The organism is Sphingobacterium sp. UBA7038, assembly GCF_002494055.1.
In the GTDB taxonomy this organism is placed as follows: Bacteria; Bacteroidota; Bacteroidia; order Sphingobacteriales; family Sphingobacteriaceae; genus Sphingobacterium; species Sphingobacterium multivorum.
In genome coordinates this window covers 57,672-115,342 of sequence record NZ_DLAV01000022.1, presented here as the reverse complement: position 1 = coordinate 115,342, position 57,671 = coordinate 57,672, and the positions used below count along the sequence as shown (strand labels likewise).

Annotated in this window: 49 protein-coding genes and 1 tRNA gene (2 of these 50 cut by a window edge); 19 read left to right on the top strand and 31 right to left on the bottom strand. The window is 40.2% G+C overall.

What is annotated here, in order from left to right; translation table 11 throughout:
- The 3 genes in view from B3H30_RS15155 to B3H30_RS15145 are tightly spaced (at most 19 nt apart) and all read left to right on the top strand, a layout consistent with a single transcriptional unit that may run on beyond the window.
- Window positions 1-204 carry the 3' portion of a GMC oxidoreductase gene (locus B3H30_RS15155; RefSeq protein ID WP_286834564.1) on the top strand. It extends 1,482 nt beyond the left edge of the window, so the window shows 204 of its 1,686 coding nt (coding positions 1,483-1,686); its start codon lies beyond the left edge, outside the window; the stop codon is at window positions 202-204.
- A 19-nt stretch (window positions 205-223) separates the two neighbouring features.
- Window positions 224-1,657 carry a Gfo/Idh/MocA family protein gene (locus B3H30_RS15150; protein WP_070561135.1) on the top strand — a complete coding sequence of 478 codons (1,434 nt, stop codon included), beginning with the start codon at window positions 224-226 and terminating at the stop codon, window positions 1,655-1,657.
- A gap of 19 nt (window positions 1,658-1,676) precedes the next feature.
- Complete coding sequence (locus tag B3H30_RS15145) at window positions 1,677-2,306, top strand: gluconate 2-dehydrogenase subunit 3 family protein (protein WP_070561134.1); 630 nt, start codon at window positions 1,677-1,679, stop codon at window positions 2,304-2,306.
- Window positions 2,307-2,388: 82 nt separating this feature from the next.
- Here B3H30_RS15145 and B3H30_RS15140 read toward each other — a convergent pair whose 3' ends face one another.
- Window positions 2,389-3,114 carry an acyl-[acyl-carrier-protein] thioesterase gene (locus B3H30_RS15140; RefSeq protein ID WP_070561133.1) on the bottom strand — a complete coding sequence of 242 codons (726 nt, stop codon included), beginning with the start codon at window positions 3,112-3,114 and terminating at the stop codon, window positions 2,389-2,391.
- A 324-nt stretch (window positions 3,115-3,438) separates the two neighbouring features.
- Between B3H30_RS15140 and B3H30_RS15135 the strand changes: the two genes are divergently transcribed.
- A complete protein-coding gene (locus B3H30_RS15135; RefSeq protein ID WP_172462508.1) occupies window positions 3,439-3,705 on the top strand; it encodes a hypothetical protein in 267 nt (88 codons plus the stop codon).
- Window positions 3,706-3,828: 123 nt separating this feature from the next.
- Here B3H30_RS15135 and B3H30_RS15130 read toward each other — a convergent pair whose 3' ends face one another.
- The 6 genes from B3H30_RS15130 to panB all read right to left on the bottom strand — a co-directional run bounded on the left by B3H30_RS15130 (window position 3,829) and on the right by panB (window position 11,134).
- On the bottom strand, window positions 3,829-5,130 hold the full coding sequence (locus tag B3H30_RS15130; protein ID WP_070561132.1) for a TolC family protein: 1,302 nt from the start codon (window positions 5,128-5,130) through the stop codon (window positions 3,829-3,831).
- 7 nt (window positions 5,131-5,137) lie between these two features.
- Window positions 5,138-8,221 (bottom strand): efflux RND transporter permease subunit, encoded by a 3,084-nt coding sequence (locus B3H30_RS15125; RefSeq protein ID WP_070561131.1) that lies wholly within the window; start codon window positions 8,219-8,221, stop codon window positions 5,138-5,140.
- Between the two features lie 6 nt (window positions 8,222-8,227).
- Window positions 8,228-9,289: an efflux RND transporter periplasmic adaptor subunit gene (locus tag B3H30_RS15120; protein WP_070561130.1), complete on the bottom strand. Its 1,062-nt coding sequence runs from the start codon at window positions 9,287-9,289 to the stop codon at window positions 8,228-8,230.
- A gap of 184 nt (window positions 9,290-9,473) precedes the next feature.
- Complete coding sequence (locus tag B3H30_RS15115) at window positions 9,474-9,626, bottom strand: 30S ribosomal protein THX (RefSeq protein ID WP_070561129.1); 153 nt, start codon at window positions 9,624-9,626, stop codon at window positions 9,474-9,476.
- Window positions 9,627-9,709: 83 nt separating this feature from the next.
- Window positions 9,710-10,312, bottom strand: coding sequence for a hypothetical protein (locus B3H30_RS15110; RefSeq protein ID WP_070561128.1), 603 nt, complete (start codon window positions 10,310-10,312; stop codon window positions 9,710-9,712).
- A 6-nt stretch (window positions 10,313-10,318) separates the two neighbouring features.
- Entirely contained in the window at window positions 10,319-11,134 is an 816-nt protein-coding gene (gene panB, locus B3H30_RS15105; RefSeq protein ID WP_070561127.1) for a 3-methyl-2-oxobutanoate hydroxymethyltransferase, read from the bottom strand.
- A gap of 83 nt (window positions 11,135-11,217) precedes the next feature.
- Between panB and B3H30_RS15100 the strand changes: the two genes are divergently transcribed.
- Genes B3H30_RS15100 through B3H30_RS15075 form a run of 6 tightly spaced genes read left to right on the top strand, consistent with a single transcriptional unit; the run spans window position 11,218 to window position 17,446 of the window.
- Window positions 11,218-11,961, top strand: coding sequence for an RluA family pseudouridine synthase (locus B3H30_RS15100; RefSeq protein ID WP_070561126.1), 744 nt, complete (start codon window positions 11,218-11,220; stop codon window positions 11,959-11,961).
- Window positions 11,962-11,976: 15 nt separating this feature from the next.
- Window positions 11,977-12,570, top strand: a complete 594-nt coding sequence (locus tag B3H30_RS15095; protein ID WP_070561125.1) for a TlpA family protein disulfide reductase — start codon at window positions 11,977-11,979, stop codon at window positions 12,568-12,570.
- A gap of 23 nt (window positions 12,571-12,593) precedes the next feature.
- The gene (gene pyrF, locus B3H30_RS15090; RefSeq protein ID WP_070561124.1) at window positions 12,594-13,430 is read left to right on the top strand and encodes an orotidine-5'-phosphate decarboxylase; all 837 of its coding nucleotides are present in this window, start codon (window positions 12,594-12,596) and stop codon (window positions 13,428-13,430) included.
- Between the two features lie 42 nt (window positions 13,431-13,472).
- Window positions 13,473-15,023 carry a glutamine-hydrolyzing GMP synthase gene (gene guaA / locus B3H30_RS15085; RefSeq protein ID WP_046672899.1) on the top strand — a complete coding sequence of 517 codons (1,551 nt, stop codon included), beginning with the start codon at window positions 13,473-13,475 and terminating at the stop codon, window positions 15,021-15,023.
- On the top strand, window positions 14,980-16,263 hold the full coding sequence (locus tag B3H30_RS15080; RefSeq protein WP_083295756.1) for an ABC transporter substrate-binding protein: 1,284 nt from the start codon (window positions 14,980-14,982) through the stop codon (window positions 16,261-16,263). Before guaA ends, B3H30_RS15080 begins: the two co-directional genes overlap by 44 nt.
- Window positions 16,264-16,270: 7 nt before the next feature.
- Window positions 16,271-17,446 (top strand): RsmB/NOP family class I SAM-dependent RNA methyltransferase, encoded by a 1,176-nt coding sequence (locus B3H30_RS15075; protein WP_070561123.1) that lies wholly within the window; start codon window positions 16,271-16,273, stop codon window positions 17,444-17,446.
- Between the two features lie 77 nt (window positions 17,447-17,523).
- On the opposite strand, the gene B3H30_RS15070 is transcribed toward B3H30_RS15075, so the two are convergent.
- The gene (locus B3H30_RS15070) at window positions 17,524-17,997 is read right to left on the bottom strand and encodes a universal stress protein (RefSeq protein WP_046672897.1); all 474 of its coding nucleotides are present in this window, start codon (window positions 17,995-17,997) and stop codon (window positions 17,524-17,526) included.
- 73 nt (window positions 17,998-18,070) lie between these two features.
- Between B3H30_RS15070 and B3H30_RS15065 the strand changes: the two genes are divergently transcribed.
- Window positions 18,071-18,844 carry a C40 family peptidase gene (locus tag B3H30_RS15065; RefSeq protein ID WP_070561122.1) on the top strand — a complete coding sequence of 258 codons (774 nt, stop codon included), beginning with the start codon at window positions 18,071-18,073 and terminating at the stop codon, window positions 18,842-18,844.
- 66 nt (window positions 18,845-18,910) lie between these two features.
- On the opposite strand, the gene B3H30_RS15060 is transcribed toward B3H30_RS15065, so the two are convergent.
- The 6 genes from B3H30_RS15060 to B3H30_RS15035 form a co-directional block, all read right to left on the bottom strand.
- Window positions 18,911-19,498, bottom strand: a complete 588-nt coding sequence (locus tag B3H30_RS15060) for a porin family protein (RefSeq protein WP_046672895.1) — start codon at window positions 19,496-19,498, stop codon at window positions 18,911-18,913.
- Window positions 19,499-19,812: 314 nt separating this feature from the next.
- A complete protein-coding gene (gene dnaJ, locus B3H30_RS15055) occupies window positions 19,813-20,967 on the bottom strand; it encodes a molecular chaperone DnaJ (RefSeq protein ID WP_046672894.1) in 1,155 nt (384 codons plus the stop codon).
- Window positions 20,968-20,977: 10 nt separating this feature from the next.
- The gene (locus B3H30_RS15050; RefSeq protein WP_070561121.1) at window positions 20,978-21,529 is read right to left on the bottom strand and encodes a nucleotide exchange factor GrpE; all 552 of its coding nucleotides are present in this window, start codon (window positions 21,527-21,529) and stop codon (window positions 20,978-20,980) included.
- A gap of 151 nt (window positions 21,530-21,680) precedes the next feature.
- Window positions 21,681-22,361 (bottom strand): cell division ATP-binding protein FtsE, encoded by a 681-nt coding sequence (locus B3H30_RS15045; protein ID WP_070561120.1) that lies wholly within the window; start codon window positions 22,359-22,361, stop codon window positions 21,681-21,683.
- A gap of 5 nt (window positions 22,362-22,366) precedes the next feature.
- Window positions 22,367-22,570, bottom strand: a complete 204-nt coding sequence (locus tag B3H30_RS15040; protein ID WP_070561119.1) for a fructose-6-phosphate aldolase — start codon at window positions 22,568-22,570, stop codon at window positions 22,367-22,369.
- Between the two features lie 55 nt (window positions 22,571-22,625).
- Complete coding sequence (locus B3H30_RS15035) at window positions 22,626-23,639, bottom strand: acyl-CoA reductase (protein ID WP_070561118.1); 1,014 nt, start codon at window positions 23,637-23,639, stop codon at window positions 22,626-22,628.
- A 156-nt stretch (window positions 23,640-23,795) separates the two neighbouring features.
- Between B3H30_RS15035 and B3H30_RS15030 the strand changes: the two genes are divergently transcribed.
- Window positions 23,796-24,146 (top strand): 4Fe-4S dicluster domain-containing protein, encoded by a 351-nt coding sequence (locus B3H30_RS15030; protein ID WP_046672889.1) that lies wholly within the window; start codon window positions 23,796-23,798, stop codon window positions 24,144-24,146.
- Window positions 24,147-24,321: 175 nt separating this feature from the next.
- Window positions 24,322-25,758 (top strand): dicarboxylate/amino acid:cation symporter, encoded by a 1,437-nt coding sequence (locus B3H30_RS15025; protein WP_070561117.1) that lies wholly within the window; start codon window positions 24,322-24,324, stop codon window positions 25,756-25,758.
- Window positions 25,759-25,961: 203 nt separating this feature from the next.
- Here B3H30_RS15025 and B3H30_RS15020 read toward each other — a convergent pair whose 3' ends face one another.
- The 12 genes from B3H30_RS15020 to B3H30_RS14965 form a co-directional block, all read right to left on the bottom strand.
- Window positions 25,962-26,381, bottom strand: a complete 420-nt coding sequence (locus B3H30_RS15020; protein ID WP_070561116.1) for a YchJ family protein — start codon at window positions 26,379-26,381, stop codon at window positions 25,962-25,964.
- Complete coding sequence (metQ, locus tag B3H30_RS15015; protein WP_070561115.1) at window positions 26,359-27,171, bottom strand: methionine ABC transporter substrate-binding lipoprotein MetQ; 813 nt, start codon at window positions 27,169-27,171, stop codon at window positions 26,359-26,361. Before metQ ends, B3H30_RS15020 begins: the two co-directional genes overlap by 23 nt.
- 15 nt (window positions 27,172-27,186) lie before the next feature.
- Window positions 27,187-27,840, bottom strand: a complete 654-nt coding sequence (gene metI, locus B3H30_RS15010) for a methionine ABC transporter permease MetI (RefSeq protein WP_046672885.1) — start codon at window positions 27,838-27,840, stop codon at window positions 27,187-27,189.
- On the bottom strand, window positions 27,833-28,852 hold the full coding sequence (locus B3H30_RS15005) for a methionine ABC transporter ATP-binding protein (RefSeq protein ID WP_112376361.1): 1,020 nt from the start codon (window positions 28,850-28,852) through the stop codon (window positions 27,833-27,835). The genes metI and B3H30_RS15005 overlap by 8 nt, the downstream gene beginning before the upstream one ends.
- Window positions 28,853-29,001: 149 nt before the next feature.
- Complete coding sequence (locus tag B3H30_RS15000; protein ID WP_201639160.1) at window positions 29,002-29,862, bottom strand: fumarylacetoacetate hydrolase family protein; 861 nt, start codon at window positions 29,860-29,862, stop codon at window positions 29,002-29,004.
- 58 nt (window positions 29,863-29,920) lie between these two features.
- Window positions 29,921-30,853, bottom strand: coding sequence for a TIGR01777 family oxidoreductase (locus B3H30_RS14995; RefSeq protein WP_070561112.1), 933 nt, complete (start codon window positions 30,851-30,853; stop codon window positions 29,921-29,923).
- Between the two features lie 177 nt (window positions 30,854-31,030).
- Complete coding sequence (locus tag B3H30_RS14990; RefSeq protein ID WP_070561111.1) at window positions 31,031-31,867, bottom strand: DUF3347 domain-containing protein; 837 nt, start codon at window positions 31,865-31,867, stop codon at window positions 31,031-31,033.
- Window positions 31,868-32,465: 598 nt separating this feature from the next.
- Entirely contained in the window at window positions 32,466-34,844 is a 2,379-nt protein-coding gene (locus tag B3H30_RS14985) for a hypothetical protein (protein WP_070561109.1), read from the bottom strand.
- A 47-nt stretch (window positions 34,845-34,891) separates the two neighbouring features.
- Window positions 34,892-35,764 (bottom strand): SH3 domain-containing protein, encoded by an 873-nt coding sequence (locus tag B3H30_RS14980; protein ID WP_070561108.1) that lies wholly within the window; start codon window positions 35,762-35,764, stop codon window positions 34,892-34,894.
- Between the two features lie 228 nt (window positions 35,765-35,992).
- On the bottom strand, window positions 35,993-36,880 hold the full coding sequence (locus tag B3H30_RS14975; RefSeq protein WP_070561107.1) for an MBL fold metallo-hydrolase: 888 nt from the start codon (window positions 36,878-36,880) through the stop codon (window positions 35,993-35,995).
- Window positions 36,881-37,339: 459 nt separating this feature from the next.
- A tRNA-Ser gene (locus B3H30_RS14970) sits at window positions 37,340-37,426 on the bottom strand.
- A 127-nt stretch (window positions 37,427-37,553) separates the two neighbouring features.
- Window positions 37,554-39,671: an HD family phosphohydrolase gene (locus tag B3H30_RS14965; RefSeq protein WP_070561106.1), complete on the bottom strand. Its 2,118-nt coding sequence runs from the start codon at window positions 39,669-39,671 to the stop codon at window positions 37,554-37,556.
- A 151-nt stretch (window positions 39,672-39,822) separates the two neighbouring features.
- Between B3H30_RS14965 and rpe the strand changes: the two genes are divergently transcribed.
- The 4 genes from rpe (at window position 39,823) to B3H30_RS14945 (ending at window position 47,070) form a co-directional block, all read left to right on the top strand.
- On the top strand, window positions 39,823-40,503 hold the full coding sequence (rpe, locus tag B3H30_RS14960; protein WP_070561105.1) for a ribulose-phosphate 3-epimerase: 681 nt from the start codon (window positions 39,823-39,825) through the stop codon (window positions 40,501-40,503).
- A gap of 358 nt (window positions 40,504-40,861) precedes the next feature.
- Window positions 40,862-43,624 (top strand): bifunctional aconitate hydratase 2/2-methylisocitrate dehydratase, encoded by a 2,763-nt coding sequence (locus B3H30_RS14955; RefSeq protein ID WP_070561104.1) that lies wholly within the window; start codon window positions 40,862-40,864, stop codon window positions 43,622-43,624.
- A gap of 49 nt (window positions 43,625-43,673) precedes the next feature.
- Complete coding sequence (locus B3H30_RS14950) at window positions 43,674-45,938, top strand: aconitate hydratase (protein WP_070561103.1); 2,265 nt, start codon at window positions 43,674-43,676, stop codon at window positions 45,936-45,938.
- 259 nt (window positions 45,939-46,197) lie between these two features.
- The gene (locus tag B3H30_RS14945) at window positions 46,198-47,070 is read left to right on the top strand and encodes a hypothetical protein (RefSeq protein WP_070561209.1); all 873 of its coding nucleotides are present in this window, start codon (window positions 46,198-46,200) and stop codon (window positions 47,068-47,070) included.
- Between the two features lie 89 nt (window positions 47,071-47,159).
- Here B3H30_RS14945 and B3H30_RS14940 read toward each other — a convergent pair whose 3' ends face one another.
- Window positions 47,160-47,996, bottom strand: a complete 837-nt coding sequence (locus tag B3H30_RS14940; RefSeq protein WP_070561102.1) for an MBL fold metallo-hydrolase — start codon at window positions 47,994-47,996, stop codon at window positions 47,160-47,162.
- 281 nt (window positions 47,997-48,277) lie between these two features.
- Between B3H30_RS14940 and pckA the strand changes: the two genes are divergently transcribed.
- On the top strand, window positions 48,278-49,897 hold the full coding sequence (gene pckA / locus B3H30_RS14935) for a phosphoenolpyruvate carboxykinase (ATP) (protein WP_070561208.1): 1,620 nt from the start codon (window positions 48,278-48,280) through the stop codon (window positions 49,895-49,897).
- 80 nt (window positions 49,898-49,977) lie between these two features.
- Here pckA and ppk2 read toward each other — a convergent pair whose 3' ends face one another.
- The 3 genes from ppk2 to B3H30_RS14920 all read right to left on the bottom strand — a co-directional run bounded on the left by ppk2 (window position 49,978) and on the right by B3H30_RS14920 (window position 55,977).
- Window positions 49,978-50,787, bottom strand: a complete 810-nt coding sequence (gene ppk2, locus B3H30_RS14930; protein WP_046672869.1) for a polyphosphate kinase 2 — start codon at window positions 50,785-50,787, stop codon at window positions 49,978-49,980.
- Between the two features lie 873 nt (window positions 50,788-51,660).
- On the bottom strand, window positions 51,661-55,203 hold the full coding sequence (gene smc, locus B3H30_RS14925; RefSeq protein ID WP_070561101.1) for a chromosome segregation protein SMC: 3,543 nt from the start codon (window positions 55,201-55,203) through the stop codon (window positions 51,661-51,663).
- Window positions 55,204-55,272: 69 nt separating this feature from the next.
- Window positions 55,273-55,977 (bottom strand): DsbA family oxidoreductase, encoded by a 705-nt coding sequence (locus B3H30_RS14920; protein ID WP_070561207.1) that lies wholly within the window; start codon window positions 55,975-55,977, stop codon window positions 55,273-55,275.
- 110 nt (window positions 55,978-56,087) lie between these two features.
- Here B3H30_RS14920 and B3H30_RS14915 point away from each other — a divergent pair, with 110 nt between their 5' ends.
- Complete coding sequence (locus tag B3H30_RS14915) at window positions 56,088-56,903, top strand: patatin-like phospholipase family protein (protein WP_070561100.1); 816 nt, start codon at window positions 56,088-56,090, stop codon at window positions 56,901-56,903.
- Between the two features lie 108 nt (window positions 56,904-57,011).
- On the opposite strand, the gene B3H30_RS14910 is transcribed toward B3H30_RS14915, so the two are convergent.
- Window positions 57,012-57,671 carry the 3' portion of a glycerophosphodiester phosphodiesterase family protein gene (locus tag B3H30_RS14910; protein ID WP_070561099.1) on the bottom strand. 255 nt of this gene lie beyond the right edge of the window, so 660 of the gene's 915 nt are visible here — the last part of the coding sequence; the start codon falls outside the window, past its right edge — the gene reads right to left on this strand; it ends in the stop codon at window positions 57,012-57,014.

Genomic DNA, 57,671 nt, shown 5'->3' with positions numbered 1-57,671 from the left:
ATGGGAACTGCCCGCATGGGACGTGATCCAAAAACTTCGGTATTAAATGGTAACAACCAAGTTTGGGATGCATTGAATGTTTTCGTAACGGACGGTGCTTGTATGACTTCTGCAGGTTGTGTCAACCCTTCATTGACGTATATGGCACTTACTGCTCGTGCGGTTGATTTCGCAGTGAGCGAATTGAAAAAAGGTAACATCTAATAGCTAAAGATTGATAACAATGGAAAATAACTCAAATAAGACGAGTAGAAGAGGTTTTATAAAGAGCGCGGCAACAGCTGCTGCGGCTTTTATGATCGTCCCTCGCCATGTATTGGGCGGAAATGGCTTTACAGCTCCAAGTGACAAATTACAAGTAGCAGGTATTGGTGTAGGGGGTAAAGGTTTTAGTGACATCAATGCATTCCATGATTCAGGAAAAGCAGATCTTGCTTTCTTGTGTGATGTGGACGACCGTCGTGCAGCTGGTGCGTTGAAACGTTACCCGAAAGCAAAGTATTACAAAGACTACCGTGAGATGTTGGATAAGGAGCACAAACGTATAGAAGCCGTTTCTGTATCAACTCCAGATCATCAACATGCGATTCAGGCACTTGCAGCTATGCAATTGGGTAAACACGTGTACGTTCAAAAACCGTTGACTCACGATGTATGGGAAGCGAGAGCATTGACGCATGCAGCTAAAAAATATAAAGTGGTTACCCAGATGGGAAATCAAGGTGCATCGAATGATGGACCACGTTTTGTACGTGAGTGGTATGAAGCAGGTCTGATCGGTGATGTACATACGGTATATTGTTGGACAGATCGTCCGGTATGGCCTTCAGGTATTGCATGGCCTACAGGCAAGGCCGAAGTTCCAAAAGAATTGGATTGGGACCTTTGGTTAGGTACAGCGCCTTATAAAGAGTATGTGGATAAATTGGTGCCTTTCAACTGGCGCGGCTGGTGGGATTATGGTACTGGCGCATTGGGCGATATGGGCTGTCACTTGTTGGAAGTTCCTTTCAGTACCTTGGGATTGACATATGTACAGGATGTACAGGCAACTGTAGGATCGGTGTATGTGGATGAATTCAAACGTGGATATTTCCCTGAAAGCTGTCCTCCGTCGAGCCATGCGACATTAACATTCCCTAAAACACCACGTACCAATGGTCCGGTGACTTTACATTGGATGGATGGTGGTATTCAGCCTGCTCGCCCGGATGAATTAGGTCCAAACGAAATTTTTGGTGATGGTGGTAACGGTATCTTACTTGTAGGTACAAAAGGTAAAATCCTTGCGGATACCTACGGCCAGAATGCACGCTTGTTGCCGACTTCAAGAAAAGAGCAGGTGGCACAGAAATATGCCCGTGTACCAGGACAAGAAGGTGGACACTACGCACAATGGGTTGAAGCTTGTCAGGCTGGATACGGCAAGAAAGAAGTAAGTTCACCTTTTGAAATAGCAGGTCCGTTGACAGAAGCTTTATTAATGGCTAACCTGGCAATCAGAGGTGCTGATTTACGTATTGATGGTAAATACCCTGGACGTAACCTGAAATTGTTGTGGGATAACGATAACATGCGTGTCACCAACTTTGACAACGTCAATCAATATGTAAAACGTAATTACAGACAAGGTTGGGAAATGAAATATAATTTCTAAAATTAAGATATTTAGTAGTATGAATAGAAGAGAAGCATTACAACGAGTTGCCTTAATTTTAGGAGGTACCGTTATCGGCGCTAATTTATTTTTGGAAGGTTGTACACGCTCAGCAACCAAAGATGTGCAAGCATTATTTGAAGCGAAGACAACTGATTTATTAGGTGACTTGGCTGAAGCAATCTTACCAGCTACCGCAACTCCGGGTGCGAAAGAAGCAGGGGTAGGAAGTTTTATCCCAGTCATGGTTCGCGATTGTTATACGGAGAAGCAACAAAAGGCATTTTTAACTGGTTTTGCGAGCTTAGATGATAAGGCAAAAGAGGTGAAAGGAAAACCATTCCTGGAGCTTTCTGCGGAAGACAGAACGGCTGTTGCAGCTGCTTTGGATAAAGAAGCAAACGAGTTTAATAAAAAGCAAGCTGAAGATCAAAAGGATATTCTGGAGAAGAATAAAGAAAAACAAAATCAATTGTATAATTATGTTGAGAACGATCCACCACATTGGTTTACGATGTTCAAGCAATTGACATTGACCGGTTTCTTTAACTCGGAGCTGGGTTGTACAAAAGCATTACGTTTTGTGAAGATTCCGGGAAAATTTGATGGTAACCTTCCTTACAAAAAAGGCGATAAGGCATTTGCATAAACGATGCGCTATGTAAGATAAAAAGGGAGGCCCGTAGCCTCCCTTTTTTTATTGTTTCGCGTTCTTATCTTGTTTTCCCTTTTTATTTTGTTTCTATGGCTAGCGCAAAATGAATGCGCTGCTGTTTGGTCACTGTCATAAAGTAACCCTGATCTGTCGCATCACCATTAATCTCTACGGTATCATTATAGCGTAATTCGCGCAGGTAATTCATCTCTAATGATTTGATTTGATTGGTCAATACAAGCTCAATGGGCAACCTGTCCATACACCAGTCCAGGTATTTTACATTGTTGGCGTGATTGACAATATCCAGGTCCGAGAGCTTAACACAATATTCATCAAGATTTTTGACTGTCTGGGAAATATCCAATTTTGAAAATGGCCGTTGTGTTGCGGGACGATCCGGATAGGTGGTAAAATTTTCGGTGGAAATCGCGAGTGTTTCAGAGCTCCGCTTCACGGTATTGATGACAGCCCAATAACTGGTTGCCGTAACATAGATCTGTCCATTGACGGTAATTTCGAAATTCCGTGTTGAGCGTGCGCCCTCTAATTCCTGTATCCAAGTTTTAACCTTGACGATGTCCATCCATTTGGGCAATCGTGCAATCTCTATACGTATGCGGCTAAGTACCCAAGTTTGGTTATGTTTGGCCATTTCTTTAAAACCGAATCCCACAGCATTGGCGTGTTCTCCCGCGGTAAGCTGCAGAATATTGGATAAATCGGAGAAACGAATACGGCCATTAGAATAGCATTGCGTGAAATAAATTTCCCACTCTTTTTCAAAAACAGATTTTTCCATTTACATATTTTTTTGATCAAAAATAGGTAATATGAATGATTTGGGCTATAAATTCAAAATGAAATGACACTATATTTAGATATCTCGTTATAAATGCCTGTTGGACCTGCCGGTGACCCTCAAAGGGGAGTAGTGTGTCCAAAGTACAATCGTTTTTTTATTGTAAAATAAATGATAGTTTTCAAGGATTTAATTGATTTTTATCATGGGAATCGGTAGATTTAAATAAGCCAATGGCAGAAAGAGATAAAATAAGATTGGCTTTAAAGCGTTATAAGAGTAGCATAGCGCAAAACAATAATTTACACATTAAATGCTAGTATTATGGTTGGAGAACTAATAGCTAAAGAGGAAATTCCTCAATTTAAATTTATCCCGGCGAGTGAAGATAAGACAGCGACTTTTATGGATAAATTGAAAGGGGCACTTCGGTTGGGAAATGAGTTTAAATCCAAAACTGAAATCGCCTTTGAGACTGATTCCGGACCAAAGCGTATCGAGACCACCGTATGGTCGTTAACCGATAGATATATTCAGATTAAAAGTGGCGTGTTAATACCACTGAAATCTATTATAGCAATAGACTATTAAATAGACAAACGAAAGGCTCCTCATTTAGTTAAGGAGCCTTTCGCTTTTTAAGAATAGATGCTGCTGAAAAGCGCTTCAAAATCCTGTCCCTTCATGAAGAGGACCTCATGCTGAAAGAAATTTCTAGTATGTTTCGCCTGTCAATTCTTTTAGCCTTATTTCGGATACCTTTGCATCATATTGTGCTGTATAGCTCCGAGTCATTACATTGATGTAGTTTAACTGCGCTGTTCTTACTTCCAAAGTTGTGATGGTACCGATACGGAATTTATCCATGGTGATGTTTAAATTTTCTTTTGCCAGCTCCTCGTTTTTCCGTTCTACATGAGCCAGTTCCATATTGGTGATGTAGGTTTGGAACAGCGTTCTGACCTGTGCCTGAATATCTTGTTTTTGTTGTTGTATCTGCAGCTCAGAACCTTTAATCTGAAATTTAGCGATCCGTTCGTTTCTATTTTGAAGAAATCCATTGAAAATATTAAGGGAAGCCGATATACCGTAGGTAAGACCTCTATTTTTATTTTCTGTCGAGAAACCGAGGGAGGAGTGGGATTCGTTCCAGTTGTAACCACTGTTTAATCCAATTTTGGGATAACGTTCGGCCTTAACTGCTTTTAAGTTGAGTTCGGCCACCCGATTGTTGATGATGGCGAGCTGGATTTGTGGATTTTGGCGATCGGCAATTTCGATCAGATTACCAAGTTTAAGATCCGTATCAAGTTTCATTTCATCTTCAACCTGAAAATCTAGGCTCAAGTCGCGTGTCATCAGCTGATTGAGGTAAGTCTTGGTATTTTTGAAGCTTTCCTGCTGTCTGAGTAAGTTTGTCTGATCGGTATTTAAATCGACTTTCGCATTCAGGAGATCCAGCTTGGAGCCTTTTCCGATCTCCAGGCGATTTTCGGCCAGCGTGACGCGGTATCTCGATAAGGTAATGGTGGTATCCAGTGCGTTTATCAGGCGCTTTTGCTGCACCAGATTGTAATAGGTTGCCATGACTTCGCTGAGCTGGGTGATCACTTGATATTTGATCTCCGCTTCCCCTTGGCGTTGTATTTCTTTGAAGCGATCGCGACGGGCAAACATACCCAATCCATCGAATATCGTCCAGTTTAGGTTGACTCCATAAGACATGTTGTCGTTTTTTGCATTGGAGATCTGCTGTATTTGACCATCTGCTCTGACCTGTCTGGAGTTCTGGATGGAGTTGCTTCTGTTGAACGTTCCAGTTACTGCTGGAAGCATACCGGCGCTTCCTAAACTGGTATTCTCCATATCAATGTTATTGTCATTTTTAGCCAGGAGAATATTGAAGTTATTGCTCAACGTGGTTTTCAGTGCATCTTCCAAAGTCAGTACTTCTTGCGCCCGAGCTTGAAACATGATGGAGTAAAGTAATACTAATAGGATGAAATTTCTCTTCATGTCTTTATTATTCGTAGCTTTTAATGTTATCAAATTCAGGTCTATGCTTTTTTTGTCTTGACCACATGTAATAGATCGCCGGGATAATGAATAAGGTTAGGATAAGGGAGAATATTGTACCGCCAACGATCACAACCCCCATACCAATTCTGCTGGTCGAAGCAGCTCCAAGTGACATGGCGATCGGTAATGCACCCAAGGCGATGGCTAAACTTGTCATTAGGATCGGTCTGAGGCGTGATTCGGCAGAGTGCATAATTGCCTCAAATTTTTCCATCCCTTCTTCACGCATTTGGTTGGCAAACTCAACAATCAGGATACCATTTTTGGTCACGAGACCGATAAGCATAATTGTTCCAATTTGACTGAATATATTCCAGGTTTGATCAAATAGCCATAGACTTATTAGTGCACCGGCAACGGCCATAGGCACCGTAAGGATAATGATAAATGGGTCGAGGAAGCTCTCAAATTGGGCTGCCAAGATTAGATATATAAGCAATAAAGCAAGACCAAAAGCAAATAAGGTATTGGAGCTACTTTCAACGAAGTCACGTGATTCACCACTAAGGTCAGTGGTGAAGCTCTGGTCGAGTACCTTTTCTTTTATGCGATCCATTGCTGCAATTCCGTCGCTCATGCTCATGCCTGGCGCCAAGCCAGCTGAAACTGTAGCCGACATGTACCGGTTATTGTGGTAGAGTTGTGGTGGGCTGCTTTCTTCCCTGACGCTTACGACGTTATCTAACTGGATAAGCTGACCGATGTTATTACGTACATAAATTGAAGCAAGGTCTGTCGGCGTAGCTCTACGGTCGTTTTCAACTTGGCCAATGACCTGATATTGTTTGCCATCACGCATAAAATAGGCGAAACGTTGACCGCTTAACAACAATTGGAGGGACTGTGAAACGTCAAGTACGGAAACACCCAGACTAAGTGCTTTCAGACGATCAATTTCGACATGCAGTTCGGGCTTGTTGAACTTCAGGTTGATATCCGTTGTCGAGAATGCTGGATCGCTGTTGACCTCATTCATAAATTCGGGAATCTTTTCCTGAAGTTTTTCAAAATTTTGTGCTTGGATAATGTACTGAACAGGTAATCCACCTCTTCGATTCATGGATATCGTTGGCGTTTGAGAAACATTTACGCGTACGGCATCGTATTGTTTTGTCCATTTAGTGAGCTCCTTGGCAATATCGTCCTGTGATTTTTTGCGCTCACCAGGATCAACCAAAGTCATCCGTATACGTCCGGAGTTGACTGAGCTCGCGCCGAAACCCGGAGAGGTAATGTTTAAACTGATTTTGTTTTCAGGAATGGAGTCGTAGACCAATTTGTCCAATTCCTGCATGTAGCGATCCATGTATTCATAGGTGGCACCTTCAGGACCTGTTACATTGACGGAGATGTTACTTCTGTCATCATAAGGCGCTGTTTCCTTTTTAATGGAGGAGAAAAGGATACCAATAATGATAAAACATAGGATCAGAATTGGAAAGCTTATCCATTTGAATTTCATAAATTTTTCCAGAGCCTTGGCATAACCTTTATTCATTTTGACAAACATGGGTTCTGTCCAATCGTAAAACTTCGTCTTTTTGTGGCCACCACCTTTGATCAGATAAGCGTTGAGCATCGGTGTAAGGGTGAGGGAAACAAATGCCGAAACCAATACGGCCGAGGCGATGACGACACCAAATTCCCGGAACAGCCTTCCCACAAAGCCCTGAAGAAATATAACCGGTAAAAATACCGCTGCAAGTGTAATTGAAATGGAAATAACAGCGAAGAATATTTCCTTAGACCCTTTTAGCGCGGCTTCAATTGGAGACATTCCTTCTTCAACTTTCTTGAAGATATTTTCGGTAACAACGATCCCGTCGTCGACGACAAGCCCCGTCGCGAGTACAATAGCGAGTAGCGTCAGTACATTGATGGAAAAACCAAAAATATACATAATAAAGAATGTCGCAATCAAGGATACCGGAATATCCAATAACGGACGTAACGCTATGCCCCAGTCTCGAAAGAAAAAATAAATAATTAGAGTGACCAGTATGATCGAAATCAGGAGTGTCTCGGCGACTTCTTCAACTGATTTTTTGATGAATGTCGTATTATCAGAAGCGATGTTGAGTATAATATCCTGCGGCAGATCTTCTTTGATCTGATCGAGCATTTTATAAAAATTGTTGGCAATATCAAGGTAATTTGTCCCCGGTTGCGGAATAATGGCAATACCGACCAGCTGTTTACCATTACTCACCATTTTTGTTTCGAGATTCTCAGCGTCTATTTCGGCCCGACCAATATCGGTAAACTTGACGATACGGCTGCTGTCGGCTTTTAGAATGATGTTGTTGAATTGATCGGGGGTAGACAGATTGCCTATAGTTTTTACGGTGAGCTCGGTTGTGTTTCCGACAATTTTTCCCGAAGGTAATTCAACATTCTGATTATTTAATGCTGTACGAATATCTGAAGCCGTGATACCATAGGCAGCCATACGGTCGGGATTGAGCCATAGCCGCATGGCGTAACGTTTTTGGCCATAGATCTGTGTGCTGCTGACGCCGGGGATGGTTTGTAACCTTTCAGAAATCACATTTTCGGCGTAGTCGCTCAGGGACAGTTTGTCGCGTGTCTCACTTTGCAATGTCAACGTAATAATGGGATCGGAATCCGCATCGGCTTTGGATACCACCGGTGGAGCATCAATATCCTGTGGTAGGCTTCGGACGGCTTGGGATACTTTATCCCGGACATCATTTGCGGCTTCCTCCAGGTTCTTTTTTAAATCAAACTCGATGGTAATATTGCTGGATCCCTGGTTACTCGAAGAAGAGATGTTACGAATACCATCGATCGAGTTTATGGCCTTCTCTAGTGGCTCGGTAATCTGAGATTCAATGATATCAGGATTGGCACCGGCATAATTTGTTCTGACAGAAACAATGGCGGGGTCAATGGAGGGGTATTCGCGTACGCCCAGAAAACTAAAACCAATATAGCCAAACAAGATGATGGTAATATTGACGACAATAGTTAAAACAGGGCGTTTAATAAAAACTGCAGATAAATTCATGTACAACTAGTTAGCTAATGATACCTTAACTTTTGCTCCATCTTTTAAAGACAGAACGCCCGTGGTTAAAACGGTGTCGCCGGCACTGATGCCAGATAGAATAACGATGTCCTTGTCGGTACGTGCACCTGTTTCAACCTTCACTTCCTTGGCGAGGCCGTGCTGTAGTACAAAGACCTTCTTTCCGTCCTGTACGGGAACAATAGCTTCTGTAGGAATGGATATCGCATCGTTTTCCACTTCGATCGGCACAATAACGTTAACAAAGGATCCGACTTTCAATTTGCCCTGATCGTTCGTCGCTCTGGCGCGGACAGTGAGTGTTCTGGTGTTAAGTGATACTTGTGGTTCAATAGCGTAAATGTTTGCTGTAATGATCGTTGGGTCGTTGGCTACACTGAACTCAATGGGCATATTTATTTTAACTATATTGCTGTATTTTTCGGGCACTGCAAAAGTAACTTTGACAAGATTGTCCTTCACTAAATTTGTAATCAGGGTACTGGATGAGACAATGGCACCTACGGAAATGTTCCGAAGTCCAATCATGCCACTAAAAGGGGCGCGGATGGTTGTTTTGGATATTTGTGCCTGAATCAACTGGATCTGTGCTAAGGAGGTTTTTAAGGCTGCACTGGCAATATCAAACTCTTCCTGACTGATTGCTCCTTTTTGCAACAGCAGTTTGGCCCGACGTTCATTTTCGGCATTCAGCTGATTTGTTGTTTGCGCTTGTCTTAATTGTGCCTGCAGCTCAATATCATCGATCTTGATCAAGGGCTCGCCCTGTTTGATGCGCTGTCCTTCAGAGAAATAGATTTTGGTGATTCGACCACTTACTTCACTTCTGATTTCAACCTGCTCTTCTGCGTCAATGCTTCCCGAGAGATTAATGGATCTATCGGCGACGGAAGATTTGGCAATGATAGCCTGTGCGGGGACGGGCATATCTTTTTTTCCATTGGGCTTATCAGCTTCTTTTTTATCTTTTTTAGCAGTTATCAGAAAGTATCCACCTCCAAACACAGCACAGGCCAAAAGGAGGTAAATGATCGATTTTTTATTCATACGATATAGTCTCTTATGTACTTTTTACATTTAACAGGTAAATATAGGTTTATTATTATGCCGATATCAGTTGTCAAAAGGATTTTACAATACCACGAAAACTTTGCAAATGGACAGCGAAATGGACGAGCGCGAATGGTTGGAAATAAAAAAAGCTAGAAATAACTTTCTAGCTTCCTGTTTACTATTTCTTTGATTTTGCTTTTGGTTGGACTTCTTTTGGAGCCTCTTGTTTTACTTCCGCCTTGATTGCAGTTTTCGATACATGTGGTCTTCTTTTTCCAAAAGAACCATTCGATATTTTTCCTCTTCTGGTCTTGATGTCACCTTTTCCCATAGTGTGAAATATTTTGGTTTTAACAAATTTTATTAATTACCTAAATATACCACATTCTTTTTAGATATTCAATTTGTTCATTTTTAAATGATTGGAAAAATACGTTTTTGAACAGTTATGGTGAAATTTTGGTTAATGGTGTCGAAAAATAAATTATTGACCGGCTTGTTTTCGGCGACCAAATAGGGGATCTCTACTATTTTGTTCTTTAACTTGAGACGGTAGTAGCCGTATAATAAACCTTTGGTCGTTTGAATTGATTCGATTTTCTGAACGGCTTCTATGTCCTTAAACATGTTAAAAGCATAATTTTCTCCTTTGAGCTGTTCAATAAAAACTTCATTGGTTTTGGCATTGTACCAGATTTGCTGGCTTTTGAGCTTGCTAAAGTGGTTGTTGAACAGAAAAAGATAACCTAGCAGGAAAAAGGCTATCGGAAGCAGGAACAGGACAATTTTTATCTTCATGAACAGCAAGACGGTGATCAAAATGAGGACAACCCCCATCATGGCGTTGGAAACGCTCTTCTTTAGATTTGCCTGGATGACCGGAGATGAAGCTTCAATCAATTGAAAACCTGATTTTAAATTTCTGGACATATCCTCGGTAAACCCAAATAGATTGAATTTTTTGCGTATCACCAGATAAGCAATAAGAATAATAAGTCCAATGATCAAAAACCGCATATTTTTCTAATATTGTTCGTCTTCGTTCGGATACTGTACCGCTTTTACTTCGGCCACATAATGAGCTACTGCAGTTGTGATCTGTTCGTGCAAATTAGCGAAATGACGCATAAATTTTGGTTTGAAATCAGCATTCATACCCAGCATATCGTTAACCACAAGGACTTGTCCATCGCAATCCGGTCCAGCTCCAATACCAACTGTTGGAATCACCAATTTTTCGGTAACTGTTTTAGCTAATTTTGCAGGTATCTTTTCCAAAACAATGGCAAAACAGCCCGCCTCCTGTAAAGCGAGGGCATCGTCTATTAATTTAGCGGCTTCTTGTTCTTCTTTCGCCCGCACACCAAAATTTCCAAATTTATTGATGGATTGGGGAGTCAAGCCCAGGTGTCCACATACAGGGATGCCTCCGGCAATGATTTTTTTGATGTTTTCGATGATTTCAAGACCTCCTTCTAGTTTCAATGCGTGCGCACCTGATTCTTTCATCATACGTACGGCGGCATTGTAAGCCTCATTGGCGGAGCCCTGATAAGATCCAAATGGCAAATCTGCCAACACCATGGCACGTTCGGTACCTCTAGCAACGGCAGCGGCATGGTAGATCATATTATCTAGGGTGATAGGCAAGGTAGTTTCGTAGCCAGCGAATACGTTAGCAGCAGAATCTCCAATTAAAATAACGTCAACACCGGCTTGATCGACCATTTTGGCCATGGAGTAATCATAGCTTGTAAGCATAGAAATCTTTTCCTGACGTTCTTTCATGGCTTGCAGCATTGCTGTGCTTACTCGTTTCATTTCTTTGTTTACAGACATCTTAACTTATATTGTGTGTTCAAAAGTAAGCTTTTTATCATACATTGACCAATATTCTGCCTTGTGTTTTGTATTTTTGCAGAATGATACAAAATGAGACTCGTCTATTTAAATTCCCCAAATTTTCAGAATTAATCATCCATGAGGATGAAAATTTGATCGTTATCAATAAACCGCCGTTTGTCGCTTCGTTAGATGAACGTGAGGGAGGGGAGGTCAATATTCTTCGTTTGGCGAAGAAATATCATCCTGATGCACAGGTGTGCCACCGCCTGGATAAAGAGACCTCGGGTATTTTACTAATTGCAAAAAATCCAGAAACATACCGTACAATCTCCATTGCATTTGAAAAAAGAAAAGTGAATAAGATTTATCATGCGGTCATAGGAGGTACACATACTTTTCAGGACTTGCTTGTCGATTTACCCATCTTGAACCAGGGCAATAAAAACGTATCTATTGACCGTGCAAACGGTAAACCGGCCGAGACCATCTTCAATTCGATCAAATACTATAAGAATTATACTTTGGTGGAATGTAAACCTATTACAGGACGTATGCACCAAATCCGTATTCACCTCGCCACACAACATGCCGCTATCGTGGGGGATAACATGTATCGCGGTAAACCTGTGTATTTGTCCCAAATTAAGAAAAGGGGATATACATTGTCGAAAGATGAAGAGGAGCAGCCTATTATGAAACGTTTTGCACTCCATTCAAAACAGGTTGAATTTGAGTTGAATGGAGTTAAGATGGCTTTTGAGGCACCTTATCCAAAGGATTTTGCGACCTTATTGAAGCTGTTGGATAAGTTCGATGCTTAATACCGGGATTGCCTAATGAGTCCAAAGACAAGAAACATCATCGGAAATGTTGTATTTGTACTGCTCATCGGTTTGTTGATCTGGCCAACAAGTAGAAGTTATTTTCAGCAATTTTTAATGAAATTGGGGTTTTTCAACCCTAAACTGGAGCTTGTTTCAACTACTAAAGAATCCGACAGGCGGGCTCCAGAGACTTCATTCAATCATGTCTCCTTTGTCAATTCGCGGGGAGAAACAATCAAGGTGGCGGATCTGAAGGGAAAAGTGGTCTTTATTAATTTTTGGGCAACCTGGTGTGCTCCCTGTCGTGCCGAAATGCCTTCGATCAATGTACTCTATGAGCGGTATAAAGATGACCCAAATATAGTGTTTTTAATTGTGGAGATTGAAGGCGACAGGGCTAAGGCAGAGGCTTTCATGAAAGAACAGCAGTTAATCCTACCAATTAGTTTTCCAAATAGCGATATTCCAAAAGAATGGCTCTCGGGACCGATTCCATCAACGGTGATATTGGACAAAGCGGGTAAGATCGCGACACGGCATGAAGGTATGGCGGATTATTCAAGTCCGGATGTAGGCAAATTTATGCAAGATTTAATCAATAAATAATTTTTAAGATCTCTAAATATAGTATGACAAGAGCAGAACTTATTCATCAAATAAAAGCGAAACGCTCATTTCTATGTGTCGGACTCGATACAGACCTCACCAAAATCCCGGAGCATCTTTTAGATGATGAGGATCCGATCTATAGCTTCAATAAGGCCATCATAGATGCAACAGCTGATTTATGTGTTGCCTATAAGCCTAATATTGCGTTTTATGAATGTTATGGTATTAAAGGCTGGCAGTCGCTTCAAAGAACCTGGGCAGCGTTGCCAAAGGATTGTTTCAGTATTGCTGACGCAAAAAGGGGCGATATCGGTAATACGTCGGGACGTTATGCGATGGCATTTTTTGATGAAAAGACGTCTGGACTTGGATTTGATAGTATTACTATCGCACCTTATATGGGGAAGGACTCGGTGACACCATTTTTGGATTTTAACGATAAATGGGCAATCGTACTTGCGTTGACATCGAATGAAGGTAGCCTGGACTTTCAAAATTTTGAAAACAAAGAAGGATTGCAATTGTTCGAACAGGTGATCGATAAAGTCAATACTTGGGGTACACCTGATAATTTGATGTATGTGGTCGGAGCAACACGTGGGGAGGGCTTTATTAAAATTAGAGAACATGCACCAGATCATTTTTTATTGGTTCCAGGAGTGGGGGCTCAAGGCGGCTCGCTTGAAGATGTTTGTAAATTTGGTATGAACAAAGATTGCGGGCTTTTAGTAAACAGCACAAGGGGAATTATCTATGCCTCAAACGGACGTGATTTCGCTGAAAGGGCACGGGAGGAAGCGCTGATTCTACAGAAAGAAATGGAAGTAGAACTGTTAAAAGCAGGCATTATTTCCTGATTTGACATTTAATAATTCATTCGTAATACTTACCTTTGCAGCATGCCAGAAAAAATTATAATTCTAGACTTCGGGTCTCAATACACACAGTTAATCGCTAGACGTGTCAGAGAACTAAATGTGTATTGTGAGATACACCCGTTCAATAAATTGCCAGATTTTGACGATACCGTAAAAGGTGTTATCTTTTCGGGAAGTCCTTATTCTGTTAGACAAGAAGACGCACCGCAAATTGATTTTGTTGCTATTCAGGATCGTTTCCCACTTTTAGGAGTTTGTTACGGAGCGCAATACATTGCTCAAAAATCAGGAGGTGAAGTGTTGCCATCTGAAATTCGTGAATATGGTCGTGCAAATCTGCAGTTTGTCAATAGCGAGAATGAATTATTGGCAGGAGTACCCATTCAATCGCAGGTATGGATGTCACATGGAGACACCATCAAAGAAGTTCCTGCAAATTTTGATATTATTGCAAGTACGGATAAAGTGCGCGTTGCAGCTTATCAAGTAAAAGGCACCCGTACCTATGGTATACAATTCCATCCGGAAGTAACACACAGTACAGATGGTGCTATCTTATTAAAAAACTTTGTTGTAAACATTTGTGGTTGTGCACAGGATTGGACACCAGACGCATTTGTTGAAACAACAGTATCCGCTTTGAAAGAACAATTGGGTGACGATCACGTTATCATGGCTTTGTCAGGGGGCGTAGATTCGACAGTAGCAGCGGTATTGTTGCACCAAGCAATTGGAAAAAATTTACATTGTATTTTCGTAGATCATGGTCTGCTTCGTAAAGATGAATACGAGCAGGTATTGGATTCTTACAAAAATATGGGGTTAAATATTAAAGGAATAAATGCCAAAGATTTATTTTATGGTAGATTAGCTGGGATCTCTGAACCAGAAGAGAAACGCAAAATCATTGGTAATTCATTTATTGATGTTTTTGATGAAGCTGCAAAAGAAATCCAAAAGGAATTACCTGAGGGAATTGAAGCGAAATGGTTGGGACAAGGCACAATTTACCCCGATATTATCGAGTCGGTTTCAGTGAAAGGACCTTCAGCAACAATCAAATCACACCATAACGTTGGTGGTTTACCTGATTTTATGAAATTGAAAGTCGTAGAACCACTTAAAACGTTGTTTAAAGATGAAGTAAGAAGAGTAGGAAAAGCTTTAGAAGTGGATCAGGCAATTTTAGGCAGACATCCCTTCCCTGGACCAGGTTTGGCAATTCGTATTTTAGGTGATATTACGCCTGAGCGTGTACGTATTGTACAAGAGGCTGATGCGATCTTTATCAATAACCTGAAGGAAGCTGGCTGGTACGATAAAGTATGGCAAGCTGGTACAATTTTCTTGCCAGTGCGTTCTGTAGGCGTGATGGGTGACGAGCGTACTTACGAGCATGTTGTTAGCTTACGTGCAGTTGGTTCTCTTGATGGAATGACTGCGGATTGGATACATTTACCATATGACCTGTTGGCAAAAATTTCAAATGAAATTATCAACCATGTGAAAGGAATAAACAGAGTTGTATATGATATCAGTTCAAAACCGCCCGCTACAATTGAGTGGGAATAAAATATGGGTTGCGGCACTTGTAGCATTATGCCTTGCAAGCTGTACAACCAAAAAAAGCACAGTATTGCGTTCGCCTTCCTCTGGTCAAGGCGAACAGCAAACTGCTGTGACTAAACCGGCCGTTGACAAAGAGACGACGATTGCCAAAGTGGGCGATGTGCAAAATGTCAATGGGCACGCCGTGAAGAATAATCGAATAGCACTACTATTGCCATTTGAGTTAAGTGGTATTGCCGGTACAATTACAAAAGAAGATGTGGAGCGTTCTTCCCTGGCACTTGATTTTTATCAGGGGTTTCAGTTGGGCCTTGACAAAATTGCCAAAGAGGGCGCTTTATTTGATTTACAAGTAATTGATTCTCGAGACAATGTTGCCTATAATGCGACCTTGGGGACAGCGGTCAATGTGAAGGATGCCGTACTTGTGGTGGGCCCAGTGTATCCACGTGAGATAAAAAGCTTTGGGCAAACATTTGCAAATAAGAATGTGCTGCAAGTTTCTCCCTTGGCGGCCACTATGGCTTCTGAATTTAGCTTACCTAATTTGGTTTCCATAACACCTTCTATTCGAACACATTCCGAGACATTGGCGAAATATGTTGCTGATCAATACTATACGGGTGATCAAATATTAGTATACGATGCCGGTGACGATGAAAGCAAACAGTTTCTAGTTAATTTTGTTAGCGAAATTTCAAAAGCCAATGCACAGGCAAAAGTGAAAACGGTTTATAATCTTGCTGAACTGGATAATAGTCTTGTCTTGACCGGTTCAAATCATATTGTAAGTGGTACAGCCAATAAGAATCTTGTTAAAGCTTTATTGGATAAGATGGACGAACGCTTTTTGAATCCAGGTAATCAATTTAAGTTGTATGGACATCCAAACATGGCTAAGCTTTCGTATGAGAATTTCGAAAATATGGATTTTTATGGACTTACTATTACTTCTTCCAACTTGGTGAATGAGAGTGATAGTGATACCCGTAAATTTATTGGAAATTATAAATCGGCTTATAAAGTGGACCCGTCTGAATTTTCTTATAAAGGTTATGACGCGGCGTTGTATTTCGGTCGATTGATCCACAAATATGGCGTAGATTATGTTAGCCGAATGACGCAGGATAAGTTTTCGGGATTGAATAGCGATTACAAATTTGAATTTTATCCAAAATGGGGCTATGCCAATAGAGCTTTGGGTATGATGGTTTATCACAACAAAAAATTTGAAAGAAAATAATCTTTGAATGGCGGAATTCAGTGAAAGACGTGTTCATCAGCAAATACGTAATTTTGAGCGGGCAATGGATGGTTTTGAAGCGGATCAACCCTTTTCGCGTTATTTGACTACTTTTTTTAAGCTGAATAAGCAAATGGGATCATCCGATCGCAAGGCTACTTCCCGTTTATGTTATAATTATTTTCGTCTGGGAACGGCAGCTTCGCAGCTGTCACAACAGCGTAGATTGGTGCTTGCGGAATTCCTGTGTGAACACGAAAGCCCCTTGGTGGCTCTTTTTGAGCCTTCGTACAGCGATAAGATCCATCTACCACTGAAGGACAAAATTGCATTTCTGGAATCAGAAGGCGTTTTTAACCTGAATGACCTCTTTCCATTTACGGATCATATTTCTGATGAGATCGACATGGTACAATTTTTAGAGAGCCAGTTGATACAGCCTTATTTATATATTCGGGTGAAACGCGGAAAGACAAAAGTCGTGTGTGCTATTTTGGATAACAATCAGATTCCTTATTCCATGATTGGCGATCAGACTATTGCCTTGAATAATGGAACATCCTTGCAGCGATTTGATACGCTGGATGGAATGATAGAAGTGCAGGATCTTTCTTCACAGCGCACGTTGGATTATATGGATCCAGCTGAAAAGGAATCCTGGTGGGATGCGTGCGCAGCTTCAGGTGGCAAATCTCTCTTATTGATGGACGCTTGTCCGACTGTCAATCTTTTGGTATCCGATGTTCGCATGAGTATTCTCCGAAATCTCGATGAACGTTTTGACCGTGCTGGAATCAAGCATTACCGAAAAAAAATACTTGATCTTACTAAGGATACCTTTGCGCTTCTTGGGAGCGAAAGATTTGATGGGGTGTTATTGGATGCGCCTTGTACAGGATCGGGGACTTGGGGGCGTACACCAGAAATGATTAGACAGTTTCGGGCTGCTAAGATTGGCGAATTCAATGCACTACAAAAAAATATTGCAAGTAATGTAGTAGGACATGTTAAAGTGGGCAAGCCTTTGATTTATATAACCTGCTCCATTTTTAAAGCGGAAAATGAAGATGTTGTCAATTACATTGTGGATAATTTTGGTTTTGAAATCGAACGCATGGACTATTTGAAAGGTTATGAAGAGAAAGCGGATAGTATGTTTGTGGCGCGATTGATTAAAAGGTAATTTTCAGAAGCAATAAAAGCAAAAGGCTATTTTTTCATTGGAAAAAATAGCCTTTTATATGTAGAAATCATTTAGTATCAGTCACATTTACTGGGAATAACGAGCACAGGGCAAGTTGATTTGCGAATGACTGACTCGGATACGGAACCAGAAATGAAATGGTCAAAGCCAGTCCGTCCATTGGTCCCCATAATAATAAGATCGGCGGACCACTCGTGGGATGCCGCCAGAATTTCTTCTTTAATGGATCCGATTCGATTAAAAAGATAAACTTCGCCTGCACCTGTAAACTCGCGGCTTATTTTCTCAAGGTATTTTTGTGCATTATCCTGTTCCATTTCCGATACTTCCGGAACAATGATAGGTTGCTGACCTAATAGTGGATCCGCGCCAAAGTTGGCCGGAGAAGTAGGGGGAACAACAGTGACAAGCGCTATGGAGGCTCCAAATACTGCGGCCATTTCTTTGGCATATAGTATCGCCTTCTCTGAGCATGGTTCGTCGTCGACAGCGACGAGTATCCTTTTGAATTTTGAGTTTGTATTGTCCATTTCTACTATAATTAATTTATCTTCGTCATATAATATATAATCACATTTTTGACGATTTTGTTTTGTTTAGCACATGAAATATGGTATTTGTACACTAGCTCTCGTTCCGTTACGTTCAGAACAGGCACACCGCAGTGAAATGGTTTCTCAGGTATTGTTTGGGGAACTTTTTGAGATCCTTGATGAACAGGCCGATTGGACCTCAATACGTCTATTGGAAACGGACTATTTGGGTTGGATTCAAAACGGACAGTTTCAGGAACTAAACGACTTGGATAGGCAACATTATCTGAGTGGAAAACCTACTATCGTTGGACGGGAGGGTGGAGTTCTTTTTACCGATACAACACAATTTCAGCTCTGTCATGGTACCAAGCTTTATCTAAATACAGGGAATACCGTCAATTTATCGCCATTGACATTAACGTATCAAGGTAGTATCAATACCTTTACCAGAGAGCAATTTGAAACCGAGGTGGTGCGATTGGCCTTAAGTTATAATGACGTTCCTTATCTATGGGGTGGACGTTCACAATGGGGAATTGATTGCTCCGGTTTCTCCCAATTGATTTATCGTTGCTTTGACCTTTCCTTACCTCGCGATGCTTACCAGCAGGCGGAGATGGGGCAGACAGTGGATTTTGTTTCGGAAATACGGGTAGGGGATTTGGCTTTTTTCGATAACGCCGAAGGAAGGATTACCCATGTAGGGATTATGCTGGATCGCGATACGATTATCCACGCTTCAGCGAAAGTGCGTGTCGATCGGATGGATGCGGAGGGCATTTTTAATACTGAACAGAACCGTTACACACACAAACTCCGGATTGTTAAACGGTATACATGATCGCGAAGGACATAAAAAAAGGCTATAAGTAATTATAGCCTTTCCTATTGTTAAATTCCGTACTGACTAGAAGTGGAATTGTACACCTAAAGTTGGCGCTAATGAGTTAACATTCAGACCAAATGTATTTACTGCAACGTCATTCGTTTTATCTTTATTGTAGTTGTAATATAAACCTCTGACTTTTAGTTCGATACCGATTTTGCTTGTCGGGAAGTAAGCTAAACCTGGTGCTAGTTCCACACCATATGATTCGAATTTATTTTTTGTCTCTACGTTATTTACTTCAGTTGTGGTTGTACCCCACGCCATTGGAACTGACAATTGAGCAAAGAATCTTACAGGGCCATTTGCAGAATACTTTCTAGCGAAAGGTGATACCTGAAAAGCATCGTTTTTAACGCTATTATCTTTACTTGTTTCAGTTTTTCCCCAGTTGTAACCAATTCCAGTACCAATTGCCAAGTTGTCGCTTACAAAGTAACCAACTGTTGGGTTGATTGAGAATGAATTATTTTTATGATCAGTATCTTTTACTTTTGATGTTTCGAAGCCAAGTTGACCACCAACCATAATTTTTCCTTGTTCAGTTTGCGCTTGTGCTGCTATTGTTAAACCTGCAATGGCAGTCAATGTTAGTAAAACTTTTTTCATGTCTTTTTTATTTAAAATAGTTTGTTCTAATAAGCCAGTAAATACTTCCTGACTTTTTAAATTTGTTAGTCAAATATCGAAATCTTATTTTAATTTTTTGTCACTAGATTGTCTAGATGTTTTGCCATTATGGTAATTGATAGTGGTTCAGCGCGTTAAAATTTAGTGTATTTTTATTTTTATCGTTTCTATTTAACGATAATGATATTGTCCTGACTTTTTGTTTTTAATTGTCAATTTCAAGTAAGAAGATAAAAAAAAGCCATTTGTCAACAGCGGACAAATGGCTTTTTTTTGTATTTGAAAGACCGATTTTAATCGAAATATTCTTTGATTCGCTCGAAGAATGATTTTTCACTTTTACCTGGTTGAGGTTTAAAGTTTGGTGATTCTTTCAGTTTGTTCAATAATTCTTTTTCTTCGTTAGACACAGCTTTTGGTGTCCAGATATTAACGTATACAAGTTGGTCCCCTTTGTGATAAGAGTTGACTTCGGGAATACCTTTTCCTTTTAACCGTAAAATTTTACCGCCTTGTGTACCGGGCTCAATTTTGATCTTCGCTTTTCCATCTATTGTAGGAACTTCCACGCTAGTACCTAAGGTCGCATCTACGAAATTAATGTATAGATCATAGATTACATTTAGTCCATCGCGTTTTAGACTTTCGTGTGGTACTTCTTCGATCAGGATAATTAAATCTCCTGGGACGCCGCCACGCGGAGCAGCATTTCCTTTTCCACTCATGGAAAGTTGCATGCCTTCACTTACACCCGCAGGAATATTGATCGCAATTGTTTCCTCACCGCGTTCGAGTCCTTCACCTCTACAAGTTGTACATTTTGCTGTGATTTCAACACCTTCACCATTACACGTAGGGCAAGTGCTTGTTGTTTGCATTTGTCCTAAGATGGTATTTGTTACTCTTCGAACTGATCCTGATCCGCCACAGGTTTTACAGGTATGGAACGAAGATTTATCTTTAGCACCAGATCCGTCACAAGAATGACAGACCACTTGTTTGTTGACCTTTACCTTTTTCTCGACGCCTTTGGCAATTTCTTCGAGTGTTAATTTAACTTTTATGCGTAAGTTGCTTCCGCGAGCTACCCGACGGCCGCCACGCTGGCCACCGCCACCGCCAAAGAAACTTTCAAATGGATGTCCTCCACCAAAGATATCACCAAATTGGCTGAATATGTCTTCCATATTCATACCGCCGCCACCGCCAAAACCACCACTTGCAGAATTACCGGCATGGCCAAATTGGTCATAACGTTGACGTTTTTGTGGATTGCTCAAGATATCGTATGCCTCAGCAGCTTCCTTAAACTGTTCTTCAGCTTCATGATCACCAGGATTTTTATCCGGATGGTATTTTATCGCTAATTTGCGATATGCTGATTTAATCTCCTTCTCGTCCGCTGATCGCGAGACACCAAGTATATCGTAATAATCTCTTTTTGACATCGTCTTAATATTATTGACCTATAACTACCTTTGCGTGACGGATCACTTTGTCACCTAAGTAGTACCCCTTTTCGATCACGTCAACTACTTTATTCTTTAATTCTGCTGTGGGTGCAGGAATTGCTGTGATAGCTTCTTGTAATTCAGGATCGAAGGCTTGGCCTGTGGTATCCATTTCCTTTAACCCCAATTGCGACAACGTTTGTCTGAATTTGTTGTTAACAATATCCATTCCTGTTTTTACAGATTCAACATCTGTCGCTGTTTCCATGGCTGTTAACGCTCTGTCAAAATCATCTAGTGTAGGTAATAGCTTACTGATGACATCTTTTCCTGCTGATTGAATCAATTCAACACGTTCTTTGCTTGTACGTTTTCTATAATTGTCAAATTCAGCAGAAAGACGAATGTATTTATCCTTTGCCTCTGCCAATTCTGCAGCCAATTTCTCTTCAGTAGACAGTTCTTCTGCTATATTATCAGCAGGCTGTTCCTGTTGTTCAGAAGAATTTGTTTCTACTGGATCTTGACCTTCATCGTAATAATTATCTTGCTCATTCATATCTTCAATGCTAAAATTAGATTCAAAAATTTACTCTATGCTTCGTTTGTCAAAGTTTTTGCCAAACAATAAAATTCCGACAGCTTGTCAGATTTTATTAAAAAAGCCTAACAATTTGTCGGAATCTTATTTTTATATGTCAGTTTTCTGTCTAGATACTGACATTGTCCTGTAATACCCCATCAGTAGTTTTGATGATGCGGGATGGCATATTACGGATAATGGTATAATCGTGTGTTGCCATTAAAATAGCCGTTCCCGAATTGGCAATGTCACGCAATAATAAGACGATTTCTTCTGATGTCGCAGGATCTAAGTTACCGGTCGGCTCATCTGCCAGAATAATTTCAGGATTATTTAGTAATGCGCGGGCAATTACAATGCGTTGTTGCTCACCACCAGAAAGCTCATGTGGCATTTTCTTAAGTTTGGAACGAAGCCCAACTTTTTCCAATACATCCAATATCCGGCTATCGATCATTTTCTTATCTTTCCAGCCTGTTGCTTTCAGTGCAAATTCGAGGTTTTTCTCGATGCTTCTATCGGATAAAAGATGGAAGTCCTGGAATACAATACCCAATTTTCTACGCAGGTAGGGAACATCATTTTCGTGCAGCTTTTTAAGATCAAAGCCCGCAATCATTCCCTCACCATTGCCGATGTATAAATCGCCGTAAATGATTTTTAGTAAACTACTTTTTCCACTGCCGGACTGGCCGATAAGATAAATAAACTCTCCTTTACCAATGTTTAAATTGACATTGGACAATACCAAATGTTTTTGTTGGAAGATATCAACGTTTTTTAATGTAATGACTTTATTTTCAATCATGGAAGCTAAAATTCTAATTTTTTAATTTGCCCAAAAGGCATTTCTTTAACCAGTTGCATGATATATTCTGCCTTTTCTCCTAATCCAATCTTATCAAGTGATTTATCTGGGCGGTCGACTCTAAAATATGCCAGCAAGGTGAAGGCATCATCTCTTAATTGAACATAATCAGGGATTTTGGCGACACCTTTTACTTTAATGATATACATAATTTCAAAGTTAGTATTTTTAATGCAATTTATTTACTATGAATTTAAAGGAAGCTTATTGGTTTGCGAATAAAAAATCCAATGTATTCACGCCGTCAGCAAAATCATCCAAAGCAGGGCATTGGCTCTCTCCAAAACGAAATACTGGCGAGGGCACATTTAAAGCTATTTCTGATACAACACATTGGATATTTTCTTGCGCTAATTGGAGTTTATTTTCAACTTCAGCCAGTGTTTCGTATGTTTCATAATAAACTACAGCAAGGGGAGAAGCTGTGCGCTCATCCTCCTTTAGCAATAAAAATCCATTATCAAAATGCTTGTCGCCGTTGATCAGATAGATGGATTTGTTGTAGTCGTAATTGTTATTATATTTAAAATGTTCCGTCACGTTGTTAAACGCAGCGATACCTTCGAAGAAGTGTGCTATTGGATAATCTTTTGGAATGAATAACTTTGATACAGAGCGACAGCCTAACCCAAAATAATCAAAGATGTCGGGTCCCAGTGATTCAAGCTGGTCGGGAGATTCTTGTCCACCGATGATGGCAACACTATTTCTATTGCGACGAATAATATGTGGTTTGGTTCCAAAATAATAGTCAAAATAACGCGAGCTATTGTTGGAACCTGTTGCTATAACCAGATCGAAATCTTTTAGTTTGTCAACAATTTCAAAGGCATCGGTAAAGGACGGGTCAATTTGTTTAAGGAGGCGGAGCACATAACTTGTCAATCCTGCGTCGTCCGATGAGACTTTGATTTTGGCTCTAAAGCCACTGATCAGTACCGATAGCATATCATGGAAGCCAACCAAGGGGATGTTGCCGGCCAGAATTAATCCTACAATTTTCGTTGAATTTAGATCTGGATAAGGAGCCAACCAGTGATTCAGCTTTTCTATTGTCAAATTGGCAGCAATGGCTTGAATGGCACGTTCAACATTTTGAGGCGTATACCAGGGGTTTTTATGTTGGGCGAATTGAATGATTTGAATCAAATCATCAGGTCGCTCTTGCAGCCGCTCGCCTAATTTTACAAATGCATTTATTCGTTGTTGCTTTGTCAAAATATTAAAATTTTAAAAGATGAATACACAAATTTGTATTATATTTGTGCTGTTAACATTAATCAACGTGAATCAACTAGCCTTATTGTTCAATCAGACTTTGTTTCATATTGATAATGCAAAAATAGTTTATTTATCATAATTGTGAGGTTATAAATGGCGATTAAAATTACAGACGAATGCATTAACTGTGGTGCTTGCGAACCGGAATGCCCAAATAATGCAATATACGATGCTGGTGTAACTTGGAAATTCTCAGATGGGACGGCTTTGGATGGGGTTATTGATTTTGGCGATGGTGTTACACTGGATGCCAACGAGTCTCAAGAAGCGATCTCTAATGAAGTCTATTATATTGTTTCAGATAAATGTACGGAATGTGTAGGTTTCCACGATGAGCCTCAATGTGCAGCGGTTTGCCCTGTAGATTGTTGTGTGGATGACGAAGATGTACGTGAATCGAACGATGAGCTATTAGCGAAAAAAGCTTGGTTACACGCGGAATAAATTTAGTGTTCCGTTAAAATATAAGGCAGGATAAGAAATTTTCCTGCCTTTTTTGTGCCTTTCTATTTTGGCGAAATCGATATTTTGTTGTGAATCTTGGCTATTTGGAATAATAATATTTGCAAAAGCATAGTATTTTTTTATTTTTGTTCTTTTGACCATTAAAATCTTTTAAATGTTAAAAACCAAAATAGGGTTGATAACCCTAATCACAGTTACATTAGCTTGTATCATTGCTGTATTATACGAATTTGATGTTGTAGGCTTTTCGCATGAATTTCTAATGGCTGTCCGTTGGATAGTTGCTACCGTTTTGGTTGTAAATGCGCTCTTTAAGAAAAATTTGACCACTTGGATTTTGACCTGTATGATTATGGGGATATTTGTCGGGTTGGATTTTCCAAATCTAGCGATTTCCCTGCAACCTTTGAGTAAAGGTTTTATCAAGTTAGTCAAGACGATTGTGGGACCGATTCTCTTTGCTACGCTTGTATATGGAATTGCAGGGCATTCTGATTTGAAACAGGTGGGACGTATGGCATGGAAATCGATGCTTTATTTCTTTTGCGCAACGACATGTGCTATTTTTATTGGTTTAGGTGCTATAAACCTGACTCGAGCAGGAGTGGGCGTTGATGTTGCACATATGCCACATGAAGAACTCCCTGCGCCGAAGGAAAGTATGGATGAGCATATCCTCAAAACCCTTCCGGACCATGTGCATCCTGTATACAAGTTCACTTCTTTTATACGCGACTTGTTTCCTGAAAATATTGTCAAATCTGTAGCGGATAACCAAGTTTTACAGATTGTTGTATTTTCAATTTTGTTCGGGATTGGCCTGGCAATGGTCGATGAGAAAAAGCGTAAACCCTTGGTTGATTTTACCGAGAGTATGTCTGAAACGATGTTTAAGTTTACGAACATGATTATGTACTTTGCGCCTATCGGGGTTGGTGCTGCCATGGCCTATACTGTGGGGCATCTCGGTGTCGATATCCTTAAGAATCTTTTCATGCTTTTAGCGACGCTGTATTTTGCTTTAGTATGCTTTTTATGCTTGGTATTGCTTCCTGTAGCTTTGTATTTAAAGATACCTGTGAAACGTTTTATAAATGCGATTAAGGAACCTGTTTCCATTGCATTTGCCACTACAAGTTCAGATGCGGCATTACCGAAAGCAATGAGCGCAATGGAGAAATTTGGTGTGCCACGTAAGATTGTTTCGTTTGTCATTCCGACAGGATATAGTTTTAACTTGGATGGTACTTCACTCTATTTATCATTGGCTGCCATCTTTGTCGCTCAGGCGGCTGGTATCCATTTGTCGTTTGGACATCAATTGATGATTGCATTTACATTGATGATTACCTCCAAAGGTGTTGCTGCTGTCCCAAGAGCTTCATTAATTATTTTGATTGCGACAGCGGATCAGTTTGGTTTACCAACATTTGTCATTGCTGCCATTTTAGGTATCGATGAACTCATGGATATGGCGCGTACCTCTGTAAATGTGATCGGAAATTGTTTGGCAACCGTTGTTGTTGCTAAATGGGAGGGTGAGTTTGATGAAGAAGCTCCTTATCGCGAAGATACTGAACAGGCGATCTAATAGAAATAACTAACGAATATTCGTTGCAGAAAAGCAGTCTTGACATCCCCGTTGAGACTGCTTTTTTATGAGCAAAAATAAGGACTTAGTTGAAACCACATTTTATTTCATAGAAGAGAATTTTTATGGAACGGAAAGCTGCTTGCAAGCTGTTGTTGATAGTCTGGTATGCTTTCCAATGGCTTGCAAGCAAACTATTTATATCAGCGCCCGTCAACGTAGTACCATAAATCACCTTGTTTTTTGAAGGTAGACTTTTCATGGTGAATATGAACTTCCATCTGTGGATCCAGATAATGTGCTTCAAACTCGACCGTATGGAGTGTAGATTTCAGGATCGCGAGTTGCATCCATTTATTGTCCCGCGCCCATTGCCCAATGGCCTGTTTATTTTGGAACCGTCGTGTTGAGGGGTGAAATGTATCGTATAGGAAATCGATCTGTTGTGTCACAAAAGCACTATAACGTGCACGCATCAATGCCTCTGCTGTGGTTGCTTTGGCATGGAAACGATGAATTTGTTGGCAGCATTCTCCAAAGGTATTGCCAGAGCCACAGGGGCATAATTGATCTGATGCTATCACTTGTATTTTAAAAATTTTACCAGCCTTTAATGGCGCCATTCTTGAAGACTTTTTTTGCGGTAGCTTCCACTTCAGGTGACTGATACGCTTGAATAAACTGCTGCACCTTTTCATCGTTTTTATTATCCGAACGGGCAACAATCAGATTAACGTAAGGTGATTCTTTGTCTTCTGTGAATAAGCCTTGTTTTTCGGGATCCAACCCAGCCTGAGCGGCGAAACTATTGTTGATGATGGCAATTGTAACCTGAGGATCATCCAGAACGCGCGGCAACTGTGGTGCCTCCATCTCAATGATTTTAACCTGCTTAGGGTTGCTTACTATATCTGTTACTTTAGGCTGTATGCCTACATTTTCTTTTAAGCCGATAATGCCCTCGCGTTGGAGAAGTAAAAGTGAGCGGCCACCATTGGTAGGATCATTGGGGATGGCAATACTGGCGCCAGGCTGTAACTCGGTGATGCTTTTTATTTTTTTAGAATAGGCAACGATCGGAAATACAAATGTGTTTCCGACGATGGTTAACTTTGTAAAACCGCGTTGTTTGGATTGTTCCTGTAAATAAGGCTGATGCTGAAATACATTTACATCGATATCTCCTTGATTTAGGGCTTCATTGGGCACAACATAGTCGTTGAAAGCTACCAACTCCACATCAAGATTGAACTTTTCTTTTGCAACCTTCTTAGCCGTTTCTGCAAGCTCCTTTTCTGGTCCGGATACCACACCGACTTTAAGGGTATTCTCTTTCTTTTCGCTGTTGTTGCATGCCACAATCGATACGAGACTGAAGGCTAAGATCGCAAATGCATAGTTCAATTTTTTCATATGATATAATTTATGTTAACGATGGTTTACTTTTTTTGAGATGTAGTCTCCTGTATACTGTAACAGGAATACGATTAAAATTAATAAAATTAGAACAGAATTCATGATAAAAGTATCATATCCGACATAACCATACTGATAACCAATCTGTCCAAGTCCACCGGCACCTACAGCGCCACCCATCGCGGAGTATCCAACAAGTGTGATCAACGTAATTGTTGCATTGTTTACCAGCGAGGGGAGAGCCTCAGGAAGTAAAACTTTGAAAATTACCTGTTGGGCATTTGCTCCCATTGCTCTTGAAGCCTCAATCAGGCCATTTGGAATTTCTAGAAGACTATTTTCCACAAGTCTTGCAATAAAGGGAGCTGCACCTATACTCAAGGGAACCAATGCTGCGGCCATACCAATAGATGTTCCGACAAGGTTGCGTGTAAACGGAATCATCCATACGATAAGTATAATAAAGGGGATAGACCTAAACACATTCACTAGCAATGAAACAAGTTGGTGCATGGCTTTGTTTTCAAGCAGTTGATGTTTGCGGGTCAAGAACAGGTAAATCCCGAGTGGAAGACCCAGTACAAAACCAAAGAAACCTGATAAGAAAGTCATGGTTAGGGTTTCTAAAGTACCCGATAGCAGAAGATTAAATACCTGATCAGACATAGCCTAAGATTTTAGTTTGTGAATGCTTTTCTTTTAAGAAAGATAGACTATGCATAACATTTTCTTTTTCACCCGATAGTTCGGCTAATATAACACCAAATTTCATTTCGCCAATATAATCTATTTGAGCGGTGATGATATTTGTCTTGACTTGAAATTGTTGTTCCAAATGTTGTATAAATGGGATGGATTCTTCATTTGAAGTTAGATAGATTTCTACGAGTGGGTTTCCAGCGCTTTTCAAGCGTTCCTGAAAACTTAGTGGAATTTCAACTTCAAGTGAAGACTGAATAAAGTTTTTGGTTGTTGTTTCCTGAGGATTGGCGAATATTGATTCTACCGGACCAGTTTCAATCAATTTTCCGTGGTCTAATACGGCAACCTGATCGCAAATACTTTTTATGACATCCATCTCGTGCGTAATCAATAATATCGTAAGATCAAGCTGCTTATTGATTTTTTTTAGCAGTTTGAGGATAGATTTTGTGGTTGCTGGGTCTAAGGCACTTGTAGCCTCATCGCAAAGTAGAATGTAAGGATCATTGGCTAATGCACGCGCGATGGCAACGCGTTGTTTTTGGCCTCCTGAAAGATTTGCAGGGTACACGTCGGCTTTGTCTTCCAACCCAACCAAACGTAATAGCTCCAACACTTTTCCGCTGATAAATTCTTTAGATTTGCCCTCAAGTTCGAGCGGGAAGGATATGTTTCCATAAACTGTTCGTGATGATAGCAAATTGAAGTGTTGGAAAATCATACCAATTTTCCTTCTTTTTAACATAAGATCACTGGCAGGCAGCGACATCAAGTCGTTGTTTTCTATAATTACCTGACCACTGTCTGGCCTTTCCAAAAGGTTGACGCAACGAATCAAAGTACTTTTACCCGCTCCGGAAGCGCCTATTACACCAAAAATTTCACCTTTTGCAATAGACAGTGAGACGTCTTTTAAAGCATCAATACGTGTCGCTTTTACCGCAAAAGATTTGGATATGTTGTTTAGTTGAATCATTGACCCTGTAGGGATTTAGCAATTTTAGTTGGACAAATGGATGATGTTGATATAAATGTACACAAATGCCGGGGATAAAATAAAATCAAGTGAAAGAAAATGGGCTCTTTCAGACTGAAAAAGAATGAAAGAACCCAGATATCTATTTTTTATAAACCTTGATAAGCTGAAATCACTTGTTTTGCCGATCCAAGTCCATCAATACCATATTCGATGACATCGCCATCTTTCAGGAATCTTTGTGGAGATTTGCCCATGCCAGATCCTGCAGGCGATCCTGTGGAAATGATATCGCCAGGAAGTAAGCTCATAAAGTGACTTAAATAAGAGATCAATTTGGGCACACGATAGATAAAATCACTTGTATTGCCGTCTTGCATGATTTCACCATTAAGTTTAAGCCATATTCTTAAGTTATCGATATCTGTGATTTCATCTTTGGTTGCTATAAACGGACCAATAGGGGCGAACGTGTCACATCCTTTACCTTTGTCCCAGGTTCCGCCACGCTCGATTTGAAATTCACGCTCTGTCACATCGTTGTGTAGCACGTAGCCAAACACATGGTCCAAAGCTTCTTCTTCAGTAACATAAGAAGCTTTTTTTCCAATTACAATGGCAAATTCGGTTTCCCAATCAGATTTTACAGAGAACTTCGGAAGGGTAATTCCATCAAAAGGGCCATTGAATGCAGATACAGATTTCATAAATACAATAGGCTCGGAAGCTTGTTGTAATTTGGTCTCTTTGACGTGATCATCGAAATTAAGTCCTACACAAAGTATTTTGGAAGGAGCTTCCAATGGTGTACCAATACGCTCGTCGTCGGCTATCTCTTTAAGCTTGTCGCCTTTTTCAATTATATATGCTTGAAGTTTTTCCAAATTTGCAATATCCGCAAAGAAATCGCGGTTATATTGAAAATTTCCTTCCGAAACATCATATTTCTTTTCGTTTAAAATGACTCCCGCTTTTTCGGAGCCCTTTGCGCCATATCTAAAAATCTTCATAAGCCGCAAATATACGGATTTTGTCCCAAAAAGGGCGGAAATTAACGCGAATTAACAATTAATCGATATGTAAATTATCTATACAATTATTGTCCAAAAGGGGATATTTAAAAGGGAATTTCTCCTGAACAATCTTTTTGTTGCTCACCCATGTCCCATTGAGTACCATTTCCTCTCCTTTTTTTCCGAGCATCAGCTTAATCATCAGTGATGGGACTGGGAGGGGTATGTAGAATGGACCGTATTGACGTTTCGCTATTCTTTTGGTAAACTCGGCAAGCGGAAGCGGTTCGGACGAGCAGGCATTATAAATCCCGGCTATGGTATTATTTTGTATACCAAATAACAGCATGCGGCAGAGATCATCCATATGGATCCAGCTGAGCATCTGTTTGCCAGAACCCAATATCGGAACTGAACGGAAGGGTAGGAAGCGTCCGATTTCTTTTAGCATTCCCTGATCCTTACTGATAACGACTCCAAAACGGAAGACAACGAGTCTTTTTCCCAGTGTTTCAATAGGTTTTACGCTTCCTTCCCAGAGGTTGCAAACCCAGGATAGAAAATTGCCCCCTTGTGGGTCTCCTTCTGTAAAAGGTCTTTTTTGGTAGGGATCGTCAGTTCCATACCAGCCTATAGCGGAGGCAGATATAACTGCTTTTACCTGATTAGGTAGTTGTTTAAGACTTTGGTAGAGCAGTTTCCCACTTTCGACCCGGCTGGCGATAATTTCTTGCTGATATGTTTTTGTCCAGCGTTTGGCATTGAGGTTTGCGCCTGCCAGGTTGATGATATAATCGGCCTCCTGAATTGATTTGGCATCTATCTCTTGCTTATAGGGATCCCATTGTACGTATCTGACATTCGGCTGTGCGGGATGGGATTTCGGATTTCTAGTAAAAATAATAACTTCATAGAAATTGGCAACCAATAGTTTTGTTAAATGAAGACCTATAGCTCCGGCACCACCTGTAATAATTACTTTTTCCATGAATCGAACCTTGTTTTATAATATACGCATATTGTCATTTAAGCGAACCTATTTCTGCTGATATTAAATATACTATTTTGGTTTATAAAAAATCGATCATTGCGGCAGCAATTACAAAAAAAGGTTTATCTCCCGACGAGATAAACCTTTTAAGAGTCGATTAACTGACGTTATTTGTTAAAGCGTTTGAATTGTGCTACCACAGGTTAGCATCTTTGCGCCATAGTAAGGATTTTTGATTTCTTTATGACGGCTTAACCAAGTGGCACCTTTACCTTTATTGAACATCGGGCACTTTTGATAATAAACAGCAGAAGATGGTTTTGAGTTTTTGGACAAACTATAGATATCTTCTGACAAAATTGCGAAGGATTCTCGTTGTTTGCTGATATCCTTGGCCTGTTGTAGGCTCTTTACAATGGCTTTGAGTGATGCTGTTTTGGTTTTCCAGACGTCCTGTTCCGCTTGCGTTAGATCAGCAGTTTTGACCTTGGCGATAGCATCGGCAAGATCGTTTGCGAGGCCTGCAGCTCGTTTACCATCCGCTGCTACAAGCGCATCTTTAAGCAGAAAATATTGGTCATAGATCTTTTGAAAATTGCTTGCGTTGCTGATGTTATCTACTGAAGCTACCGCTGCAATGGTTGCATCTTGGGGGGCGTCTGAAGCTGGAGGAGCTAAATTCCTTTCGTATTGACAGCAAGTGTGTAGCTTAGCATAGGTGTCTTCGGCAGCAAGGTATTTTTCATTGTCGTAGCCTGCTCCAGCGATACTTTTCAATACAGCATCTAAGGACGTTTTCTTTGCATCATAGGCTATTGTCGCTGTTTGGTTGTCTTCATTCCATTCAACTTTCGCCTGAGCGGCGGCTCCTGCATTTTCTATTGTTTTTTTACACATACCGCAGTTCCCGGCAATTTTAACATTGTTGTTCACGGTGTTGTTGTCTTGTGCATAGTTTGTCAAAGAGGATAGCACTAAAGCCCCTGTTATGATATAGTGTTGGATTTTCATATGATTAGATAAAAGAATATATAAAAATAAGTAATCAAAAATGATTGATAAATGATCAATACGAGAATTAACTTATTTTTGGCGGAACCCAGGGACAGAAATATCCTTCAGAAATAAATGTTGGCGCTATGGGTTTATAATTTTTTTTGATGGCTATACCGCAAAGTTCATGACCTTTTTCAAGAGGGTTGGAAATTGCCAAAATCGTACAACTATAAGCACATTGACAATTACAATTTTTACAGGCTTTATGATGTTTACAGAAAGCCTTTTTTTTGGAAGATTTAAATTTTGCACAACAATGGTCCTTTTTGTCAGTGGTAGCATCATCTTGGGTGTGACTGCTGTGTGCATCCATTTTATGGCAGGCAAAAGCGCCGGGTGCACTTAACAGAAAACCTAAGGTTAAAAAAAGTAGTATAAGTCGCTTAATTGCCATGTCAGTTCAAATATAGTCGTTTTGGGCAGAATCTGCTTCCTTTTTAACTTTTTTTGGCATTAAGGACTTTTTTATTCGCTCCATGTTATTTGGGTTCTGAGGGCCGAATAACATGGAGCGACGTTTGGAATTCTTTCTTTTTTTAAGCAAAAGAAGTACTTAAAATTTAAAACCAGAGAAGAAGCCTGGCTTTTTCCAGGTACATTTATATTCATCAGCCAGAGGAGAGTGATCCGAATAGGAAAGCACTTCATCAAGTAAGCTGTGTGCTTTTTTCAGATTCCCAGTTTTATAGTTCACATGTGCTTCTGCTAATTTAACCGATTCGACGTCATCGTCATAACCCCAATCGTGTTGGGCATAAATACCGTTGAAAACTTTGACGTATTTATCTACTTCGTTTATAGCTCCGTTTTCGGCCAAAAGTTCAATGCCGAATTTTAACCAAAGAACATAGTCATTAGGCTCCATGATCGATTGGACCCAGTTATCATGCTTTTGGAATGTTTCCTTACCTGCACTAAATTCCATAAGGTAATAATGGCTTTTAATGATGAGATAGAGTGTTTTTGCCTTGTCGAAATTGTCGATAATAAATTCCGGTTTATTTTTAAGATATTTCTGCGCAGCGATGTTCATGGCTTTGTAGTTGCTCTTTTCATTATATAGCTGCATCAACACATATTGAGGCTGAGCCTCGTGTGGATATTGTTTAGCCATTTGTTCGTAATAAGAGATGCGTTGCGCTAAATTATCCTGTTCGGTTATCTGATAGATAATATGCTCGATCCCATTCTTTGACGCTTCAAAGTCACGGTAGTGATATTCGTCTAAATTGGGATGATCAATATAGAATTTGTAAATAAACTCCAGAAGCTGTTGCGCCCGGGATTGAATGTCCGCTGTACGACCCAGTTGATATTCGACGTCGATTTGATGCATAAGCATGCGGTAACAAGGAGGAAATATGGCAGACTCCGTTTCTTCGTCCTCTTCGTCTTCTTCTGAAGTAAATTCTTGCTGCGCAAGAGTGGCTTCCAACGAGATCTGATAGGTGTCAAAGTACTGTTGAAGTACTTGCTCGAGACGTACGTAATCTTCCAAGGCTGACAAGGTATCGGCTCGGGTGAAATGAAGTTCTTCAAAGTCGGAATAGCTTAATCCTTCGGTTGCGATAGCGTAACAGGTTTCCAATTCACCGGCTTCTTTATAAGCTAAAGCTAGATTATTGCAATTCATGGCCCTATTGTGACTGCCTCCAAAATAGTCACTTTCGTATTTATTTTGTTCAAAATAGTCCTTGAAGGCATCGTAGGCTTGACGGTAAAGTCCGAGGACGAGCAATTGTAGTGCAGACTGATCGACTGCGGTTAAGTTGTCCAGGGAGTGAATGAAATCAGATAGCATAACAGCTTCATTGTAACATTCACGGGGAAGGTCATTGAAAGTAGGGACCTGATCGTAAACTGTTCCATTGGCTTTAAAAGTGCATTCAACTAGACGTCGCCAGGATGTTGCGTTCCATTTCCGTTCGCCTACCATAGTCAGATATGGAATAGCAGCAGCATACTGTCCCTCGTCATAGAGATAGGCTGCCGCAAAATGGTAACCGACGTAAGAGTCAGGATAGGCGTCGATCAATTTGAGTGCATGGAGATAATAATAGTCAAGGGGGATTCCGATTTCTTCCGAGTAATTACGCTCAATGATAAGCTGATAGTAGAAGACCTCAGGGTGCTCATACCCCTCGGCAATCAATTCTTCAAATCGAGTATGCCATTTAACCAGCTCCTGATGGATATGCACGGCTGAGTTTTCCCCTTTGATGAGCTTAAGTAAAATCTGCAATGCTAGGTCGATTGCTTTGTTTTCGTAAGCAATTTCAGCAAGATCCACATAATTCATTTCGTTGCTGCTGATGAAATGCTTAAAATCTGCTTCCATTAAAGCTAAAATATTGGATGTGTTGATCTGTTTTGTACGGTCGAGCAGATATATTTTCTTTATCCAAAAGAGGGAAAAATTATGATCAGAGGTTTCTCGTTCATCCTTGAATGTTTCTTTAACGAAATCAATACTCGCCTCCAAAGCTGGGAGCAACGCTGTATCATCCTGGAGCCCTTCGTAGATATTGGTTAAATAATTGTGACCATATCCGGACATATTCGGGGAAGCGATTAATTTTTTTGCATATTCGATAAATAAACCTTTATTGTCTTCGGTAATATGGGATTTTGGTCGACCAATTTGCGCTAGTGTTGCTTGATTGTCTAAAACATAATTCAGTATATGATATAGAGTCGTTTCATTATTAGGTTCGATGGCCAATGCTTTTTGAAAATAGGGAATCATTTTTTCCTGAATCACATCGAAAATAGCTTCGTGGCCCTCATAAAATAGCTGATCGTGGTAGGCGATGGCGAGGTGTGTCCAAAGCGTCACATCTTGATCGTTTTGTCGTAGTTGATTTTCTCCTTCAATAATAAAGAGGTCTAGTTGTCCGCTGTAGAACAAATCATATATATTCTTTTCTTCCATTTATTAATTCTTGTATGTATTCAGTATATTGAAATCTGTTTAAAATACTATTTAGCTTTCGAAAGCTTTTCAAAGCCAATACCGTTCCATAGAAATTCTTCACTCTTTTTTGTGACCCTAAAATTTGGATTTTCCGCATTATCGTCGATAACTTCTCCCTCTTCAATGTATTTATAGATAATCTGATTATTTTTTCCGTGTTCGGAAGGGAAAAGAATCTTTTCATCGTAATAGAACACACCAGCATCACTAACCGAATATCGGCTAGGAAGATCAACCAGCTGCCGTCCCGTCCAGGCCACATAGTTATATTCAGAGGGTATGCCACAAGCTTCGCCCAGAAATTCAATGCGGATGATGTGTTTGACATTTTGCAGCCCCATTGCTGGCAGCAATTTACTTTGGGAGAAGGTTTGTTCTGAATAGGCGAAAGGGAAGGTGTGTTCAGCTAGAAAATTTCCATTTGCGTCGATAAGCTTTACCCCGGTTGAGAAATGATCCTGTTCCTGTTCGTTGATACCTTTGGTGAAACGTTCAAAACCGTAAATATATTGCGAGCCGTCTGATGCGGTCTGTTTTCCGAGCGCTAATAGTCCAAGCCAAATAAATCCATTCTTTTTGCTGTTACCGTCGGAATAACTTATCTCATACCAAGGAGCATAAAAATTTTTTAGTGTATTTCCTTTGATGGGATTACTATTGATCGTAACGACATTTCCTACGGATAAAGAATCTACGATTGCTGCCTTTAGACTGGGTTGAGCACGGACGTAAGCTTTGGCTGCAAAAACAGTTGCTGACTGGCCTTTCTGTATGTTCCAAACGTTGAAATTATCGTCAAACTTTAAATTTTCCTGCGCTTTTAAGCAAAGTGGTCCGATGCTTAAAATAATAAAATAGCATCCAATTAACTTTTTCATTTTTCACTCTTCTTTCCTACAAAAATAGCTGAATTGGCCCATACCCCTTATCACTGGTTTCAGGTATTTTTTTGTATAGTACCAGAAACGATATTTTATAATCCTTGAGTCATTTGCTACAAAAAATTGGATATGATGAAAAACAAAAATTATGAAAGAGAGCATTTTGAATATTTCAGGAATTGAAGGAGATTATTTATCTGCTGTGTGTCTTTTGGAAAAGACATTTTAGTTAATGCTGTTTTTAGGAATCCACTCCAATTCTTTACCGTTGTTTTTTCTACCAATGAAGCCTATCCCCGGCCAAGGCATATGAGATGCGAGCACAAGTGTCTGTTGTTGATAACAGCGATCAAGTATTTTTATCCGTGTATCCACAGCACGATCGAAGTCAATATCCCATTGAGTTCCCCAATGAGGCTGGGAAACTAGGATCGGTGAATGTATCAGATCAACAAGATTTGTAATTGCTCTATTGTCGGATTTTATTGTATAGATGATATGTCCTGGGGTATGCCCAGCTGCTGATTCTGTATGAATGCAGGAAAATAGTTGATCGCCCGGTTCAAATAGCTGTAATTTGACCTCAATAGCAACGAGTGTTTTTCGTATTAAATCGATGCTAGCTTGAGCAATTTCTGGATTTTCGCTCTTCGAAAAATCAGGACGATCTGACATCCAGAACTCAAATTCGGGTTTAGCCATGTAGTAAGTTGCGTTTGGATAATTGGGTGAACCATCGGCATCTAATATGCCACCGATATGGTCGCGATGTGCGTGCGTAATGAGAATATCGGTTATCTTATTACGGTCAATATTTGCTAAAAGCAGACTTTCCATTAAATTTCCGGCTTTGTCGGTGTCATAATGTCCCTCACCAGTATCAATGAGTATGTATCGATTCTGTTGTTTAATCAGCATGATGATGATGGGTGCTTGGTAGATCTTTGTTGAAAGTGAAAGCCTTTGCAGTTCCATTTCGACTAGTTGAGACGGTGTTTTTGGGGCAAGGGTAGGCTGTAATGTTTCTAGTGTAAAATAACCATCTGTCAGGAGCACAATTTCGAGCGTACCGAAGGGAATTTGTAGATAACCTGTTCTTTTAAGCTGTTTCATATTGCCAAAGTTGAACAAATTGCTTTTAACAATCTAATAGCGTTATGAAAATCAAACACAATGTAATAAATTGATAAAATATTTGCAATACTTATTGGGGCCTAAAGACTGTACAACGATGTTCAGGAATGTAACTTGCCTTTTGTTCGTACCTGCTTCGTACCTTATTCGGATGCGATACAGATATTGTACAAATGCTGACCTGATTCCGACCAGACTCTGTACAGGAATTATCTGGTCGGAATTAGGTCAATAATTGTCGCCAGATTGTTCATCTCCGAAGGTGGTACGAACACAATACGAACACAACCCGAGGACGTCAGCCCTGGTGTTCTTGAACTGTCTTGTTCTCATGAACCGCTTTCTGCTGGATTTTAAACAAGGTGCTGTTTTTGGTGCTGCCTTGGCGCCAGAAACAAAAAAAGCGCTTTCTGATTTCTCTGAAAGCGCTGTTGTCTGCGGAAGAGGCGGGATTCGAACCCGCGGTACCGTTTCCAGTACGACAGTTTAGCAAACTGTTCCTTTCGGCCACTCAGGCACCCTTCCTCGTTTTGACATTGCAAACATAAGGCAATTATTTGATTCTGCAAAGTCTAAATAATAAAAAAAATGCAAAAAAAATGTAACGTTGCAATAAGCGTTTGAAATTCAATTTGTTGTTTGACAATTAAAATTACATTGTTTTTTTGCTTAAATCGTAATCTACCCGAACATGGTAGATACTTTTGAGCATTGCCTTAAAAATAACTGCCGATTCGGTGATATCTTTTAGCGTAATGTTACTATTATTGAACTGTCCTCGCATCAATTTATGTTCAATAATCTTATCGACAAGATTATTGATAGATTCTTCCGATGGTTCTTTTAACGCACGGGATGCGGCTTCGACCGAATCTGCCATCATGAGTACGGCTGTTTCCTTTGAAAAAGGAATAGGGCCGGGGTAGGTAAATAAAGACTCATCCACCAGTTTGTCGGGATTGTTCTTGACAAAAACGTTATAAAAATAGTCAACACGCGTCGTTCCGTGGTGTGTGCGGATAAAATCAAGGATCACGTCGGGCAATTGATGTTTTTTGGCAATATCGACCCCTTTGATGACATGTGATATAATAATCTGCGCACTTTGTTCCGGTGAAAGCTCGTCATGCGGATTTTTTTCTGTCTTCTGATTCTCGATGAAAAATTGAGGGTTTGTCAATTTTCCGATATCGTGGTATAGGGCTCCGGCGCGGACCAACAGTGGATTCCCGCCGATTTTGTAGATAGCGGCTTCCGCTAGATTAGCCACCTGTAGGGAGTGCTGAAAGGTTCCCGGAGCTTTAAAAGAAAGTTCCCGCAATAATTTGGAATTACTATTGGTAAGTTCCATGAGTGTGAGATCAGAGACAATGCCAAACAACTTTTCGAATGCATAGATCATCGGATAAGCCAATAAGGTGATCATGACGCTTACGAAAAAGGGAAGAAGGTCAGACCAGTAAATGGTGTCTATTGATCCGTTTCTGGTGACGACCAAGCCGATATAAGCAATCCAATAGGTGCCGAGGATGATAGCCGAGGAAATGAACAGCTGCTCCCGTTTGACCAATGTTTTAATACTATAGATCGCAACGATGCCCGCCATAAATTGCAGGAAGACAAACTCAAAACTATTTGGTACAAAAAGACCCGCCAGCAGCACCATCAACAGATGGATATTTAGCGCCACACGCGTATCAAATAGAATACGAATAATAATGGGGACGGCACAAAACGGCATATAATAGAGATTCGGTATCTTGATTTTAATGGCCCAGGATAGGACGCCGAGCATACCTATAATGACAATCATGATAATGACCAGCAATCTGTTGTTGAAATAGATGTCCTTGCGGAAAAGAAAAAGGAAAACCATTAGAATTGAAAGGGCGAGCGAGATGATTAGAAATTGCCCTAATGTCACATAATTTTGATTACCACTGATCTTGCCTTCATCTTCGTATACCTTCCGGAGCGATTCGAGTTTCTGGTAAGTTTCATTGGAAATTATTTTTTCTTTTTCGGCGATCAGTTCGCCTTTTTGGACTACACCCCGTGTCGCTGAAATATTAGCAATGGCATTCTGTTCCAAGGCCTCCGTCTGCTGGTCGTTATAACTATAGTTAATGGTAATATAGTTTTTTAAAGTCTCCTCGAGCCAGCTCTTTTGTTTTATTTTGGTCAATTTGGGCATGATCTCATCCATATACCCATAAGAGCTTTCGATGGTGTAACAGTCAGCCGTGTTTTTTTGACTGGCAACTTTGTCCTGGATCAGTGTGAAATTGTAATGCTTGGAAGCTGGAGATTTGTCATTGCTGCGGTTCTGAAACCGATTGTTCAATGAAAGGATGCCTTTGCCATAGAGATGGCTTAAGATGGCATTGCCGGCATTTCTATAATCCGCAATATTCTCATGTGTTGTATCCAGCTTGCTGCTTTGCCATTTTTCGGCCAGATCGGTATTGAACTGATCAATTTGCTCTTTGCTTGTCGTCGTATTGGCATTATAAATCGGTTGAATCGTGTTCAAGATACTTTTCTTGTCCGCATTCAATTCTTCCTGCGTTTTTAATATGGCAAAATTATAAGGTGATATCAGATTCTCATGATTCCATACTTTTCCCTTTTGGAATTCATAGCGAAAACGAGGCTGTTTGGGAAGGAATATACAGATCAGAATAATAGTGATAAGTATTAATCCAATTTTTCGGACGAGGTTCTCCGTTGTATTTAATTCTCTTTTGTACTTTATTTTTAGTCTTCCCACTGTGAGCTATATTTTTAATATAATGTTAATATACAAATGTAGTTATAATTTATTTTCTGCAGCTTCTGCCAATTGTCGTTTGTAGGTATTAAATCGGGTAAATGCTGTGATGAACAAAAAATACTTGTTATCTTTGCAAAAAAAATACAACATGTCAACAAAATCACATCTAATTGCACCATCCGTTCTTGCTGCAGACTTTGCAAAATTATACGATGATATTATCATGGTAAACAACAGTGAGGCAGATTGGTTTCATATTGATATTATGGACGGGGTTTTCGTTCCAAATATCTCTTTTGGATTTCCAGTTATGCAGGCTATTGCAAAACATGCTGCTAAACCTTTGGATGTACATTTGATGATTGTTGACCCCGATCGTTATCTGCAAGTATGTAAAGATTCGGGTGCTGAGATCATTACAGTGCATTACGAAGCATGTACACATTTGCATCGTACAATAGCTGCTATAAAAGAATTGGGATGTAAAGCTGGTGTCGCATTGAATCCACATACACCGGTTGCTCTATTAAAAGATGTTCTTGCAGATTTAGACTTGGTGTGTATTATGTCTGTTAATCCAGGGTTCGGTGGTCAGAAATTTATTCCGAATACCTACGCCAAGGTGCAGGAACTAAGGACGATGGCACAAGGCGTGAATGATGGACTGCTGATTGAAATCGATGGGGGAGTAACGACTGCGAATGCAGCACAGTTATTGAAAGCGGGAGCAGATGTTTTGGTGGCAGGTTCATTTGTCTTCAACGCGACAGATCCTTTGGAAACTGTGAAAGCATTAAAAGACATTGATATAACTGTAGAAAGTATATAAAAGGAAAAGGTGATTTGATAATATAAATCACCTTTTTTTTTGAAAGAAATAAATGCAAAATAGTGGATTGCAAAGAAAGATAGCGGGATTGCATAAGTTCTGTTTAGAACAATTCCAAATTGATTTAAATAAATGGAATGCATGCGTTTAAAGTTGGATTTTCACTATTTTTGTAATTAGTCATACAAGTTGATTTACGACAAATGAATCAACTTCAAAACATGAAGTGGAAGGGTTAATTTGTGATTTGTTAGGGGGACCCGATAGATGGCGTATTAGCTTAATTATATAACAGACATGGTGGCGTAGAAAGATAATGTGTTTTTATGCTGCCCATAAAATAGAAAGATAGATATCTATGAGTATTTACAACGATTACGTACAAGAGGTTGTAGAACGAGAAGGCCAAGGATTACATCCTAAGCCTATTGATGGAGCAGAATTACTAAGTGAGGTAATTGCTCAGATTAAAGATTTAAACAATGAAAATAGAGCTGAATCTTTAAGATTGTTTATTTACAACACGTTGCCGGGTACTACGCCTGCAGCGGGTGTTAAAGCACAATTTCTGAAGGAAATTATTTTGGGTCAATCAGTTGTTGCTGAAATTACACCTGATTTTGCTTTTGAATTGTTGTCACATATGAAGGGTGGTCCTTCGATCAGGGTCTTATTGGACCTGGCTTTGGGCACAGACCTAGCTATTGCAAAACAGGCGGCTGAGGTTCTTAAAACACAAGTTTTCTTATACGACGCAGATACTGCTCGTTTGAAAGAAGCTTTTGAGCAAGGCAATGAAGTTGCGAAAGATATTTTAGAAAGCTATGCAAAAGCAGAGTTTTTTACGAAACTGCCTGAGGTTGCTGAGGAAATTCAAGTGGTTACTTTTATCGCTGGTGAAGGTGATATCTCGACAGATTTATTGTCGCCAGGTAACCAGGCACACTCGCGTTCAGATCGTGAATTACATGGAAAATGTATGATCACACCTGAAGCACAGCAACAGATCGTTGAATTACAGGCGCAACACCCTGGTAAAAGCGTTATGTTAATCGCTGAGAAAGGAACAATGGGAGTGGGGTCATCTCGTATGTCGGGTGTAAACAACGTTGCACTATGGACCGGTAAACAAGCGAGCCCTTACGTTCCTTTTGTCAACATTGCACCAATTGTTGGTGGTACGAATGGTATCTCACCAATTTTCTTGACAACAGTGGACGTGACCGGAGGTATCGGTATAGACCTTAAAAACTGGGTGAAGAAAGTGGATGAAAATGGTAACGTAATCCGTAATGAGAAAAACGAGCCAATTCTTGAAGAAGCTTATTCTGTTGCTACAGGTACTGTCTTAACAATTAATACCAAGACTAAAAAATTATATAACGGCGAGCAGGAGCTAATCGATATTTCGAAAGCTTTGACTCCTCAAAAAATGGAATTTATTAAAGCAGGTGGTTCTTATGCTATTGTCTTTGGTAAAAAGATCCAAACTTTTGCAGCGGAAACTTTAGGTATTCAAGCGCCAGCAGTATTTGCCCCTTCAAAAGAAATTACAATTGAAGGCCAGGGTCTAACGGCAGTGGAGAAAATCTTCAATAAAAATGCGGTAGGTGTAACGCCAGGTAAGGTATTACATGCTGGTTCTGACGTGCGTGTGAAGGTGAATATCGTTGGCTCGCAAGATACGACAGGTTTGATGACTGCGCAGGAATTAGAAGCGATGGCTGCTACAGTAATTTCGCCTACAGTAGATGGGGCTTATCAATCAGGTTGTCATACTGCATCGGTATGGGATAAAAAAGCACAAGCCAATATTCCTAAATTGATGAAATTTATGAATGATTTTGGATTGATCACTGCACGCGACCCTCAAGGGGTGTACCATTCGATGACAGACGTTATTCATAAGGTATTAAATGATATTACCATCGATGAGTGGGCAATCATTATCGGAGGTGATTCACATACCCGTATGTCTAAAGGTGTTGCTTTTGGTGCTGACTCCGGTACGGTGGCGCTAGCTTTAGCGACAGGTGAAGCTTCTATGCCAATTCCTGAATCGGTCAAAGTTACGTTTAAAGGCAGTATGAAAGAACACATGGATTTCCGTGATGTGGTTCATGCGACACAAGCGCAGATGTTGCAACAGTTTGCCGGTGAAAATGTGTTCCAAGGTCGAATTATTGAGGTTCATATCGGTACGCTTTTAGCGGATCAGGCATTTACTTTTACAGACTGGACTGCAGAAATGAAAGCGAAAGCTTCTATTTGTATTTCACAGGATAATACGCTGATCGAATCATTGGAAATCGCTAAAAACCGTATCCAGATTATGATCGATAAAGGCATGGAAAACAAAAACAATGTTTTGCAGGGCTTAATTGACAAAGCGAACAAACGTATTGAGGAAATTAAATCTGGTGCTAAGCCTGCTTTAACTCCAGACACCAATGCGAAGTATTACGCTGAAGTTGTTATTGATCTGGATATTATCGAAGAACCGATGATCGCCGACCCGGATGTGAATAATGCAGATGTTTCGAAACGTTATACACACGATACAATTCGCGATCTTTCTTACTATGGTGGAAACAAAAAGGTGGATTTAGGTTTCGTCGGTTCTTGTATGGTTCACAAAGACGATTTGAAGATCGTATCGAAGATGTTGAAAAACATTGAACAGCAAAAAGGTGTTGTTACGTTTGAAGCGCCTTTGGTCGTTGCAGCGCCAACATACAATATCATTGATGAGCTAAAAGCGGAAGGCGATTGGGAATTCTTACAAAAGTACTCTGGATTTGAATTTAGCGATGCTTTACCAAAAAGTACTGCGCGTACTGAATACGAGAATATTATGTATTTGGAGCGTCCTGGTTGTAACCTTTGTATGGGTAACCAGGAGAAAGCAGCTAAAGGTGACACGGTAATGGCTACGTCAACCCGTTTATTCCAAGGACGTGTCGTTGAAGACAGAGATGGTAAAAAAGGGGAGTCATTATTAGCATCAACTCCGGTTGTTGTTCTTTCAGCGATTTTGGGCCGGATTCCGAATATTGAAGAATATAAAGCTGCTGTGGAAGGCATTAACTTAACGAAGTTTGCGCCTATTCCAACAAAATAATTAGTGATAGGGTTTAGTAACTTAATTAAACAACATAAATTAGAGAGATATGGCTTTTGATATAGATATGATTAAAAAGGTCTATAGCCAATATGATGAGCGCATTTCTGCTGCTCGTCAGGTGGTTAACAAACCTTTGACTTTATCTGAGAAAATTTTGTATGCCCACCTTTGGGATGGCAATGCTACTGAGGATTACAAACGTGGCGTTTCTTACGTTGATTTTGCTCCAGATCGCGTTGCTATGCAGGATGCAACTGCACAGATGGCATTATTGCAATTTATGCAAGCTGGGCGTCCAAAGGTAGCGGTTCCTTCTACTGTACACTGTGATCACCTGATTCAGGCGAAAGAGGGTGCGGATAAAGATTTGGCTCGTGCTAAAAGCGAAAGTTCTGAAGTATTCAACTTTTTGAGTTCTGTATCCAATAAATATGGTATCGGTTTTTGGAAACCCGGAGCTGGTATTATTCACCAAGTCGTTTTGGAAAACTATGCGTTTCCAGGCGGTATGATGATCGGTACAGACTCGCATACGGTGAATGCCGGTGGTTTAGGTATGGTTGCGATCGGTGTGGGTGGTGCTGATGCGTGTGATGTGATGGCAGGTTTACCTTGGGAACTTAAATTCCCGAAACTGATCGGTGTAAAATTAACGGGTAAGTTGAGTGGATGGGCGGCAGCAAAAGATGTGATCCTCAAAGTCGCGGGTATTTTGACTGTAAAGGGTGGAACTGGTGCCATTGTCGAGTATTTTGGCGAAGGTGCGGAGTCGCTATCGTGTACAGGTAAGGGAACCATCTGTAACATGGGTGCTGAAATTGGTGCAACAACCTCAACTTTCGGTTATGACGAATCGATGGAACGTTATCTGCGCGCTACGGGTCGTGCCGAAGTAGCTGATGCGGCCAATGCTATAAAACAGCATTTGACTGCGGATGCTGAGGTCTATGCTGACCCAGAACAATATTTTGATCAGTTAATTGAAATCAATCTGTCTGAATTAGAGCCTTCTCTAAACGGTCCTTTTACGCCAGATTTGTATACTCCGGTTTCACGCATGCGTGAAGAAGCAACGAAAAATGGCTGGCCTCTGCAAGTTGAATGGGGATTGATCGGTTCATGTACAAACTCTTCCTATGAAGACTTGTCACGTGCGGCTTCTATTGCAAGACAGGCTGTTGATAAAGGGCTTATCACAAAAGCTGAATTCGGTATTAATCCAGGGTCAGAGCAAGTGCGTTTTACGGCTGATCGCGATGGTTTGCTGAAAACTTTTGAAGATCTCAATGCGACAATTTTTACAAATGCATGTGGTCCATGTATCGGTATGTGGGATCGTGTAGGGGCCGATAAACAAGAGAAAAATACAATCGTTCATTCTTTCAATCGTAACTTTGCAAAACGTGCAGATGGTAATCCAAATACCTATGCATTTGTTGCATCGCCAGAATTGGTAGCTGCAATTGCAATTTCTGGTGATTTGGGTTTCAATCCGGTAACTGATACCTTGATAAACAACAAGGGTGAACAAGTGAAGCTGGATCCACCTGTGGGGGATGAGTTGCCAACAAAGGGATTTGCGGTAGATGACCCAGGGTACCAAGCGCCAGCTGCTGATGGTAGTTCGGTGGTGGTTGATGTAGCACCTACTTCTGATCGTCTTCAATTGTTGGAGCCTTTTGCTCCATGGGAAGGTACAGATTTGAAAGGGTTGAAACTATTGATTAAGGCGAAAGGTAAATGTACTACTGACCATATTTCTATGGCTGGTCCTTGGTTGAAATACCGTGGTCACTTGGATAATATCTCAAATAACATGTTGATTGGCGCCTTGAATTTCTTCAATGAGAAGACTGATAGCGTTAAAAATCAACTTACAGGCGAATATGGTCCTGTTCCTGCAACACAGCGGGACTATAAAGCACACGGTATTGGTTCAATTGTGGTCGGTGATGAAAACTACGGTGAAGGTTCTTCCCGCGAGCATGCTGCGATGGAACCTCGTCATTTAGGTGTTCGTGCTGTTTTAGTTAAGTCTTTTGCCCGTATTCACGAAACAAACCTGAAAAAACAAGGTATGTTGGGATTAACGTTTGCAAATAAAGACGATTATAACAAGATTCAGGAGAATGATACCATTGATATTATCGGTCTGACAGAATTTGCTCCAGGTAAACCATTAACGCTTGTGTTACATCATGCTGATGGTACTTCGGAAGAGATTTTGGCGAATCATACCTACAATGCGCAACAAATCGAGTGGTTTAAAGCCGGTGGAGCTTTGAATATCATCCGCAAAAATCAAGGATAATAATTCTTTAGAAATAAAATGAAAAGCTGCTTTCCTGGAAATGGGAAGCAGCTTTTTTTTGAAAGTGTCTGATGTTATTCGACAGAAAGAACTTGCTAGTTTGCTTTAACTGCTCTCGGTGCTTGAGAAGTCAAGAAGGTTTGTTTTTTAAATCGAATGACATTTCTGTGATCTTCGTCATATTTTACCAATTTCCACTGTTTTTATTTGCTTATAAAATAGAATGCCGGTACTTTTGCCCAACGTTTTTAGCACCGATATGAGAAAAATATTTTTAACGATTGGAGCACTTGCACTAAGTGTTTCTGCCTTATTTGCCCAAGAAAATCCTGAGATAGGAAAAAGCATTTTCAAACCGAAAAATTTGAGAACAGAGAGTAACAAGGGCAAATTCTTCTTCTTTTGGGGGTACAACTTCTCTTCTTACGCGAAATCAGATATTCATTTTACGGGACCTAATTATAATTTTATTCTGCATGATGTAAAAGCGGGTGACAGGCCAACTAAATTTGGTTCAACGTATTTTGATCCAAGCAGACTGACTATTCCGCAATTTAATCTGCACTTTGGTTATTATATCAAGGATAATTATTCCATTTCATTGGGATGGGACCATATGAAATATGTGGTCGATATTCCGCAACAGGTGAAAATTTCGGGTTTTATCGGTGAAGAGATTTCTAACCCTGGTATTCCGACAGGAAATCGCGCTGGTCAATATAACGGTGAATTGATTACTGTAGACTCCGCCATGCTGACATTTGAACACACCGATGGCTATAACTTTGCCTCAGTAGGGCTAGAGCGTTATGACGACATCATCAATAACCGCAAGGGTCAACAGGTATTGACGATGGAATCGGGTGTGGATGTAGGCTTATTGATTCCTCGTTCCGACGTACATCTTTTTGGTGAAGGAGCCAACCATTTTTGGAACATTGCAGGGTATGGCGCTTCGGCAAAAGTTGGTTTGCACTACCGTTTTTATAAAGGACTCTATCTTCAGGGGAATTTCAAAACGGGCTGGACTGATTTAACAAACATTCGTACAACTGGAAGAAGAGGCGTAGATAAAGCCTCTCAACAAATATGGTTTTTTGAAAATTACTGGGCTTTGGGCTTTAGGTTTTAAAATATATTCGATACAAAAAAGGCTACTTTAAAGTAGCCTTTTTTGTATATTCTTTTTATATCCTATTTCATCTTCTATAAACGTCTCAGCTAAATGTCGCTCAGTTTGAAAATATCCTTTACCCGAATACCTTTTTCAGTACGCTGAAGTGTACAGCATTCATGTATCGGATCGTGTTCGAAAAATAAGATGTATTCATTATCGACGATCTCATTCCAATAGCTGTTGCGTTCCTCCATGGTCACGAGAGGTCTAACATCATAGCTCATAACATAAGGAATGGGGATATGTCCCACCGATGGCAATAGATCCGCCATATAGAGGATCGTTTTGCCTTTATACAGTATCTGAGGCAGCATCATCGCTTCTGTATGACCGTGTGCATAACGGATAGCAATATTGCTTCCGAAAGGATTTTGGTGATCTTCGACAAATTTTAATTGCCCACTCTCTTGTATTGGTAAAATGTTCTCTTTTAAGAAAGAAGCTTTTTCGCGTGGATTAGGATCGGTAGCCCAAGACCAATGGTCGCTATTGCTCCAAAAATGAGCATTTTTAAAAGCCGGAACGAGTTGTTCACCTTGGCGGGCGATAGCGCCACCACAATGATCGAAATGCAGGTGTGTAAGGATGACATCGGTGATATCACTTCTGTCAAACCCACTATTTTTTAATGATTTATCCAGCGTTGCATCGCCATGAAGATAATAATAGCTGAAGAATTTTTCATTTTGTTTGTCTCCCAATCCTGTATCGACCATCATTAAACGATTACTGTCCTCGATGAGGAGCAGGCGGTTTCCCCAGGTACACATATTGTTTGAGTCGGCCGGGTTTGTTTTGTTCCAGATACTCTTGGGGACAACGCCAAACATTGCACCGCCATCAAGTTTGAAAAATCCCGTTTCTATGGCATGTAATTTCATTCGCAGATGATATGTCTTTTAATGATCTGTTTTTACCTTATTAATATTTGTAAAGCTTGGAACAATTTACGAAAAATATGTGATATTTTTTGATGGTGATAAATTGATGTGCTAAAAAAATATGCTAAAAAGTTTAATTTTTTTTACCTCTATAAGTTGCTGTTAATGAGTTTTTTGTTTTTGTGTTTTTTGTACAATAAGCTTGATTTTTAGGTAATTAAGTTTTGTTTTTAGCGAAAAATGCCTTTAAATTTGGGCACATTTTAAAACAAACAAAAAATATGAAAAAGGGTAACATTGGAAACGCGCCTGATTTGAAATATTTAAAAATTGATAGTACAAAAAATGTATTTTATCAATTGCCTGTTTCTGAATTGGTCGAACATGCCTTAGCAAATCACGAAGGTCGACTTTCTGATACGGGAGCGCTAGCTGCTGATACAGGGAAATTTACTGGAAGGTCGCCAAAAGATCGGTTTCTGGTCGAAGATTCTTTAACTAAAGATAGCGTTTGGTGGGGAGAGATCAATCAACGAATGTCTCCGGCTAATTTCGAAGCACTACTCTCGAAAGTAGCGGCTCACTTAAGTGATCAAATCATCTATGTAAGAGATTGTGCTGCAGGGGCTGATCCAGCTTATCAAATAGATTTACGTGTTGTTACGGAAACAGCTTATCAAAGTATATTTGCCAATAACCTGTTTCTACGGCCGGAGCCAAATCCAGATGCCCAGCCAGCCTGGTCGATTTTAGCCGCTCCGACGCTGCTTATCGATGAGCCGCATCAATATGGCATTATCAACGAAAATTTTGTCGCGATTGACTTTACAAAAAAGATAGTACTGATTGCAGGGACCGGTTACACGGGGGAGATTAAAAAGAGCATTTTTTCAATATTGAACTTTATTTTGCCATTCCAGCATAATGTGCTTTCTATGCACTGCTCGGCGAACACTTCGAAGGAAGGGGAGACAGCGTTATTTTTCGGACTTTCAGGTACAGGGAAAACGACCCTGTCGGCTGATAGAAACAGAAAGTTGATTGGTGATGATGAGCATGGATGGAGCGAAAGGGGAATATTCAATTTCGAAGGCGGCTGCTACGCCAAATGTGTAGGGTTGTCAGAAGACAAAGAACCTGAGATCTTTCACGCAATTCGTTTTGGGGCTCTCCTTGAAAATGTTGTGTTGGATGAATTTGATCGACCTGATTATAACGATATTAGCAAGACAGAGAATACGAGGGTATCCTATCCCATCGATTTTATGGAAAATGCCGAAATAAATGGAATTGGCAATGAACCAGAAAATATTTTTTTCCTTACAGCAGATGCTTTTGGTGTACTTCCTCCCATTTCATTGTTGACCACCGATCAGGCGGTATATCATTTTGTCAGTGGTTATACAGCAAAGGTTGCCGGTACAGAGGTCGGGATAAAGGAGCCTACAGCAGCATTTTCAACCTGTTTTGGACAGGCATTTTTACCGCTCCATCCTTCAAAATATGCGGCCTTGCTGCGTTCGAAACTAGAGCAAAATCGTAACATCAAAGTTTGGCTAGTGAATACAGGCTGGATTGCTGGTCCTTACGGAATAGGTAGACGTATTAAGCTGAATTATACACGATCGCTAATTCGCGCGGCCATGGACGGTTCACTACTGGAATCTCAGTTTAATAAGCATGATATTTTTGGATTGGAATATCCAACGAGCTGTGGAGAGCATGTTCCTGCACAAATTTTAGATGCACGCGGTTTATGGAACAATGATGAGGCTTATGACATGCAAGCAAAACGCTTGGCGAAGCTGTTCATTTCGAATTTTGAAAAATTCAATAATGAAATGCCGGACTCCGTGCTGGCCGCAGGACCTAAAATCGAAACTACGATACTTGTATCTTAATTCGTTTTAATATTATAAAAAAACAGGAGGAANNTTCCTCCTGTTTTTTTATAATGATACCTTACCAGACCGACAGTCATTTAGTCGTGTTTTGTAACGAAAGAATCTATTTTTTCCTGCTCACTTCCAACAAGCGCATTGATAATCAGTTTGAAGGACGCTAAGCGGGCCTTTTTCTTGTTATCTTTGGTAATTTCTAACCAAGGCGATTTTTTGGTGCTTGTCTTTTTAAATAAATCTTCAATATAACCCGTATAAACATCCCATTTCTCCTGCGCCTGCTCGTCCAGCACACCGATTTTCCATTGTTTTAGGATATCTTCTTTTCGCTCTTTTAATCTTTCGGCCTGCTCTTCTTTGCTGATATTCAGGAATAATTTGATAAGGATGATGCCATCGTCGATTAACTGCTTCTCAAATTCAGGAACTTGGTTCATAAACAGCTCGTGCTGTTCCTTGGTGCAAAATCCAAATACTGGTTCAACAACAGCTCTGTTATACCAGCTGCGGTCGAAAATCACAATTTCCCCAGCATTGGGGAGCTGTTTGATATATCGTTGAAAATACCATTGTCCAGCTTCCTCCTCGGTTGGTTTAGGCAATGCAACAACGCGCACCTTTTTGGGATTCAGGTATTGGGTTACACGGCCAATTGTACCGCCTTTACCCGCAGCGTCCCTGCCTTCAAAAATAATCAGTACTCGTTTTCCTTTTTCAATGATTTCATATTGAAGTTTTAAGAGCTTGACTTGGAGCTCGTAAAGCTCCTTTTCATAATCGTAAACATCATTGAATTTTTTTATCTCCAGAATGCCATGCTGTTCCAGATAGTTTAAAACATCTTTGTTTTCGTAGATCTTCTGAAGTTCATTTAAATCGTATTCTGCCATATGCTATTGATTTATACGTTCGTTTTCCTAAAGTTACTTATTGAATTGTTAAAAAACGTCAAATTTCATATAATTCCGAATGGGATGTGTAATAATAAGCTCTTCACTTACGTTTAGAATTCTAAACAGCAAAAAAGGCTGTTTGCATAAATAAGACTTTTCATAAATTTAGGTTAATAATTGGTTAGGTTAGCTCGGAGTTCCCCACTTCGAGCTTTTTTGTCGGATGGGGGATCGCTTCAAGAGTACGAAAAAATACGATTCTGTTCCCGCTTAATTGAGCTGATCCTCCGTTTATTCTAAATGTTAAAAAATGTTAAATGGCATCTATTCTTATAATGAATTCAAAAATGCGACGTTTTCATTACAAATACTTTTCATAAAATAGGTTAATATATGGCTAACGAAAGCTCAGAGTTCCCCACTCTGGGCTTTTTATTTTTCAGGTCCCATTTTCGACTTAAAGGCTTTTTTTGACTTAAGTCAATGTTAGCTTTTTGATCCGTAGCATATTTGTACTCGAAATATAGTTGTGTGGGGGGGGCAGTCATAAAAAAGTTGCATTACAGATGCGTGGTACAGCACTTGGAGCTTGTGTTGCATTGGTGGATTTGCCTCTACGAATGGCAGGGGCATTGGCGGGATTAGTAGCGGGCCCGTTTGGTTATCAGTCGGTTTATTTATTGGGGGAATCAGCTGTCTGCTCGCTATCCTTATATTGATCTGCGACATGAAATAAGCTCAGAGCAATTCACTGTTTGTTGCAGTAAAGAGTCTCATTAAAGTCGGGCGGAACTTAAATCGATATATATAAAATAAGACGGACCAGATGTACATCCGGTCCGCCTTATTTATTGTGTATTTTGCTGCGCTCTAGGCAACTTCTCTTAGATCTACTGCTACTACACGGGATACACCTTGTTCCACCATGGTTACTCCATAGATGATGTCTGTACTTGCAATCGTTTTCTTATTGTGTGAGACTACGATAAATTGTGAATTTTTCGAAAAATCCCGGATAATATTGTTGAACTTATCAATATTCGTATCATCTAAAGGAGCGTCCACCTCATCGAAGATACAAAATGGTGCCGGTTTAGAAAGATAGAGTGAGAATAAGAGAGCTGTTGAAGTCAAGGTCTTTTCACCACCCGAAAGCTGATTGATAGACAGCGGCCTTTTCCCTTTGGGTCTTGCAATAATGTCGATATCTGAATCCAACGGATTGCTCGGGTCTGTGAGTACCAGGTCACAGCTGTCTTCTTCGTTAAATAGCGAACGGAATACTTTAACGAAGTTATTCCTCACGGCATCAAATGTAAACATAAACTGAACCTGAGCGGTATCGTCAATTTCTTTTATTGTTGCCATCAAGGATCCTTTTGCTTCAATTAAATCAGCTTTCTCTTTGTTAATGAAATCATAGCGTTCGTTCATCTCGTCGAAAGCCTCTTTTGCCATCAGATTGATCGTTCCAAATTCATCAAGCTGTTTCTTGAGTTTGCTACATTTGGTTGCCAATGTCGCTTGATCTTCTGTGATCTCAGGCGCATCTTCACGGTCAATTAGATCTTTCAATTCAATGTTGAATTCAACGGAAAGGCGTTCTTTTAAGGCATTGAGGTCGATCTGCAGACCTGTTTTTTTATCTTTGATCTCTGAAATAAGAAAGTCACTCTGCTCTTTTGAACGACGCTGCTGTGTCAGGGCGTCTTCGAGATTATTGATTTTCTGCTTATCTGCATAGTAGTTGTCTTCCAATTCTTTAAGACCATCTTCTAAAGCAATCTTCTGCTCATACATGGCAATAAGATCCCGATCTTCTTCATCTTCAAATGGAATGGTTGTTCTTAACGCTTCTTGCACTTCAACTAATTCTGCACTGTTTCGCTCCAGACGGAGTTCGTGGTCATCCTTCTGCGTCTCTCTAAATTCGAGATCTTTCGTGATATTGGAAACTTTGTTTAACTGTTGATGATAAGCGATATTCTCTTGATTGTATGCGGTCGATTTTTCGTTAAGTATTTCAGCTATTTCATGGAACTGGTCCTGTAAAGTCGATAATTCGGCGATACTCTGTTCTTTTTCCTGGCGCAGCTCCTGAAGCTGTGGCTCGGCAATCCTTAAATCTGATTCTATACTTTCAATTTTCTCCTGAATATCTTTTTTACGGGCCTGGGAGTTATTGATGAAGGCTTGATATTGCTCTTGCTTTGTTTTGACAGTAATTAATTCATTATTCAGTCTATTGAGCTGAAAACGAAGCTCATCGATTAACTCTTTCTGCGAATTGCCGCGTAGTACATCCAAGCGAGCTGTTTCGGCGGTTATTTTATCTTCAAGTTTTGCTATTTCCTGATTTAAGGTTTTGATCTCTTGGGATAACACTTCGAGGTTTTTCGCTCTTCCGATACGTTTGCCCTCAAATAATCCCACGGAACCACCAGAAAGACCCAAATGATGTTTCGAATAACGTCCATTTTTTTGCAGAATCACCTGTCCCAGAGCAGGTAGCTTTTCATCCAGTTCTTTTTCATTGTCATGTTTAAGAATAAAGACCTGCTGGAGCAGCATCGTACATAAAGCCTTGTACTTTTCGTCTACTGTAATCACATCCAACGCAGACATCAAATTGTCATTTGGTGCAGGGGCAGCGCTTGGCGAGTGTGTTATGGCATCTAAAACAAAGAAATTAGCTCTTCCTTTTGCGGCATCGCTCAATAGCTGAATTGCTTGAACAGCATCTTGTTGTGTTTCGACAACATAGTGATTCATTATAGGCTCTAGATAGTTCTCAATAGCCACGCGATAATCTTCCTGACAGAAAAGGACATCTGATAGGAGCGGAGGTTGCTTTTTCCATCCTGCATTTTTCTTGAGGAACCGAATGGAATCGGGGAAACCTTCTAAATTATCAACAAGAGATTTCGTGAGGTTGTATTCGTTTTGTTTGGCATCTACCAGACGGAGGTCTTTGGCAAGCTGGGCCTTAAGTTCTTCTAGGTTTGCCTGGCACTGACTGATCTGTCCTTGGAGCTCTTCTTCCAGCTGGTTTGCTGAGTCATACTGTAACTGCTGTGCTTCCACACGGCCTTCCAGTTCAGTAACAGCAGAATTAAACTGCTGCAATTCGGCTTCTTTTGCTTCTGTATCTACACTATTGCGAACAGATTCTTGGAGGAGGGCTTCTTTCTGAATGGTAAATACGGCAAGATCTTTTTCTAATTTGTAGATTTTTGCCTGTAATTCAGCATTACTCTTATTAAAAAGATCAAGCTTTCCCTTTGCCGATTGTTGCTGTCCCCTCAGTTCGTCGACTTCGGATTTATCCGATTCAAGATTCGTTTTTAACGAATCGAGTTTATTTTGTTCATCAAACAATTCTTCATTCAGTCGTTTGATGGTGTAGAGTACATGATTAAGCTGTTGTTTATCACTGTTGATATCGAGGTTCAACCGGTTCTCTTTATCTTGAAGATTTTTGACCTTTTCGTTTTTGATCTTCTTTTCCGATTCATGACCTCGGATTTTATTGACAAATTCCTGCGTTGTTTTTTGCTGTACCGAAAGGTTTTTTTCTTGTTCCAAATTTGTCTGGCGGAGTGATTGGAGTTCCGTTTCCGCATTCAGAATATTTTGATGTGCATTGGCAGCATCTTTCTGAACCTTGGATTCTTGTGTTTGAAGTCTTTCCAATTCAGTCGAGAAATCTGCTATTTTATAATAAGCCAAATCTATACTGCTTTGGCGGTATTCTGCTTTAAGTGAGGTATATTTTTCAGCTTTTTTAGCTTGATTTTCTAATGATTTGAGGTTCTTTGTGATTTCGTAAAGCAAGTCATCTACACGGCTAAGATCGGCCTCAGTATCTCTCAGCTTTGCCAAAGTCTGTTTTTTACGAACTTTATACTTAGAGATTCCAGATGCTTCTTCGAAGAGGTTGCGACGTGAATTATCTTTATTATTGATAATTTCATCAATCATTTTCAATTCGATGATCGAATAGCTGTCCGCACCAACTCCGGTATCCAGGAACAGATCTGTGATATCTTTTAAACGACATTTGACATCATTCAATCGATATTCACTATCGCCGTTGCGAAACAGCTTCCGCGTGACGGTTACTGTCGAGAATTCCGTTGGCAAAATATTATTGTTGTTGTTGAAGGTCAGCGAGACCTCTGCAAGGTTTGCCGGTTTTCTATTTTTCGTTCCATTGAAGATAATATTTTCCATCTTATCGGAGCGAAGCATCTTTGTACTCTGCTCTCCCAGCACCCAGCGTATGGCGTCGACCACATTGGACTTCCCACATCCATTGGGGCCAACAATCGCTGTGACACCATCATTGAAGTTGATCGTGATCTTGTCTCCGAAACTTTTAAATCCTTTAATTTCTAGTTTGGTTAACTGCATTTATACCAAATTTGTTTGTCGTTATAAGCTTGCGAAAATAGTAAAATTAAACAATAATTTTTCCTTTCTTTATTCACATTTTCCTGTTTCAGGATCACATGAAGGGCCTTCTTCGCCTCTGCGTTCAAGCGGTGTTGGCTGACTGGCCAAGCATTCATTTATGGTGTTGTGAAAGACTTCCATGGGCTGTGCTCCGGGGATAGCATATTTTCTGTCAAATACAAAGAAAGGGACACCTCGGAGTCCTAAGCTGACACCTTCTTGAATATCCTGTGCAACATCATAAGCATATTCATCAGATTCCAATAAGTTTTTTACCTCCTGAGCGGAAAGATGCTCTTGCGCAGCAATCGTGCTGAGCACCTCGTTGTTATTTACATCAAGACCATCCGTAAAATGAGCTTTAAATAAGGCTTTCTTGATCTGAGTGTCTTTTTGTTGCGCTTGGGCAAAATGTATCAGACGATGTGCTTTTTTTGTATTTACAACGATTGCTTTTTCAAAGTTCAGATCAATACCCAGCTCTTTTCCTTGTGCACTGAGCTGTGAGGTCATCGCAACGACATCGTCCATACTCATGCCTTTCGTTTGAACGAGGTAATCGTAGGTTGGCATTGCTGGAGCATCTTCGGGATAATCAGGGTTAAGCTGATACGATTTCCAGATGATTTTAGCGGATGGCTTACTTGTGGACTCCTGAAGAGCTAGTTCAAGCTTTGTCAGACCAATATAACAAAAAGGACAAATGATGTCCGACCAAATTTCTATTTTCATATTTCTTTTTTTACTGCGTATATTGTAATCAAAAATACATATAATAACGATGATTATCTGTTTACATTGTTGCATGGATGTAAACAAGTGTTTCAAGTATTTGTATAACTATGGTGGAGAAAGCTTTTTTAAATCGTAAAGTTACCCTTGTTCTGGGCGGGGGTGGTGCAAGAGGCCTGGTGCATATTGGTATTATTCGACGTCTTGAAGAGCTGGGCTACGAAATCGATGAGGTGGTAGGTTGTTCAATAGGAGCGCTTGTCGGTGGTATCTATGCACAGGGGAAGATGGATGTTCTGGAAGAATGGATGCAGCGCCTGACGAAGAAATCGGTCTTTAATATGATGGATTTTAGCTGGAAGGGACTGGGGATGATGAAGGGGATCAAGGTGTTTAACGCCTTGAAATCTGTGATTCCGGATGCTAATATTGAGACTTTCCCTATTTTGTTTAAAGCCGTTGCGACAGATCTAAACTACGAAAAGGAGGTTGTGCTGGACTTTGGAAGTATGTATGATGCCATTCGGGCGTCGATTGCCATTCCCGCGGTGTTTACAGCTGTAGAAGACGACAATCATGTCTATGTTGATGGCGGGGTACTCAATCCATTGCCTATAAATCATGTCACCAAGAAAGAGAACCTAATCATAGCGGTTAATCTGGAATCTAAACCGGATAAACAATATTCTGTTATCAAAAAACTGGATACAAGGACTTCGAATTCGTTGGATATACTCCAAGCGTCATACTATGTGATGCGCAGGAAAATGAGCCGTATGATTGTTGATTTATACCGGCCCGATGTGGTGGTGGACATTCCCTATAATATCTGTAACCTTTGGGATTATCACCGCTCTGAATTTTTGGTCCAGAAGGGGCGGGAATATATTGACAAAGCATTAAAAAACAAAGCCAAAGCAAAGTAGTTTAGGACGATCAAGGGACTACTTTGCTTTGGCTGTACATGGTTTCTCTGGCATTGAGATACACTGAAACTGATATTTTTATTCTAAGCGAACCATGCGAAGTATTTGTTAAAACAAATTGGGGTAATCGCTAATAATGCCATCAACTTTCACGGCTTTTAGTTGCTCGATTTCTTCTTTCGTATTGACTGTCCAAGGAATGACCTTGATACCAGCTTTGTGACACTGCTTGACATAATCGCTTGTTACTATTTTATGATGCGGACTTATAATAAAAGGCGTAAAACCCAAAGCTGCAATTGTTTGCTCAATACTTTTTGTATGGTTTGCATCAATAAGATAAGAAACTTTGATTTGAGGATATGCTTTGTGCAGATAGTTAATGGCTCTGCTATCAAACGATTGAATAACGGTTCGCGCAGCAATTTTTTTATCGGTGATTACCTGTACCATAAGATCCACAAATTCTTCAACCCTTGGATGGAAAATACCATCTTTATCTTCCTTACTTTTCACTTCGATATTGTAAAACATCGGCGCTTTCCTTTTTAGATTTGCGTAGGCTTCAGTACTATCAATAAGGTCTGCTAGTTTTGCTATACGTGTAACCTGTTTTTTTTGTTCAGGAAACTCTTTGTAAAATTTCGATCCGATATCGTACTTAACCAGATCTTTATAAAGCATATCGTAAATTCTCAACGGTTTGTCCTTGTCAGAAATTTCGGTGCCATTGGGTTTCAATACAAACTTCGGGTTAAGGTAATCGTC

Bases quoted from the DNA above. Each gene is read 5' to 3' on its own strand.
- B3H30_RS15150 (WP_070561135.1), top strand. From the start codon at position 224: ATGGAAAATAACTCAAATAAGACGAGTAGAAGAGGTTTTATAAAGAGC.
- B3H30_RS15145 (WP_070561134.1), top strand. From the start codon at position 1,677: ATGAATAGAAGAGAAGCATTACAACGAGTTGCCTTAATTTTAGGAGGT.
- B3H30_RS15140 (WP_070561133.1), bottom strand. From the start codon at position 3,114: ATGGAAAAATCTGTTTTTGAAAAAGAGTGGGAAATTTATTTCACGCAA.
- B3H30_RS15135 (WP_172462508.1), top strand. From the start codon at position 3,439: ATGGTTGGAGAACTAATAGCTAAAGAGGAAATTCCTCAATTTAAATTT.
- B3H30_RS15130 (WP_070561132.1), bottom strand. From the start codon at position 5,130: ATGAAGAGAAATTTCATCCTATTAGTATTACTTTACTCCATCATGTTT.
- B3H30_RS15125 (WP_070561131.1), bottom strand. From the start codon at position 8,221: ATGAATTTATCTGCAGTTTTTATTAAACGCCCTGTTTTAACTATTGTC.
- B3H30_RS15120 (WP_070561130.1), bottom strand. From the start codon at position 9,289: ATGAATAAAAAATCGATCATTTACCTCCTTTTGGCCTGTGCTGTGTTT.
- B3H30_RS15115 (WP_070561129.1), bottom strand. From the start codon at position 9,626: ATGGGAAAAGGTGACATCAAGACCAGAAGAGGAAAAATATCGAATGGT.
- B3H30_RS15110 (WP_070561128.1), bottom strand. From the start codon at position 10,312: ATGCGGTTTTTGATCATTGGACTTATTATTCTTATTGCTTATCTGGTG.
- panB (WP_070561127.1), bottom strand. From the start codon at position 11,134: ATGTCTGTAAACAAAGAAATGAAACGAGTAAGCACAGCAATGCTGCAA.
- B3H30_RS15100 (WP_070561126.1), top strand. From the start codon at position 11,218: ATGATACAAAATGAGACTCGTCTATTTAAATTCCCCAAATTTTCAGAA.
- B3H30_RS15095 (WP_070561125.1), top strand. From the start codon at position 11,977: ATGAGTCCAAAGACAAGAAACATCATCGGAAATGTTGTATTTGTACTG.
- pyrF (WP_070561124.1), top strand. From the start codon at position 12,594: ATGACAAGAGCAGAACTTATTCATCAAATAAAAGCGAAACGCTCATTT.
- guaA (WP_046672899.1), top strand. From the start codon at position 13,473: ATGCCAGAAAAAATTATAATTCTAGACTTCGGGTCTCAATACACACAG.
- B3H30_RS15080 (WP_083295756.1), top strand. From the start codon at position 14,980: ATGATATCAGTTCAAAACCGCCCGCTACAATTGAGTGGGAATAAAATA.
- B3H30_RS15075 (WP_070561123.1), top strand. From the start codon at position 16,271: ATGGCGGAATTCAGTGAAAGACGTGTTCATCAGCAAATACGTAATTTT.
- B3H30_RS15070 (WP_046672897.1), bottom strand. From the start codon at position 17,997: ATGGACAATACAAACTCAAAATTCAAAAGGATACTCGTCGCTGTCGAC.
- B3H30_RS15065 (WP_070561122.1), top strand. From the start codon at position 18,071: ATGAAATATGGTATTTGTACACTAGCTCTCGTTCCGTTACGTTCAGAA.
- B3H30_RS15060 (WP_046672895.1), bottom strand. From the start codon at position 19,498: ATGAAAAAAGTTTTACTAACATTGACTGCCATTGCAGGTTTAACAATA.
- dnaJ (WP_046672894.1), bottom strand. From the start codon at position 20,967: ATGTCAAAAAGAGATTATTACGATATACTTGGTGTCTCGCGATCAGCG.
- B3H30_RS15050 (WP_070561121.1), bottom strand. From the start codon at position 21,529: ATGAATGAGCAAGATAATTATTACGATGAAGGTCAAGATCCAGTAGAA.
- B3H30_RS15045 (WP_070561120.1), bottom strand. From the start codon at position 22,361: ATGATTGAAAATAAAGTCATTACATTAAAAAACGTTGATATCTTCCAA.
- B3H30_RS15040 (WP_070561119.1), bottom strand. From the start codon at position 22,570: ATGTATATCATTAAAGTAAAAGGTGTCGCCAAAATCCCTGATTATGTT.
- B3H30_RS15030 (WP_046672889.1), top strand. From the start codon at position 23,796: ATGGCGATTAAAATTACAGACGAATGCATTAACTGTGGTGCTTGCGAA.
- B3H30_RS15025 (WP_070561117.1), top strand. From the start codon at position 24,322: ATGTTAAAAACCAAAATAGGGTTGATAACCCTAATCACAGTTACATTA.
- B3H30_RS15020 (WP_070561116.1), bottom strand. From the start codon at position 26,381: ATGGCGCCATTAAAGGCTGGTAAAATTTTTAAAATACAAGTGATAGCA.
- metQ (WP_070561115.1), bottom strand. From the start codon at position 27,171: ATGAAAAAATTGAACTATGCATTTGCGATCTTAGCCTTCAGTCTCGTA.
- metI (WP_046672885.1), bottom strand. From the start codon at position 27,840: ATGTCTGATCAGGTATTTAATCTTCTGCTATCGGGTACTTTAGAAACC.
- B3H30_RS15005 (WP_112376361.1), bottom strand. From the start codon at position 28,852: ATGATTCAACTAAACAACATATCCAAATCTTTTGCGGTAAAAGCGACA.
- B3H30_RS15000 (WP_201639160.1), bottom strand. From the start codon at position 29,862: ATGAAGATTTTTAGATATGGCGCAAAGGGCTCCGAAAAAGCGGGAGTC.
- B3H30_RS14995 (WP_070561112.1), bottom strand. From the start codon at position 30,853: ATGGAAAAAGTAATTATTACAGGTGGTGCCGGAGCTATAGGTCTTCAT.
- B3H30_RS14990 (WP_070561111.1), bottom strand. From the start codon at position 31,867: ATGAAAATCCAACACTATATCATAACAGGGGCTTTAGTGCTATCCTCT.
- B3H30_RS14985 (WP_070561109.1), bottom strand. From the start codon at position 34,844: ATGGAAGAAAAGAATATATATGATTTGTTCTACAGCGGACAACTAGAC.
- B3H30_RS14980 (WP_070561108.1), bottom strand. From the start codon at position 35,764: ATGAAAAAGTTAATTGGATGCTATTTTATTATTTTAAGCATCGGACCA.
- B3H30_RS14975 (WP_070561107.1), bottom strand. From the start codon at position 36,880: ATGAAACAGCTTAAAAGAACAGGTTATCTACAAATTCCCTTCGGTACG.
- rpe (WP_070561105.1), top strand. From the start codon at position 39,823: ATGTCAACAAAATCACATCTAATTGCACCATCCGTTCTTGCTGCAGAC.
- B3H30_RS14955 (WP_070561104.1), top strand. From the start codon at position 40,862: ATGAGTATTTACAACGATTACGTACAAGAGGTTGTAGAACGAGAAGGC.
- B3H30_RS14950 (WP_070561103.1), top strand. From the start codon at position 43,674: ATGGCTTTTGATATAGATATGATTAAAAAGGTCTATAGCCAATATGAT.
- B3H30_RS14945 (WP_070561209.1), top strand. From the start codon at position 46,198: ATGAGAAAAATATTTTTAACGATTGGAGCACTTGCACTAAGTGTTTCT.
- B3H30_RS14940 (WP_070561102.1), bottom strand. From the start codon at position 47,996: ATGAAATTACATGCCATAGAAACGGGATTTTTCAAACTTGATGGCGGT.
- pckA (WP_070561208.1), top strand. From the start codon at position 48,278: ATGAAAAAGGGTAACATTGGAAACGCGCCTGATTTGAAATATTTAAAA.
- ppk2 (WP_046672869.1), bottom strand. From the start codon at position 50,787: ATGGCAGAATACGATTTAAATGAACTTCAGAAGATCTACGAAAACAAA.
- smc (WP_070561101.1), bottom strand. From the start codon at position 55,203: ATGCAGTTAACCAAACTAGAAATTAAAGGATTTAAAAGTTTCGGAGAC.
- B3H30_RS14920 (WP_070561207.1), bottom strand. From the start codon at position 55,977: ATGAAAATAGAAATTTGGTCGGACATCATTTGTCCTTTTTGTTATATT.
- B3H30_RS14915 (WP_070561100.1), top strand. From the start codon at position 56,088: ATGGTGGAGAAAGCTTTTTTAAATCGTAAAGTTACCCTTGTTCTGGGC.